At 41.8% G+C, this 57671-nt stretch carries 46 protein-coding genes, 1 tRNA gene and 2 riboswitches (1 of these 49 only partly in view); of the genes, 20 read left to right on the forward strand and 27 right to left on the reverse strand.

Going from position 1 to position 57671, the window contains the following annotated elements:
* Together NVS78_RS03770 and NVS78_RS03775 are read right to left on the reverse strand one after the other, a co-directional pair.
* A protein-coding gene (locus tag NVS78_RS03770) for a YncE family protein (RefSeq protein ID WP_286357990.1) crosses the window boundary here: on the reverse strand, positions 1 to 591 show its 5' portion. It extends 579 nt beyond the left edge of the window; the window shows 591 of its 1170 coding nt (coding positions 1-591); its start codon is at positions 589 to 591; its stop codon lies off the left edge, out of view.
* Positions 592 to 609: 18 nt separating this feature from the next.
* Positions 610 to 2616 (reverse strand): TonB-dependent receptor, encoded by a 2007-nt coding sequence (locus tag NVS78_RS03775; RefSeq protein ID WP_434802118.1) that lies wholly within the window; start codon positions 2614 to 2616, stop codon positions 610 to 612.
* Between the two features lie 135 nt (positions 2617 to 2751).
* A riboswitch (cobalamin riboswitch) is annotated at positions 2752 to 2954 on the reverse strand.
* Positions 2955 to 3175: 221 nt separating this feature from the next.
* Between NVS78_RS03775 and NVS78_RS03780 the strand changes: the two genes are divergently transcribed.
* The gene (locus tag NVS78_RS03780; protein WP_286358458.1) at positions 3176 to 3694 is read left to right on the forward strand and encodes a cob(I)yrinic acid a,c-diamide adenosyltransferase; all 519 of its coding nucleotides are present in this window, start codon (positions 3176 to 3178) and stop codon (positions 3692 to 3694) included.
* A gap of 2 nt (positions 3695 to 3696) precedes the next feature.
* On the opposite strand, the gene NVS78_RS03785 is transcribed toward NVS78_RS03780, so the two are convergent.
* From NVS78_RS03785 to NVS78_RS03815, 7 genes are all read right to left on the reverse strand, one after another.
* A complete protein-coding gene (locus NVS78_RS03785; protein WP_286357991.1) occupies positions 3697 to 4284 on the reverse strand; it encodes a MarC family protein in 588 nt (195 codons plus the stop codon).
* A gap of 110 nt (positions 4285 to 4394) precedes the next feature.
* A complete protein-coding gene (locus NVS78_RS03790; RefSeq protein ID WP_286357992.1) occupies positions 4395 to 5747 on the reverse strand; it encodes an aldehyde dehydrogenase family protein in 1353 nt (450 codons plus the stop codon).
* An 11-nt stretch (positions 5748 to 5758) separates the two neighbouring features.
* Positions 5759 to 6874, reverse strand: a complete 1116-nt coding sequence (locus NVS78_RS03795; protein ID WP_286357993.1) for a 4-hydroxybutyrate dehydrogenase — start codon at positions 6872 to 6874, stop codon at positions 5759 to 5761.
* A 7-nt stretch (positions 6875 to 6881) separates the two neighbouring features.
* On the reverse strand, positions 6882 to 8195 hold the full coding sequence (locus NVS78_RS03800; protein WP_286357994.1) for an acetyl-CoA hydrolase/transferase family protein: 1314 nt from the start codon (positions 8193 to 8195) through the stop codon (positions 6882 to 6884).
* Between the two features lie 2 nt (positions 8196 to 8197).
* Positions 8198 to 8515: a NifU family protein gene (locus NVS78_RS03805; RefSeq protein ID WP_286357995.1), complete on the reverse strand. Its 318-nt coding sequence runs from the start codon at positions 8513 to 8515 to the stop codon at positions 8198 to 8200.
* Positions 8493 to 9956, reverse strand: coding sequence for a 4-hydroxyphenylacetate 3-hydroxylase family protein (locus NVS78_RS03810; protein WP_286357996.1), 1464 nt, complete (start codon positions 9954 to 9956; stop codon positions 8493 to 8495). The genes NVS78_RS03805 and NVS78_RS03810 overlap by 23 nt, the downstream gene beginning before the upstream one ends.
* 356 nt (positions 9957 to 10312) lie before the next feature.
* Positions 10313 to 10515, reverse strand: a riboswitch (cobalamin riboswitch).
* Between the two features lie 155 nt (positions 10516 to 10670).
* Positions 10671 to 11864 carry a phosphoglycerate kinase gene (locus tag NVS78_RS03815; RefSeq protein WP_286357997.1) on the reverse strand — a complete coding sequence of 398 codons (1194 nt, stop codon included), beginning with the start codon at positions 11862 to 11864 and terminating at the stop codon, positions 10671 to 10673.
* A gap of 178 nt (positions 11865 to 12042) precedes the next feature.
* On the opposite strand from NVS78_RS03815, the gene NVS78_RS03820 reads away from it, so the two are divergent.
* From NVS78_RS03820 to rprY, 4 genes are all read left to right on the forward strand, one after another.
* Complete coding sequence (locus NVS78_RS03820) at positions 12043 to 12480, forward strand: nucleoside deaminase (RefSeq protein ID WP_286357998.1); 438 nt, start codon at positions 12043 to 12045, stop codon at positions 12478 to 12480.
* A gap of 114 nt (positions 12481 to 12594) precedes the next feature.
* Positions 12595 to 13617, forward strand: a complete 1023-nt coding sequence (gene ruvB / locus NVS78_RS03825) for a Holliday junction branch migration DNA helicase RuvB (RefSeq protein ID WP_286357999.1) — start codon at positions 12595 to 12597, stop codon at positions 13615 to 13617.
* 80 nt (positions 13618 to 13697) lie between these two features.
* The gene (locus NVS78_RS03830) at positions 13698 to 15236 is read left to right on the forward strand and encodes a sensor histidine kinase (protein ID WP_286358000.1); all 1539 of its coding nucleotides are present in this window, start codon (positions 13698 to 13700) and stop codon (positions 15234 to 15236) included.
* A gap of 61 nt (positions 15237 to 15297) precedes the next feature.
* The gene (gene rprY / locus NVS78_RS03835; protein WP_041503374.1) at positions 15298 to 15987 is read left to right on the forward strand and encodes a response regulator transcription factor RprY; all 690 of its coding nucleotides are present in this window, start codon (positions 15298 to 15300) and stop codon (positions 15985 to 15987) included.
* Positions 15988 to 16041: 54 nt separating this feature from the next.
* On the opposite strand, the gene rpiB is transcribed toward rprY, so the two are convergent.
* Positions 16042 to 16473 (reverse strand): ribose 5-phosphate isomerase B, encoded by a 432-nt coding sequence (gene rpiB / locus NVS78_RS03840; RefSeq protein WP_286358001.1) that lies wholly within the window; start codon positions 16471 to 16473, stop codon positions 16042 to 16044.
* A gap of 147 nt (positions 16474 to 16620) precedes the next feature.
* A complete protein-coding gene (locus NVS78_RS03845; protein WP_286358002.1) occupies positions 16621 to 18903 on the reverse strand; it encodes an NADP-dependent malic enzyme in 2283 nt (760 codons plus the stop codon).
* A gap of 150 nt (positions 18904 to 19053) precedes the next feature.
* Between NVS78_RS03845 and NVS78_RS03850 the strand changes: the two genes are divergently transcribed.
* The gene (locus tag NVS78_RS03850; protein WP_286358003.1) at positions 19054 to 20394 is read left to right on the forward strand and encodes a TlpA family protein disulfide reductase; all 1341 of its coding nucleotides are present in this window, start codon (positions 19054 to 19056) and stop codon (positions 20392 to 20394) included.
* A gap of 92 nt (positions 20395 to 20486) precedes the next feature.
* On the opposite strand, the gene mutL is transcribed toward NVS78_RS03850, so the two are convergent.
* From mutL to NVS78_RS03890, 8 genes are all read right to left on the reverse strand, one after another.
* Positions 20487 to 22358 carry a DNA mismatch repair endonuclease MutL gene (mutL, locus tag NVS78_RS03855; protein WP_286358004.1) on the reverse strand — a complete coding sequence of 624 codons (1872 nt, stop codon included), beginning with the start codon at positions 22356 to 22358 and terminating at the stop codon, positions 20487 to 20489.
* Positions 22359 to 22379: 21 nt separating this feature from the next.
* On the reverse strand, positions 22380 to 22688 hold the full coding sequence (locus tag NVS78_RS03860) for a hypothetical protein (protein WP_059027049.1): 309 nt from the start codon (positions 22686 to 22688) through the stop codon (positions 22380 to 22382).
* Positions 22689 to 22695: 7 nt separating this feature from the next.
* Positions 22696 to 23787 carry a lysylphosphatidylglycerol synthase transmembrane domain-containing protein gene (locus NVS78_RS03865; protein WP_286358005.1) on the reverse strand — a complete coding sequence of 364 codons (1092 nt, stop codon included), beginning with the start codon at positions 23785 to 23787 and terminating at the stop codon, positions 22696 to 22698.
* Between the two features lie 1418 nt (positions 23788 to 25205).
* Complete coding sequence (locus tag NVS78_RS03870; protein ID WP_059027055.1) at positions 25206 to 25757, reverse strand: hypothetical protein; 552 nt, start codon at positions 25755 to 25757, stop codon at positions 25206 to 25208.
* Positions 25758 to 25759: 2 nt separating this feature from the next.
* Complete coding sequence (locus tag NVS78_RS03875; RefSeq protein ID WP_286358006.1) at positions 25760 to 27304, reverse strand: hypothetical protein; 1545 nt, start codon at positions 27302 to 27304, stop codon at positions 25760 to 25762.
* A 397-nt stretch (positions 27305 to 27701) separates the two neighbouring features.
* Positions 27702 to 27775: transfer RNA gene (locus NVS78_RS03880), tRNA-Ala, on the reverse strand.
* A 753-nt stretch (positions 27776 to 28528) separates the two neighbouring features.
* On the reverse strand, positions 28529 to 29038 hold the full coding sequence (locus NVS78_RS03885; RefSeq protein ID WP_286358007.1) for a methylated-DNA--[protein]-cysteine S-methyltransferase: 510 nt from the start codon (positions 29036 to 29038) through the stop codon (positions 28529 to 28531).
* Between the two features lie 225 nt (positions 29039 to 29263).
* Positions 29264 to 29914: a FadR/GntR family transcriptional regulator gene (locus NVS78_RS03890; protein ID WP_286358008.1), complete on the reverse strand. Its 651-nt coding sequence runs from the start codon at positions 29912 to 29914 to the stop codon at positions 29264 to 29266.
* Positions 29915 to 30308: 394 nt separating this feature from the next.
* Between NVS78_RS03890 and NVS78_RS03895 the strand changes: the two genes are divergently transcribed.
* The 11 genes from NVS78_RS03895 (at position 30309) to NVS78_RS03945 (ending at position 45746) form a co-directional block, all read left to right on the forward strand.
* Entirely contained in the window at positions 30309 to 30827 is a 519-nt protein-coding gene (locus tag NVS78_RS03895; protein WP_286358009.1) for a sigma-70 family RNA polymerase sigma factor, read from the forward strand.
* 185 nt (positions 30828 to 31012) lie between these two features.
* Entirely contained in the window at positions 31013 to 32146 is a 1134-nt protein-coding gene (locus NVS78_RS03900; RefSeq protein WP_286358010.1) for a FecR family protein, read from the forward strand.
* Between the two features lie 87 nt (positions 32147 to 32233).
* Positions 32234 to 35803 (forward strand): SusC/RagA family TonB-linked outer membrane protein, encoded by a 3570-nt coding sequence (locus tag NVS78_RS03905; protein WP_286358011.1) that lies wholly within the window; start codon positions 32234 to 32236, stop codon positions 35801 to 35803.
* Positions 35804 to 35814: 11 nt separating this feature from the next.
* Entirely contained in the window at positions 35815 to 37383 is a 1569-nt protein-coding gene (locus NVS78_RS03910) for a RagB/SusD family nutrient uptake outer membrane protein (RefSeq protein WP_286358012.1), read from the forward strand.
* Positions 37368 to 38009: a hypothetical protein gene (locus NVS78_RS03915; RefSeq protein ID WP_286358013.1), complete on the forward strand. Its 642-nt coding sequence runs from the start codon at positions 37368 to 37370 to the stop codon at positions 38007 to 38009. Before NVS78_RS03910 ends, NVS78_RS03915 begins: the two co-directional genes overlap by 16 nt.
* An 11-nt stretch (positions 38010 to 38020) precedes the next feature.
* Entirely contained in the window at positions 38021 to 38791 is a 771-nt protein-coding gene (locus tag NVS78_RS03920; RefSeq protein WP_286358014.1) for a hypothetical protein, read from the forward strand.
* A 560-nt stretch (positions 38792 to 39351) separates the two neighbouring features.
* Complete coding sequence (locus NVS78_RS03925) at positions 39352 to 40626, forward strand: C39 family peptidase (protein ID WP_286358015.1); 1275 nt, start codon at positions 39352 to 39354, stop codon at positions 40624 to 40626.
* Between the two features lie 15 nt (positions 40627 to 40641).
* Complete coding sequence (locus NVS78_RS03930; RefSeq protein ID WP_286358016.1) at positions 40642 to 41106, forward strand: hypothetical protein; 465 nt, start codon at positions 40642 to 40644, stop codon at positions 41104 to 41106.
* Positions 41107 to 41173: 67 nt separating this feature from the next.
* Positions 41174 to 41641, forward strand: coding sequence for a hypothetical protein (locus NVS78_RS03935; RefSeq protein WP_286358017.1), 468 nt, complete (start codon positions 41174 to 41176; stop codon positions 41639 to 41641).
* A 62-nt stretch (positions 41642 to 41703) separates the two neighbouring features.
* Complete coding sequence (locus NVS78_RS03940) at positions 41704 to 42978, forward strand: thioredoxin family protein (protein WP_286358018.1); 1275 nt, start codon at positions 41704 to 41706, stop codon at positions 42976 to 42978.
* Complete coding sequence (locus tag NVS78_RS03945; RefSeq protein WP_286358019.1) at positions 42975 to 45746, forward strand: M16 family metallopeptidase; 2772 nt, start codon at positions 42975 to 42977, stop codon at positions 45744 to 45746. Before NVS78_RS03940 ends, NVS78_RS03945 begins: the two co-directional genes overlap by 4 nt.
* A 167-nt stretch (positions 45747 to 45913) precedes the next feature.
* Here the strand turns inward: NVS78_RS03945 and NVS78_RS03950 are convergent, their stop codons facing one another.
* The 6 genes from NVS78_RS03950 to aspS form a co-directional block, all read right to left on the reverse strand.
* Complete coding sequence (locus NVS78_RS03950) at positions 45914 to 46951, reverse strand: endonuclease/exonuclease/phosphatase family protein (protein WP_286358020.1); 1038 nt, start codon at positions 46949 to 46951, stop codon at positions 45914 to 45916.
* A gap of 19 nt (positions 46952 to 46970) precedes the next feature.
* The gene (locus NVS78_RS03955; RefSeq protein ID WP_286358021.1) at positions 46971 to 47903 is read right to left on the reverse strand and encodes a rhomboid family protein; all 933 of its coding nucleotides are present in this window, start codon (positions 47901 to 47903) and stop codon (positions 46971 to 46973) included.
* Between the two features lie 6 nt (positions 47904 to 47909).
* Complete coding sequence (locus tag NVS78_RS03960) at positions 47910 to 48728, reverse strand: rhomboid family intramembrane serine protease (protein WP_286358022.1); 819 nt, start codon at positions 48726 to 48728, stop codon at positions 47910 to 47912.
* Complete coding sequence (locus NVS78_RS03965; protein WP_286358023.1) at positions 48721 to 49992, reverse strand: PSP1 domain-containing protein; 1272 nt, start codon at positions 49990 to 49992, stop codon at positions 48721 to 48723. Before NVS78_RS03965 ends, NVS78_RS03960 begins: the two co-directional genes overlap by 8 nt.
* Before the next feature lie 102 nt (positions 49993 to 50094).
* Complete coding sequence (locus tag NVS78_RS03970; protein ID WP_286358024.1) at positions 50095 to 51222, reverse strand: DNA polymerase III subunit; 1128 nt, start codon at positions 51220 to 51222, stop codon at positions 50095 to 50097.
* 150 nt (positions 51223 to 51372) lie between these two features.
* Positions 51373 to 53130 (reverse strand): aspartate--tRNA ligase, encoded by a 1758-nt coding sequence (gene aspS / locus NVS78_RS03975; RefSeq protein ID WP_286358025.1) that lies wholly within the window; start codon positions 53128 to 53130, stop codon positions 51373 to 51375.
* Between the two features lie 156 nt (positions 53131 to 53286).
* Here aspS and NVS78_RS03980 point away from each other — a divergent pair, with 156 nt between their 5' ends.
* From NVS78_RS03980 to tyrS, 3 genes are all read left to right on the forward strand, one after another.
* Positions 53287 to 53412, forward strand: a complete 126-nt coding sequence (locus NVS78_RS03980; protein WP_286358026.1) for a hypothetical protein — start codon at positions 53287 to 53289, stop codon at positions 53410 to 53412.
* A gap of 107 nt (positions 53413 to 53519) precedes the next feature.
* Positions 53520 to 53999: a CvpA family protein gene (locus NVS78_RS03985; protein ID WP_286358027.1), complete on the forward strand. Its 480-nt coding sequence runs from the start codon at positions 53520 to 53522 to the stop codon at positions 53997 to 53999.
* 28 nt (positions 54000 to 54027) lie between these two features.
* Positions 54028 to 55320 carry a tyrosine--tRNA ligase gene (gene tyrS, locus NVS78_RS03990; RefSeq protein WP_286358028.1) on the forward strand — a complete coding sequence of 431 codons (1293 nt, stop codon included), beginning with the start codon at positions 54028 to 54030 and terminating at the stop codon, positions 55318 to 55320.
* Positions 55321 to 55521: 201 nt separating this feature from the next.
* Here tyrS and hflX read toward each other — a convergent pair whose 3' ends face one another.
* Entirely contained in the window at positions 55522 to 56757 is a 1236-nt protein-coding gene (gene hflX / locus NVS78_RS03995; protein ID WP_286358029.1) for a GTPase HflX, read from the reverse strand.
* A 63-nt stretch (positions 56758 to 56820) separates the two neighbouring features.
* Entirely contained in the window at positions 56821 to 57513 is a 693-nt protein-coding gene (locus tag NVS78_RS04000) for an energy transducer TonB (RefSeq protein ID WP_286358030.1), read from the reverse strand.
* Positions 57514 to 57671: the final 158 nt, after the last annotated feature.

Consider the following 57671-nt stretch of genomic DNA (forward strand, 5'->3'; position numbering starts at 1 on the left):
GGCCGCGTATAGTTTATTTCCGGCAATGACCATCTCTTCCGGTTGATACCCCACGGTACAGGAGTCGAGTATTTGCAGGGTAGCCGTATCCACTTTGGCTACATACCCTAACCGGGCGTTAGGATCTATTTCTATTTTTCCGGCATAAGAGCTGACATAGGCGTATCCTTTGTCGAATACGATGTATCGGCAATTCGGAATAGAAATTGTTCCGATATGCTTGGCCGTATTGACATCCATAACTTCCACCAGGTTGGAGGCATTGATAACCGCGTATAATTTGTTTCCGTAAATTTGAATGTCGTTTCCGACGTCTCCGAGTTCTTTTACAACCGAAGGATTTCTTTCCGGAAAGATATTTTTATGGTATTTTCCGGTCGTGTAGTCGAAGTAGTCCAAAGTGGCTTTATTGCTGCCCATATTTCCTTCGTTCAACAGAAAGAATCCTTTGATGGGACCGGAGACCGAATCGCTTGGCGCTACTTGGGTGATAACCGAAGAGATGATCTCTTCATCATCGTTCCGGCAGGAAGAGAGTAAAAAGGCTCCTGCCAGAAAGAACATGCACACGTAAAATTTTAGTTTGCTCATACTTAAAAAATTGATTTGTTAGATTTCTATATTTATCGTAAATTTCACATTGGTACCCGGCATGGGATAGCATTGTACCACTTCGTATTGCTGGTTCAATAGGTTATTGACCTCTGCCGTCAGACGGACTTTCGTTTTTTTCCATAAAAATGTTTTGGATGCGGAAAGATCGTTGGTATACCACTCTTTAGCTTCGTTTTCCGGGATATTGGCACTCGCCTCATACCGTTTCCCGGTATAGATGAAGCTGTAGTTTAACTCCCAGCTTTTATAGCTGCCGTTCAGAATGATAGATCCGCTATGCCAGGGAATATAGGGGATTTGGTCTCCGTAATAGGAGCCTCCCGGCTTGGAAAAGTCTTGTGCTTTCTGATACGTATAATTGATTCGGGCGTCCAGTAACCATTGTCGGCTAAAACTCCAATGGGATTGTAAAGCTACGTCCAGTCCCCGTATTTCTACTTTTCCCAGATTGACCATCGTCCAGCGGAATTGGTTGGAGGTCGGCATGGCGATAATCTTATCCGTCACCTCGTTATAGTATCCGTCAACCTGCATTTCGAACCCTTTTAGAGCGGAAAGGGTATAGTTTCGGGCGTAAGTTATTCCGACATTGTATTGGGTGGTGTATTCCGGATTCAGGTCTTTGTTTCCGATAAAGGTATAATACAGGTCGTTTAAGGTCGGCATCCGGAAAATATGTTTGTAAAAGGCTCTGAAATTCAAATCTGTTTCTTTCCACGGTTGCCAGGAGAGAATAACGGTAGGTGTATATTCCTGTTTGCTGCCTGCGGCGGCATTTTTAACTTCGGTTTCGTCGTTGACGAAAGTTCCTAACAAGCTTGCCTGTATGTTTAAACGTTGGAGATGAATGGCGGTAGCAATGGCTATTAATCCGGTATACCGGGTAGGATAGACAAAATCGACGAGGTCTGCATTCAATTTATTCCATTGGAAATCGGCAGATAAATTTAGATTCCATCCGGGAAGAACGTTGAACAGGTTGGCGGAAGAAAGATATACCTCTTGTTGGCGATAGTGGTTGTTTACATACATCGTAGAAACGTCCAAGCGGGGATCGGAAAGATAATGCAGGTAATCGTAAGCGTATTTACCGTTGATAAGCATGCTGTAACGGTTGAAGTACTTTTTAAAAGAGCCTTGTAGAAAAAAATTGGAATCCCATTGTCGATCCTGATTTTTAAATTTCCCGGGCTCTTCACGTACGGAGGCTCCGGGATATCCTCTTTCCGAATGATAGAAATAAGCTTTTGCTTTCCATTCTCCCTCTTTGAGTTTGCCGAAAAGACCGTATTCTGCTCGAATGGCGTATACATCCCCGTTCTTACGTATTTCAGTGGTATCGTAACCGTTTTTCTTCCGGTAACTGAATTTGTATTTTCCGTTGGTATACATGTATTCTGCGCTTAATGAACTGTTGATATTTTTACCGAGTCGGTTTTCCAACAGAAAGGAGGGATTGGCCAACCCGAAGGAACCGGTCTTAAAGGTAAATTTGGCATTGTATTTTTTCCCCGGATTGAATCGGGGGATCCTGGAGACCATATAAATGGATCCGGCTGAACCGAAGTCTTTGGCCGATTGGAAAATGGCGCTTCGTTGCCCGTTGTACAATGAAATGGATTCCATGTTATCCAACGAAAACCGTCCTAAATCGATAATTCCGTTTTGGGCATTTCCCAACTCGATCCCGTCATAAAAAACTCCGACGTGTTGAGTACCCATACTCCGGATATTAACGGTTTTCAACCCTCCGATTCCCCCGTAATCTTTAATTTGTACTCCGGAAAAATAGCGTAAGGCATCCGCTACCGAGTGAACGCTTAATTTTTGTAGGGTCGCCCCGGATAAGATTTGGACGGGAATGATCTCTTTTTGTATCTGCTTAGCGAAAACAACGGCTTCCTTTATGTGATACATTTTAGTCGTGTCCTGCTGTTGGGCATAAATTTCCGATGTCATCAACAACAATAAGCTCAGACCGATAAGATGCGAATAATTCATTTTTAGCTGTCATTAAAGTATAAACAGCCTTCTGGAAAATATCCTGCGGTACAACTGACGAAGTTACTCTTTTGTCGTAAAGAATAAATCGGATGATGTTCACGTTTATATCCAAGCTCTACTCCCAGAAAGCTTAAGATTATAACGATCTTGGCAGGTCTTCTGACTTACTCCGTTTTCAAACGCCCTTCCCATTTCGTGTCGAAACAGTGGATGTGAGTATTGTTCGAAAATTTCGGTGGAGCTTACAGCAGCGGGTCTGTTCAGGATTCTCACCTGATTCCCTTTTCACCACCTTCCGTAAAACGAAAGGTGACACCAAAATCGATAGTCTAATCGGGTGCAAAATTAGATAGTATTTAGTAATAAACAAATAATACTTTGTTTTTAATACGAAATATATAAGATAATACGTTTTTTCCCGAAAATAATTGCCGGAGTAGGACATTGATTTTTAGCTATATGTAATTGGATAAGAATAAAAAAGGGTAAATGAAATAAAATATTTATTTTTGTTCATTGTGATATGGGAAACTCTATTTATAAATATAGTGGAATGATGGAAAAAAGAGGATATATTCAGGTGTATACCGGGAACGGTAAAGGAAAAACGACAGCTGCATTCGGACTTGCCGTGAGGGCCTTATGTGCTGGTAAAAGGGTCTTTATCGGACAGTTTGTCAAAAGTATGAAATACCACGAGACCCAAATAGAATCTTTGTTTGATCGGTTGGAGATCCGTCAGTTCGGACGAGGATGTTTTATTAAACATGATCCGTCAGAAATGGATATGGATATGGCTCGTAAAGGACTTGAGGAGTGTACAAAAAAATTGAGTTCCGGGGAGTATGATGTGGTTATCTTGGACGAGTTGACCATAGCCCTTTATTATCGATTATTAACGGAGGAGGAGGCACTGAAAGCTTTGCGAGAGAAAGCGACCGGTACGGAAGTGGTTATTACGGGCCGCTATGCTTCGGCAACCTTAACGGAGTTTGCGGACTTAGTGACGGAGATGCAGGAGGTAAAGCATTATTATACCCGGGGAGTTTTGTCCAGAGAAGGTATCGATCGTTAGGCTCAGGAAAAAGAGTTAAGCAGACTTGTCAGGTTACTCGTAAATAGTTTTACGGACATGGCAAGCAGAATGATACCGAAAAATTTACGGAGAATGTATACGCCTCCTTTACCGATCAGACGTTCTACCAAGGTTACGTTCTTTAATACGATATAGACTACTGCCATATTTAAAATAACGGCAATAATGATGTTGGCGATATGACATTCTGCTCGGAGAGACAAGGTTGTCGTGAGGGCGCCGGCGCCGGCTACCAAAGGAAAGACCACGGGAACGATGGTGGCAGAGCCGCCGGGTCCGTCGTTACGGAAAACTTCGATACTGAATGTCATTTCAATAGCTAATACGAAAAGTACTAAAGCTCCGGCTATAGCGAAAGAGGAAATATCGATATTGAACAATTTTAGCAATGCGTCCCCGGCAAAAAGGAAGGTGATAAAAATAACCAAGGAAATTCCGGCTGCTTTTTCCGCATTGACCTTGTTCCCGTTGCTATTCAGATTTATAATAATGGGTGTGGAACCCGTGATGTCGATGACGGCAAACAGCACCATAAAGGCCGTAAAAATTTCTTTAAAACTTAATTCCATGTATTAGCTTATTAAAAACTTGCAGGGTACAAGACTGTTTGGATTGATGAAACCAACTCGAACCTTGTAAAACAGTCATTTTGTACCTCTGCAAATTTACAATTATTTTTTTAATTCCATATCTCTTCATCGGAAGGTACATGTATACGCGTGGACAGAGGTGCGATCCGGGTGATATTCAATAAATGTTTATAAGTGAAGTTTTCTGAGATCGAGTTATTTCCCCAACTTCCGCATCCTAACGTATTTGTAACGGGTAGCCCGTTTTGTATGGAGCCTCCGGCCGTCGTGGCACAAGGCGCGTTAACGATAAGTCTGGATACGGAGAGTTCCGTGCCGGCTTTAATGATATTTGCCTGATTCATGGAATGGATTCCTGCCGTGTGTCCGTTTCCTTCCATAAAAAGATTGGTTTTAGCGATTTGGATGGCTTCATCGAAATATTCGTAGGGGAAAGCTGCCATGACCGGACACATTTTCTCTTTACATATGGGATCGTCGTGTCCGATACCGTGAGCTTCTACGACTATGACCCGGGTATTTTCCGGGATTGATATACCTGCCTTTTTGGCAATGGTTTGTGTGGATTGTCCTACGATGTCCCGGGCGATATGATTATCTTCAAAAATGGCATGAATGATTTTATCTCTGTCTTTTTCCGGGACAAGGTAAGCACCATGTTTTTGGAAGGCTTTCATCACCTCCTCTCTCTCCTCTTTGGGATAGATGAAACTTTGTTCTCCCGAGCAGATAATGCCGTTGTCGAAAGACCGTCCTGTGATGATTTTTTCAGCAGTGACATCCCAATCGATATTACGGTCTAAAATAACTTGAACGTTTCCCGCACCTACTCCAAAAGAGGGTTTCCCAGAAGAGTAAGCGGATTTTACCATAGGCATTCCGCCTGTGGCTACGACGACATCACAGGCTTCCATCAACTCGCAGGTCTTTTCGATCGTGGGGTCCTCTATCACCTGAACCAGGTTTTCTGGTACTTCCAAAGGTATGATGGCATCGATGATCAATTTTACAGCAGCCGAAGAACATTGTTTTGCTTTGGGATGAGGGGCAATGATGATGGCGTTTTTAGTTTTTAAGGCAAACATGATTTTTGACATCGGCGTAACTACCGGATTGGTCATGGGGGTTATGCCGGCTACGACTCCTATGGGTTTTGCTATTTCTATCAGATTGGTCTTCTCATCTATACTTAAGATTCCCATGGATTTTTTTCCCCTGAGGTTATACCATACTCCTTTGGCTTTATTTTTATTTTTGGCGACCTTATCGGCGTATACTCCCATTTGGGTTTCGGCTATCGTGAGACGAGCCAGCTCTTCGGCATGATCGAAGATGGTACGTGCCGCTACTTTAATGACCTGATCCACTCCTTCCTGATCAAAGCGATCGGCATAAATGGTTTGCGCCTTACGGGCTTTTTCTATCATTTCTTTGATTTCCATAATATTCGATTTTAATATAATACAGTATATATTTGTTTGATTTCATTCTTGGATAATTCCACGTAATTATTTGCCAAAAGACGTTGTTGCGTATCAAGAACATTATTGGTAAATCTTTCGATTTCATTCTGTTTCATTCCGTATGTGTGGAGCGGATTTTTGGAAAGCAGTTTACCGAGTAAGTAGTCTAATTCTTCGTAAACGTGTTTTTCGTCCGAGTGAAGGATTGTTGCCAGTAATGTATTCACTTCGCGGATGATACCGTCTGGTTTTTTCTCGTTGTAGAGTTTGAAAACTTCTGTAAAAAATTGGTAATTCGCTTCTCCATGAGGGACATGGTAATTTCCGCCTAACGGATATGAAAGAGCATGGACGGCGCCTACTCCGGTGTTCCCAAATGCAATTCCGGCATAGTTGCTGGCCGTTAGCATGTCTGTTAAACGTGTAAAACGATATTCCGGCCCTTGAGCCGTTATGTGAATGAATACATCCATAATGGTCTTAATGGCAGCCCTACAAAAAAGTTGCGTATATGAATTTGTACGAGGAGAAACATAAGATTCAACCGCATGGATAAGAGCGTCGATAGAGCTGTAAATAAAAAAATTATAGGGAAGTCCTTCTAAAAGTTCAGGAATAAGAACGGCATCGTCAGCCAGAATGGCATCATCTGCTAATCCCATTTTCGTGTGTAAGGATTTGATTTCAGCGATGGAAATATTGGTTACCTCGCTGCCTGTACCACAGGTGGTAGGCAAAATAATCAACTGCTTCTCTTTGATAATGGGAATATGGCGTTGAAAAGCATCCGTTGCATTTGTGAAATTTCGGATAACGAAAAGTTTTGAAATGTCAATGACAGTACCTCCTCCGACAGCGATAATTCGGTCATACTCTTTCAGAGAGATCTGTCCGAGTATTTGATTTATCATTTCGTCCGACGGTTCTCCTGAGCCGAAATTTTCCTGCATAATAAAGCGACAGGGTAACTGTAGGTTCTCCATATAAGGGGTATACAGGAAATCATTGGTGATTACAAGATCTTTTTTTGATAGATCGAACTCTTTTGCAAAATCAGAGAAATGATCAAAATGACTTAATCGGGTTTTTAATTTGAATAATTGCATGATATTTTTATATTATAAATTTTTTAATATGCGGGAAACGGCGGAAAAACTCTTCCGTTAAAACTTCCCTGAAATCAGGGTGGGCAATCCGAATCAGGCTTTCGGCTCTTTGCCGGAGAGTTTTGCCTTTTAAGGAGGCGATGCCGTATTCGGTAATTACGTAGTCGACATCGTTGCGGGAAGTAGATACGGCAGCTCCTGGTGCAAGGAAAGGGACAATGCGTGATGCCTTTCCCTTGGCTGCAGTGGAGGGTATGGCCATGATGGAGATCCCCTTTTCCGACATGGCGGCACCTCGTACATAGTCTACTTGTCCTCCCACTCCGCTGAATTGCTTCGATCCGATACACTCGGAACCTACTTGCCCGGAAAGATCGACTTCGATACAGGAATTAATGGATACCAGTTGATTGTTTTGGCAAATAACCCGGGGATTGTTCACATAGTTTACTGGATATAACTCCACATCGGGATTTTTGTCCGCAAAATCATAAAGACGTTTACTTCCCATAAGGAAGGTGGCAACCAGTTTTCCGGGATGTAAGGTTTTTCGTCTTCCGTTGATAATTCCTTGTTCCACCAGATCAACGACTCCGTCCGAGAACATTTCAGTATGGATGCCAAGGTCTTTTTTGTTTTTGAGGCATTGGAGTACGGCATCTGGGATAGCTCCGATGCCCAATTGCAGAGTGGAACCATCTTCGATGAGGGAGGCGCAATGTTGTCCGATCGCTTTTTCGACCTCTCCGATTTTCGGAGCGGGTAATTCGATAAGAGGGAGAGAGGTTTCCACGATATAATCCAGTTCGGATACGTGGATGAAATTGTTACCACCAACGCGTGGCATTTGTTCGTTTATTTCGGCGATAACGATGCGTGCAGCTTCTGCAGCCGGTTTCGTGTAGTCGGAAGAAACCCCGAAACTACAATAGCCGTCTTTGTCCGGAAGACTAAGATGAACAACCGCTACGTCGACCGGTAAAGTCCCGTTTCGGAAAAAGGTCGGTAATTCATGGAAAAAACAGGGAATGAAATCGGCCCGGTCTTCCTCCACTGCCTGCCGGGAATTGGCTCCGACAAAGTTTGTGTTGTGACGAAAGTGACCTTCCATTTCCTTTTGCATATACATGCCGTCACCAAGACATAGCATATGGTAGATCTCCACGTCGTGGTAATCTTGGGCGTGTTCGACCAATGCCCGGGTAATTTCCCTGGGAACTCCGGCGGCATGCGCGAAGACCACCCGGTCTTTGTCATGAATGGCCTTAATCGCTTCTTCGGCCGTTGTCCGTTTCTCTTTATATAACTCTTTCCAATTCATGATTATTTTATTTTTAATAATTGCTTGGCAAAATCCAGTAGTTCCGGGTCCATTTCGTTTACTAACAGAATTTTTCCAACATCTTCACCCAACCGCTTCGATAGTATTACTTGAACTGTTTCTTCAATGGTAATTTGAGCCGCTGGGCAACGGTGACAGGCCCCGAGAAGAGATACGCGAATATCTCTTCCCCGGATTTCCCGAATGATAATGTCCCCGCCATGCTTCCGGAGCAAGGGACGAATCTCTCGGTCTATAACCTGTTCTACTCTAGAAAAAAGGATATTTTGAGAATCTTTATTTTCGATTTCTGTTTTCATCGATTTTCGCAATTACTTTTGCCAACTCTTTCTTACCCTCGATATTTCCTTGTCTGGAAATCATGATACGTTGGGCCTGAGGAGATCCTGCTCCGTGCATGGATTCCGTACGGTAACCGACAGCGGCTGTTCCGAGAGTGATATTTTCAATCAATCGGAGTATGCGCATACGATTTTCCGTGTCTTTTCCGCGAGCCCCTTGTAAATATTTTGCAACATAACTTCCAATCTCCGGATGGCGCAAATCCTGTTCGGAAGGCATGGTAACCATTATACCTCCGGCAATGTCCTCTGCTAATCGGGCAATCTCGTAAGGCATACGGGTAACATTTTGTTTACATACATTGGCCAATAAAAGATCGATCTGGTAGTTTCCGGCTAAAGTCTTTTCTCCTTCTGATGAACAGGCGATACCGCAAGCATAGAGGGTTTCGTTGAGATGAACCATTTCGATCAATTTGTCTTTGATGTGATTTGCCTTGGTTGTTCCGTTGTATTCTGCGGCAAGGGCGGAAGCCCCGATCAATACATCTCCTACACCCACTTTACATCCGCCGTAAGATTGTCTGTGATATCCGGCAAAACGTTCAACCATCATGCCGGCGAAATCGTACTCTTTACACATAAAGACACGTTCGTTGGGAACGAAAACGTCTTCGAATATAACCAAAGCTTCGTGTCCTCCGAATTGTGAATTTCCCAAATCCATATCGGCATTTTTTTCCATTTTACGCGTGTCGCAGGATTGACGGCCGTAGATCATGAAAACACCTTCAGCATCCGAAGGAACCGCAAAAGAAACGGCATAATCTTTATCATCTTCCTTCATGGCAACCGTGGGCATAATCAGATGCTCGTGTGAATTTACAGCGCCGGTTTGGTGAGCTTTGGCTCCCCGTACGATAATACCGTCCGGTCGTACTTCCGTAATGTGTAAATATAAATCGGGATCTTCCTGTTGAGAAGGAGAGAGGCTACGGTCACCTTTGGGGTCGGTCATCGCTCCGTCTACTGTCAAATCGTTATCTTGAACATATTTCATGTATTCGATAAACCGTTGATGGTAATCTGTTCCGTAGGCTTTATCCATTTCAAAAGTAGTTGAGAAAATAGCGTTAAAGGCATCCATACCGACGCAGCGTTGGAAACAGGCGGCTGTTTTTTGCCCTACCAGACGTTGCATTTTTACCTTGTTTTTCAAATCTTCCGTACTTTGATGAAGATGGCAGAAACGATTTATGGTCTTACCTGTCAAATTGGATTTGGCTGTCATTAAAGCTTTATACTCCTCTTTTTCGGCCAGTTCGTAAGTCATCGCAACAGAATTCATGGAGGGACGAATCATCGGATGATCGACCGGATTTTTAATCAATTCTCCCATAAAATAGACCTTAAGGTTTAATTTCCGGAGACTTTCAACATACTGCTCTTTTGTCATCATGGTTTCTTGGATTTTAATTTATAATATAGGTGATTACTGAAAAAAGTACGTAATAAGATAATGAATCCGGCCTGTTGTGGAGAAAATAGGGAAAGAGTGGAAGAAGGTGCGAAGGTGTAGATGGAATGTGTGTATTTCTTGTCTTCTCGACAGAGCAATACACGCGATCTCTCCGGATAATAAAGAAGAGATCCTCTTTTTCGATACATGAAAAAGAGATACTTGCATCTCTTTTGGTAAAGAGATACCTGGATGTTTTAGCAATCATAATTTACTTGTCACGCGGACATTAAACATCATTTAAATTACAATGAAAAAATTCGCACATTCCCTATGCTCTAATTCCCCAAAGCAACGGGACTGATTTTGCTTGGCAGGTCTTCTGACTTGTTCCAGAAATTGCGGCCTTCCCTTTCCTTGTTGAAAAAGTGACCATTAGATTGCAATTTCCCTTTTGGCGGAACTTACAGCTGAGGGTTCAGTTCCGGATTCTCACCGGATTCCCTATTCAATTTATTCCCCCGTGGGAGGATAAATCACCTAAGCGATACAAAGGTATGTAAATAAAATTGTATTCCTACTTTTTTTCAGTAATTTTTATTGAAAGGTCCTTTTGCGAAAAATAAAGAGAGGAGAAAAAACGAATAAAAAACGTTACCTGTAAAACAGGTAACGTTTTTTATTGACTTTTCGGAAAGAGTTCCGTTATTTCGATTATTCTTCCCGGATAGCCGTGATTCCGGGGAGCTTTTTGCCCTCGATGTATTCGAGCAATGCACCACCTCCGGTAGAGACGTAGCTGACTTGGTCGGCTAAACCGAATTGGTTGATGGCTGCGACCGAGTCTCCTCCGCCGATAAGCGAGAAGGCCCCTTTTTCGGTTGCTTTCACGATGGCTTCGGCGATGGCTTTTGTTCCTTCGGCAAATTTGGGAATCTCAAACACGCCCACGGGACCGTTCCAAAGAATGGTTTTTGAATTTTCAATGATTTTTGCAAATTCCTTTCGGGTTTCCGGGCCGATGTCCAAACCTTCCCAGCCGTCCGGGATATTCATGGGATCTACAATTTGAGTGTGAGCGTCCTGACTGAAAGCGTCGGCGGCTAAAGTTTGGTTGGAAAGCACTAAATTGACCCCCTTTTCTTTGGCGATTTTTAGGATGTCGAGGGCTAAATCCAGTTTATCTTCTTCGCAAATCGAATTTCCGATATGACCTCCCAATGCTTTTTTAAAGGTATAAGTCATGCCCCCGCCCAAAATCAAGTTATCTACCTTGTCCATCAGATTCATGATGATATCGATTTTAGAGGATACTTTCGAACCTCCCATGATGGCTGTAAAAGGACGGGTCGGGTTGTGCATTACTTTATCCACGCTTTCTAATTCTCCTTTCATGACGTATCCGAAAAGTTTGTCGTCCGGGAAAAATTCGGCGATCACGGCAGTAGAGGCATGGGCCCGGTGGGCGGTTCCGAAGGCGTCGTTGATCCATACGTCTCCTAAAGAGGCCAGTTCTTTGGCAAATTGTTTGTCCCCTTTTTCTTCCTCTTTGTGGAAACGAAGGTTTTCCAATAGGAGTACTTCTCCCGGTTTTAAATCGGCTGCCATCTTTTGGGCTTGTTCTCCGACACAATCTTCCGCGAATTTAACGGGGGCATGCAATAACTCCTCTAAGTGCTTTTGAATGTGTTTCAAAGAAAACTTATCCTCCGGTCCGTTTTTCGGACGTCCCAAATGAGACATGAGAATAACGGAACCTCCTTTTTCCAATACTTTTTTTATCGTTGGAATGGCAGCCCGCATGCGGGTATCATCTGTAATTTCGAATTTGTCATTCATAGGTACGTTAAAGTCGACTCGAATTAACGCCCTTCTGTTTTTAAAATTGTAATTGTCAATCGTCTGCATATTATTTATGTTTAGATATATTCTTACGTAATTGTCATGATAAAGGTATGTATAAAATGAATTTAAACAAAGAAAAAAAATGAAAAGGCTATCGGGAGTCGGTTTGTCCGTAAATGAGAGAGAAAATTTGTAGGTCTCGAAAAAAATGCAGACTTTAGCTATTTATACGATACATCAGATGGATAAACATGAATTTTTTATGAAAAAGGCTTTGGAAGAAGCCTATATTGCTCAGTCGGAAGGGGAGATCCCCGTAGGAGCGATTATTGTTTGCAAGGATAAAATCATTGCCAGAGCCCATAATCAAACCGAGAGATTGAATGATGTGACGGCTCACGCGGAAATGTTGGCGATTACATCGGCAACCGCTTCGTTGGGAGGGAAATATTTGAATGACTGTACGCTTTACGTGACGATGGAACCTTGTACTATGTGCGGGGGGGCTTTAGCGTGGGCTCAGCTGGGAGAGTTAGTGTATGGAGCATCGGACCCGCACCGGGGGTACGCGAGGCTGACTCCCCCTATACTTCACCCGAAGACCAAGGTGGTTGCCGGAGTGTTGGGCGAAACATGCGCCGGTTTAGTGAAGACATTTTTTGTTCGTAAACGTGATTAATTCTTTCCTGCATTGTATATGCAATGGAGTTTTTATACATTTGAGACTCGAAAAAGAAAACGAAGAATCCTTTTAGACAGGGATTCGGGTTTTGAAACAGGTAAAAAAAAATAGATGGCTGGATTTGATATAAGAAGCGGGAATGTTCCTGAAAGTGAGAAAGAGTTGGAGAAAGCTTTACGCCCCTTGACCTTTCGTGATTTCCAGGGACAAAAAAAGATTGTGGATAATTTAGAGATTTTTGTACAGGCGGCCAAAATGAGGGACGAGTCGTTGGATCATGTCTTATTACATGGGCCTCCCGGGTTGGGAAAGACAACTTTATCTGCTATTATTGCCAATGAGTTGGGAGTAGGAATAAAGATTACCTCCGGACCGGTGCTGGATAAGCCGGGCGATTTAGCCGGCTTACTGACTAATTTGGAAACGAACGATGTCCTTTTTATTGACGAGATTCATCGGTTGAGTCCTATCGTGGAGGAGTATCTCTATTCGGCTATGGAGGATTTTAAAATCGATATTATGATCGATAAAGGACCGGCTGCCCGTTCCGTGCAAATACAGTTGAATCCTTTTACCTTGATAGGAGCCACTACCCGTAGCGGTTTGCTGACGGCTCCTTTGCGTGCTCGCTTCGGTATCAACAGCCATTTGGAATATTACGACCTGGATATTTTAACGGGGATTATCGAACGTTCCGCTTCTATCCTGAACGTGAAGATAACAAGTCAAGCTTCGAAAGAGATTGCTTCGAGAAGCCGGGGAACACCCCGTATCGCGAATGCCCTGTTGAGGAGGGTACGCGATTTTGCGATGGTAAAAGGAAATGGTGCTATCGATCATGAGATCACTCAATATGCTCTTGAAGCTTTGAATATCGATAAATTCGGTTTGGATGAGATGGATAATAAAATTCTGCTGACCATTATCGATAAGTTTAAGGGAGGTCCTGTCGGATTGACAACCATAGCTACTGCAGTAAGTGAAGACCCCGGCACGTTGGAAGAGGTTTATGAACCTTTTCTGATTAAAGAGGGGTTTCTGAAAAGAACTCCCCGGGGACGCGAAGTAACGGAGCTGGCCTATAAACATCTAAAAAAGGACCAGGTAAAGAATGACCAACCCACGCTTTTTTAAATAATTAGCTATGCAAGTGTCGTATAGTTAAATTGTGTTAATAGTAGGAAATGTTAAAATTGAATTGTTAAATTTGTGGTATGAGAAAACAACAGATTATCATATTGGGTGTTGTGTTTGGTCTCTCGTTATTTGGATTAATTCTGCTTCAGACAAGCTATTTTCAAACCGCCTTTGAAGTAAAAAAAGAGCAGTTTGATTATACCGTCAATAAAGTGATGGATGAGGTCGTTGATTATATCCGGGGAAAAGTGAAGATGAATCGCATTGCAGAGGGGAACAATCTGTTGAAAAGTTCAGAGGATGGTGTAGAAGATACTCGAATGTACGTGGATCCGAAGCGGAAAATCGCTTCTAAAAATGATCCTAATTTGATGTTTAGTTCTGTACTGAGTTTGATTGACGATGACTCGGATGTACAGGATGTCAGTGATTTTGTAGGTCGTAAAGTAACCAAAGATAATTTATCGACCTCTCTTGCAAAATTGCAACAACAGATTAAGGAACGTTTGGGAAAAGATTACGTGCTGGTCGTAGAGGAGGGGAATAAACCGGAACGAATGATAGAGGGCAGGATGGATGTAAATGATTTGTACGGTTTTATCGGAAATGCTCTGATCGATAACGGTATTCGTAACTCGTTTGAGTTCGGGATAAAAGAGAATGGAAAGTTCGTGTTGGCCTCTAAAAACTTTTTAAGTCAACAGGATCGATATTGGGATAAGAGAATTTTCCCGGGTGAAAAAGGAGGAACGGTACTGTATTTGAGGTTTCCTGATTTGGCAGGAGATGCGGCGAGTTCTTTGTGGATGTTATTACCCAGTATATTGATCACATTCGCTTTGTTGTTTTGTTCTGTATTCTGTTTAGTGGTTATTATTCGTCAGAAAAAACTATCGGTAATAAAGAATGACTTTATTAACAATATGACTCATGAATTTAAAACCCCGATAGCGACAATCTCTTTGGCTTCACAGATGTTGAAGGACGGGGCTGTAACGAATACGCCGGAAACCATTGATCGGGTCGCTACCATTATTCGGGACGAGAGTAAACGTTTGACTTATCAGGTGGAACGGGTGTTACAAACCGCTCTTTTTACAGAAACGAGGATGAAGTTAAAATTGAAAAAGATCAATATAAATGACATTATAGAAGATTTGTTACCTAAATTTACCTTACGGGTGGAGGATAAAGGGGGTAAAATGTTCGGTCACCTGGAGGCTGAAAATGACGAAGTATTGGCCGATGAGGTTCATATAACGAACGTCATTTCGAATTTGGTTGACAATGCTATTAAGTATTGTATCCGGGCTCCGGAGATCTCAATCTATACGCGAAATAGGAATCATGAGATTGTTATTAGTGTGATTGATAATGGCATAGGAATTGCTAAGAAAGATCAAAAATTGATCTTTGAACGTTTTTATCGCGTGTCGACAGGAAATTTGCATGACGTGAAAGGTTTTGGGCTGGGCCTTTCGTACGTGAAAAAGATCGTGGAAGCACACGGAGGAAACATTGACGTGGAAAGTTCCCCGGATAAAGGGAGCTGTTTTGACATTATTTTACCATTAACATCAAAAAAACAAAAGGTAAAGAGAACCTTATTTTTCTAATTTCGTATATTTTTTCAGAGAATTTAAAACGATATAGAGAATTATTTAAAACAACATAGCTATGGATGAGAAAATTAAAATTTTATTAGCAGAGGATGACACAAACCTCGGCATGCTGCTTAAAGAGTATTTAAGAGCTAAAGGTTTTGACACCGTTTTATGTGAGGATGGAGAAGTCGCTTACGAGACTTTTTTAAATCAACCTTTCGATATTTGTATCTTTGACGTGATGATGCCGAAGAAAGACGGTTTTACTTTGGCAAAAGACGTACGACAAATTAATAGCGAGATTCCAATCATTTTCTTGACGGCAAAAACGATGAAAGAAGATGTGTTGGAAGGATTCAAATTAGGAGCTGACGATTACATGAGTAAACCTTTCAGCATGGAAGAGTTGCTTTTGAGAATTGAGGCCGTATTGAGAAGATCAACCGGACTGAAACCGGAAGATGAGCAAGAGATCTTTAAGATCGGTAAGTTGACGTTCAACTCTAAAAAGCAAACTTTGTTTGATGGAGAAGAGGAGCAGAAACTGACCACGAAAGAATCGGAATTACTTCGTTTGTTATGCTTGAATGTAAATAAAGTATTGGAGAGAAACTTTGCTTTGAAGAACATTTGGGCGGATGACAACTATTTCAATGCAAGAAGTATGGATGTTTATATCACCAAATTACGTAAACATTTGAAGAAAGATCCTTCCGTGGAAATTATCAATGTTCACGGAAAAGGATATAAATTAATCCTTTGATGTCTGATAAATGAATAAACGGGTCTCTTTTTCGGGACCCGTTTTTTATGGTGTTTATTTTACCGGAATCTTGTCTATTCTCCGTTGATGTCTTCCGCCTTCGAAGGCTGTCGATAAGAAGGTGTCGATCACGTTTTGAGCCTCTTCGTAGGCAATGAAACGAGCCGGAATACTGCATACATTGGCATTGTTGTGTTGACGCGCCAAAGCTGCTAATTCCATATTCCAGCATAGGGCGCAACGGATTCCCTGGTGCTTGTTTACTGTCATGGAGATACCGTTTCCGCTTCCGCACAGGACAATTCCTTTTTCGTACTCTCCGGATTCCACGTTGACGGCCAACGGGTGTGCCGTGTCCGGATAATCCATGCTTTCGGAAGAGTGAGTCCCGAAATCTTTCACTTCATGTCCCTTTTCCCGAAGGTATTTAACTAATCTCTCCTTGTACTCGTAACCCGCATGGTCACATGCTATTGCTATTTTCATAAGATAAATTAAAATTTCCGTTTAACGGATGATTATACGTTATATTTTTTGCAAAGGTAAGAAACATTTATGATTCTGTGATTTAGTGATTGGAGATTCTGTGATTAATTTGATTTCCTCATCATTAATCTTTTTAATCGTCAATTATCAGAGTCTGCACATATCCACCGGTTTTTCTTTTTGAGCGTCCGTTACGGCAAGGGTGGTCATGTATACGATATCCCGTACGCTGCACCCCATTTGCAGAATATGTACCGGCTTTTTCAATCCTAAAAGTACCGGGCCGATGATTTCATTGCTTCCTAATTCCTGTAATATGCCCAAAGCGATACTTCCGGAACTCAGGTTGGGGAAAATGATCGTGTTTACGTCTTTATCCGCTAATGGGGAAAACGGATATTGTTTTTTTCTTAACTCTTTATTAAAAGCAACGGAAGCTGACATTTCCCCGTCCACGATGATTTCCGGGTATTTTCGATGTAAAACTTCGATGGCTTCTTGTATCTGTGCCGGACTTCCCAAGTGGTATTCCCCGAAATTGGAGTAAGAAGCTACGGCAATAATAGGCTCTACATTAAATTGTTTCACGGCCTCATAGGTGAGGACGGTGACGGATTCTAACGTATCGGCAGAAGGATGGCTGTTAACGGTGGTATCCGCCAAAAAATAAGTTCCTTTTTTATGGGTAACGATATGCATCCCCACGGCGTATTTGCAACATTCCCGTAGACCGATGATGTCTTTAGCCGCCCGTAGTACATGGCGATAATCGGAATGAATGCCGGATATCAGTCCGTCCCCGTCCCCGGATTCGACCATCATCAATCCGATAAAATTCGAATTACGCATTAATTCTTCGGCCTGTTCGGCGGTGATCCCTTTTCTTTGCCTCAGCTTATAATAAGCTTGCGTGTATTCTCTTATCTTCTCTTTTTCCACGGCCGGATCGAAAATCGTTAATTCGTCGATCTTCAAATGAAGCTGTTTTTTTAAATTTTCAATTTCGGTTGTATTTCCAATGAGAATAGGATGCGCTATTTTCTCCGTAACGATTTCCTGTACGGCCGATAGTACTTTTATATCAGCTCCTTCTGCAAAGACAATACGTTTGGGATCTGTTTTTGCTTTTCCCGTCATACGTCGCATAAGGCGGTCATCCTCTCCGGTTCTTTTCTCGAGTTGTTCCTGATAAGCTTCCCAATCGGTAATTGTCTTGCGGGCGATTCCGGATGTTATGGCAGCCCGGGCCACGGCCGGGGCAATACGACTGATCAAACGGCCGTCTAAGGCTTTTGGAATAATGTAATTCCGGCCGAATGCAATGGAAGGATCGTTATAAGCCATCTTAACCTTTTCCGGAACGGGTTCTTTGGTTAATCGGGCTAAAGCATAAACGGCTGCTAATTTCATCTCCTCGTTTATTCCTTTGGCTTGAACGTCTAATGCCCCTCGGAAAATGTAAGGGAAACCCAATACGTTATTAATTTGATTGGGATAATCCGAACGACCTGTCGCAAAAATAATGTCCGGGCGACTATGGATGGCTTTCTCGTAGGAGATTTCAGGATTGGGGTTGGCCAAAGCAAAAACGATGGGGTTATTGCCCATGCTTTGAATCATTTCTTCTGTCAGAATGTCAGCCACGGATAAACCTAAAAATAAATCCGCTCCGACTAAGGCTTCCTGTAAAGTTTGTAGAGGTGTGTCTGCAGCGAACTCTTGTTTTTCACTGTTTAAATCTTTTCGATCGTTCCGGATAACGCCTTTACTGTCACACATGATCAAATGCTCTTTCTTCACTCCCAATGTCAAATAAAGACGGGCACAAGAGATAGCAGCCGCTCCGGCACCGTTAACAACGACTTTTATCTCCTCGATCTTTTTGCCGTTAAGTTCCAAGGCGTTTAATAGTCCGGCTGCCGATATGATAGCGGTTCCATGCTGATCGTCATGCATAACGGGAATGTCTAATTCTGCCTTTAAACGTCGCTCTATTTCAAAGCATTCGGGAGCCTTGATGTCTTCTAAATTTATTCCGCCGAAAGTCGGAGCTATTGTTTTAACCGTTTCGATGAACTTGTCCACTTCTTTCGTGTCGACCTCGATATCGAAAACATCTATGTCTGCAAAAATTTTGAATAAAAGTCCTTTTCCTTCCATTACGGGTTTGCCGGATAGAGCTCCGATGTCTCCCAAGCCTAAAACGGCTGTTCCGTTGGAGATAACGGCGACTAAATTGCTTTTAGCCGTGTACTTGTACGCTTCCGTCTGATTTTTCTGAATTTCGAGGCAAGGCTCTGCTACCCCCGGGGAGTAAGCCAATGATAAATCGTGTTGAGTACTATGTGGTTTTGTCGGGATGACCTCGATCTTTCCGGGACGTCCCGTCGCATGATATTGTAAAGCTTGTGTTTTTTCAATAAAATTCATAATCTAACTTATTTGTATTAGTGTAAAATTATCCGGATTTGTTTCAAACGACAAATATAATATGTTAATGAAAAGTTAAAGTCAAAATATTAACGCAGGTTAAAAGAGGTTATTATTAATTTAGCCGAACTAAAATAGGTAGAATAGATAATGATGAAATTTGGGTTAATAGTTGTATTGTTGGTGTCATTCATATCTTGTACCAGAAATCAAAGGGTTGTTGTTGATTTTAATCTTGTTGGAACTAACGAACATCAATTCGTATTATCCGTCGATACTACTGAATACAGGGTTGACGTGGATGATAGAGGACACGGTCGTATCGTGTTAAACGAGTTGGGGTATGGTGTGTTGAAGTACGGGAAAGATCGGATTCCTTTATTTTTCGAAAGTGGAAAATCGTTGTCGATTTTTATTTACGGGAATAAAGTTCGTCAAAACGTTCGTTTTGAGGGGGATGGGGCTGCCAAGAATATTTATCTGAATGGCAGAAGATTTCAGGAAGGATCTCTTGACTATGCTTTGGGAGAGAGTGATTTTTTAAATCAATTGAAAGATCATATCACCAGCCAATGTGAACATTTGGATTCCATGTCTTTTGATCCGGAATTTACGAAAATGGAGCGAGAGAGAATAAAATTCACGATCTATACCGTTTTGGAGAATTATCCTTTATACCATGCCTGGAGTACCGGAAACAAGGATTACCTGCCCGATACGGCTTATATGGATTGTATTAGGGCTTTGATTCGGGAAGATGAAAAATTAATGTCATTGAAAGAGTATAAAGAGGGGATGGCTTCTTTGGTCTCTTTAATCAGTACCTATCGTATTCAGGAGTTTGATGCTTATAAACGGGTTATGGCTCAATTTGATTACGTGAAAAAAAATTTGAAGAATAAGGTATTGATAGAGTATTTAATTGATCGTTTTGCTTACAATTATTTAGTCGGTTCCGGTATTGACGAACATACGGAAGAGATCGTCACTGTTTATGATTATTATGTTAAAGATTCTGCTCTCCGGAAACATTTTTATGATTTTTATAACCGATGCGCCCGGATTGTGAAAGGGTGTCCCGCTTTGGATTTTGCTTATACGGATCAAAATGGGAATGTCGTTCGTTCCCTGGATTTTAGAGGGAAATACCTTTTGTTGAATGTATGGGCGACCTGGGGAGCGCCTTGTCGGATTGAAAGTGTGGTATGGGATAAGTTGGTAGAAAAATTCAAAGGTAAAAAAATAGCTTTTGTTTCTATATCCTGTGATAAAGATAGAGGAACTTGGGAACGCTTTTTAAAGGAGAAACACACGTGTGATATTGAGCTCCATATGGGAGAAAATCGGGAATTAATGGATTTTTATTTGATTCGCGGAATCCCTCGTTTTATTTTAATCGATCCGGAAGGAAATATCGTGGATTCTGATTTTTTGCGTCCGACCAATCCCGAAACGGAAAAAATACTAACTCAACTACTAATGGGTCAATAAAGTCTTTAAAGTCATATAGTCCATAAGGTCTGTAAACTCAAAGAAATAATCACAGAATCCTTTAATCTCTCGATCATCATATCTCTCAATCGTCATGATTTACCGAACCAAGGTATGACCTCTTCATTTTTTAAAATGTGAATGATGGTTTTCCCGTCAGCCGTATAGTTCGGATGAGTACAGGCAAAAAGGCTATCGAAAAGGTCGTTCATCTCTTGTTTGCTCAATACGGTATCGTAACTTAAGGCTGCGGCTTTTGCCAATGAAAGTGCAATCCGGTCCTGCATTTTTTCGCGTATGGAACCTTCCGTGCTTTTGTAGTGTTCGATTAAATTAATCAGGACCTCTTTGCCCCGTGCATGTGAGAGATCGGGTGGTGTCGTGTAAACGGCATAACAATTTTTACCGAATTCGCCTAATTCGAATCCTAATACGTTCAAGTCGTTGAGAATCTCTTTTACCAGCAAGAAGTCATCTGCTGATAGTTCCAATGTTTCCGGGAAGAGACTCTTCTGGCCGCATACTTTCTGTTGCATCAATGATTCGCGATAACGTTCGAAGAGTACCCGCTCATGGGCTCTTTTCTGATCTATAAACATCAATCCCGAATGAACCGGGGTAACGATATAACGGCCTTTCATTTGGATAAAAGAGATCACTCCCTCGTGGTCTTCTTGTTTGACGGCCATTTCCGGAATTTCTGTTTGTATGACCTCTTCTTTTTCTTCTAATCCTTGAAAAAGGGCATCCCAATTAGCCGGTACCCGTTCTTTTTTTACTTGCTCACGCGTGTATTCTTTGGGAGAAGAAGCGGGACGCTCGAAATCGGAATCTTCTTTTGAAATGGAGGTCGCGTAATTGAACGGGTTGTAACGTGGGTTGTAACTTACTTTCGGTATTTTGGGGATGACAGGTGTCGTTTCCGGTGAAAAATCGACTTTCCCCTCCGTGTCGAAATCGATTGTAGGGGTAATGTTGAATTTTCCCAAAGCCTCTTTTACACAAGCTAAAATGATTTGAAAAATAGCGTTTTCATCCTGAAATTTTATTTCTGTTTTTGTTGGGTGGATGTTAACATCGATCATGGAGGGATCTATCGTGAAATAGAGAAAATAGGAGGGAATCGTATCCGGGCTGATTAAACCGGAGTAAGCTTCTAACACTGCTTTGTGGAAATAGTTGTGTTTCATGAAGCGATTGTTTACGAAAAAATACTGTTCCCCGTAGCTCTTTCTGGAGTGTTGTGGAGCACACACGAAACCGTTAATCGCGATAAAGCCGGTTTCGCACCCCACCGTGATTAACTTGGGATTTATGGTTTTACCGAATGCGTTGACCAAGCGTTGCCGTAACCCGGAGATAGGAAAATTGTAAATCTCATTTCCGTTATTGACTAAAGAGAATGCGATATGCGGAGCGGTAAGGGCTACCCGTAAAAATTCGATTGTAATGTTTCGTAGCTCCGTGGTGTCCGATTTTAAAAATTTGCGGCGGGCGGGAATGTTGTAAAATAAATTTTTCACGGAAAGATTGGTTCCCCTGTTGCAATTGATGCTTTCCTGGTTCTTTAATTCGGAATCGGCAATAAAAAGATAAGTACCCAATTCCTCCTCTTCTTTTTTCGTCTTTAGTTCCACTTCGGCTACGGAGGCAATGGAAGCCAAGGCTTCTCCCCGGAACCCCATGGTCCGGATATTGAACAGATCCGTCGCAGTTTTGATTTTAGACGTAGCGTGACGTTCGAATGCCATGCGGGCATCTCTTGGTGACATTCCGCTACCGTTGTCAATGACTTGAATAAGCGCTTTTCCTACATTTTTCAAAATAACCTGAATTTGTGTAGCTCCGGCATCGATGGCGTTTTCCATTAGTTCTTTAACCACGGAAGCCGGACGTTGTACAACCTCTCCGGCAGCAATTTGATTGGCCACGGAATCAGGTAAGAGTTGAATAATATCGGACATAAATTTCGTTTGTTTTTAGTACTAAAATAGTTTGAGAATCAAGTCGAGTTTGTATGTGGCCAGATAAAATATGACCAGTAGAATAACGATGAGGATCAAAAACAGCCGTAAAGAATAGCTCATTGACTTGGCAGGCCTGTTGGCTTTCCTGCGCGCGTATTCCCGTTGAAAACCGGACCTTACGTCAGGGATGTACTCTTCACCGTCTTCTTTTAGGCCGAGTTCGGCCCTCATCCTTTTCTCTCGCTCTTTTCTTGCTTCTGCTTCCGGATCCCAATAGCGGGGTTTTAGCTCGAAGCGTTTAGGTTTCGGTTGATTAAAAAATCCCATAATCCATTTAATTTACGGTTTCTTTTTTCGATGATTTACCAAAATTTTTTGCTATCCAACGGGGAACGATAAAAACGCCTACGAACAGATAAGGATAATAGCTAATCAGACGCCATAAGATCGCCATCGCGATAGCGACTCCTGCGTTCGGAAGGAATTCTCCGAGGTACTTTGAAAAGACAAATTCCGCAAAACCGCTTCCTCCGGGAGTGGGACTCACCAACATCATGATCCACATCACGAGTTGTCTTGCGAAGATAAGAAAATGTTGGGTCCAGTCATAACGCCCGAACCAAAAAGCTACTAAAATGGCATTTACTACCCAATACCGAGCCGTCCATGAACAAAAGGTAGCCCCGAAAGTCTTTAACCAGAAGCCGAAAGGCATTCTTCGTAATTCAATGGAGTTGCGGATGATATCGCTTCCGGCTTCGTTGGCATCGTGTCTCCATTTTCGTAATATTCTCCATTTGAAAAGCTTCATGATCAGAAATTTCAGACCTCTTGGGTTTTTAAATAGCCCGTAGCTCAAAATGATCAAATAGGCTAATTTGATACCATAACCGATAACGGCAAAGAGAATCAAACTGTCTGCAACGGCTTTGGTTGTATCCGGCATGTACCATAGAGCCTGATGGTTGACGAATAGCAGAATCAACGGAAACATGATGATAAAGTAGAGCTCGTCTAAAAAAGAGGTGGCCATGACCATGGCCGAACTTTTCCCTACGCCAATACCCTCTTTATGCACGAATAAAATGGCCAAACTTGTTCCTCCGATAGCTGAAGGGGTAACAGCCGAGGTAAACTCCCATAAGAAAATAATCCGTATGGCTTGAATCCATTTCAATCGGCCACCCGAGAGTACGCGAATTCGGATTACGTAACCCAAATCCCGAATGATCATGCATAAAAAAGCCACGAAAAGCCAGAAAATCGTACTCCAGGTGAAAGTGATCACGTCGAAAGCTTTCGGGTCAAATTCCTTGTATAACATATAAGAGACAACAGCTAACCCGATAATGATAGGGTATATGATTTTATACGGGCTTATTTTTTTAGTTAACTGTTTATTCCCTTCCGGATTCTCTTGTGCCATAATCAACATTTTGTCGATGCTAAATTACTAAAAAAAGTTCAATGGCGTATTATATATTTTTGCATTTACCCGAAAGTTTTTGTGTATTATACTGCCCCATTTTTCATTTTCAGTTGTTATATAGTAAAACCAAGGGGCAAAATGATAAGTTGTATTATTCATTTAACTGGACTATGGGAAAATGGATTTGGTTTTTAATGGTGTTCACCTTAAATAGTTGTTAGTTTGACCGAACAATAGAAATTCGGTTGAGTGGGAGTCAAATAATATGTCTGGCTTCATTATTTTTTCTATTTTTTACGTTTATCTGGTGGATATGGAAGAAACAGAAACCTGAGATAGATAAGCATATCAATTTTATTAATATATTAAAAAAAGAAAATTGGTTTATACTGGAACAAAACCATAAGTTAAGTCAACATTCTTCTTGTCAAGCCGATCGGATAAGACAATTGCATGTAGTTTTAGAAAATCGTCTGGGGAGTTTGCGGCATTTGTTGAAGTTGGGTTCTATTTATGAAAACAAATCAGAGATTTTTTATAAAAAATTTCGAGAGCATGTATGCTTGGAAGCGAAAACTAAGACTGCTTTTACTGATTTATACGAATTGACAAATTTGTATTGTAATGGAGTCATAGAATATCTCAAAAAGAATTATCCGCTATTGAACGATGAAGATCTTCGTTTGTGTTGTATGATTGCTTTAGGATTTTCTTCGCAAGAAATTCGATTGATTTTTAGCCATACTAATAGACAGTATCTATACGAAACGTTCAAAACTTCGAGCAAAATTAGGATTATCTCCGGAAATAAATATGGAAACTTTTATACACAATATGATTATAAAATTAAGTTTAAATATATCATAAGTGTTATATTGTCAGGGTGTTGTGCGTGTTATTTTTAGTATGTTTTTGGTTTCTATATGCTTGTGTTGGTTGATTGTGGGGTATTAGAAATTTATTTTTAATAACAATTGATTATTAATCGGTTATGCTTAGGACTATAAGGCTATAAAATATGTAATATTATTGGAATTATTTTTGAATTAAAATAATTTTATAATGGATATGTGGTTCTGTAAAAATCATGAAAGAGTATTTTGGGATTCGCCTTCCAAATAAAATGCTCACCCAAATATAGAAAATAGAGTTTGTGTAGACTCTATCTGTTTTATTAATTTGAAAGAAGGCATAAAAAGATAATGAAAAGCACGATAATTTCAAAGTCTCATAAAATGGGGTGATAGATTTTATTGAAAGTCGCTTTAGGTGAAGTAGCGATAAGCAGTGCAGCAATACCAATAACGATAGATTTATCGAAAAAACTGTATGAAATAATTGGTGCGGATATCGAAAAGCAATACGAGTAGATTTTTTTAATACATAAAACGATGGCTATATGATAAATGGAAGACTTACCAAAAAACTTCATACATGAGAAACTTCTCATTTTCTAAAGGAATGATCATATATATTCGTTTGAAATAAACCCGTAAATCCCAGGAATCGGGAGCAATAAGATCTATACTGTCATTTGTTTCCCGGAATCTGGCGAGCCGGCGTGGAAATTCCCGTTCGTAAAAGTCCATCAACTCTTTACGGGTAGTGAGTATTTTTCCTTCTAAATCTTGCGAAGACAAAGTTAATCTTTTTTTATTTTTTGGTGCAAATCGTTTTCTGACTGCTAAAAGGACAGAATTATCTCCATTCTTTAAAACTTTTTTTTCTTCTTCCGTAAATGGACGTAGCAGCCATTGTATGTCTGTGTCGTATCGAAATTGTAAGGTGTCGGTGCGATCGAATAGCAGATATAGCGTATCTCCTCGTTGATAAAAAGGGTCTCCCGATTCCCGAACTTCTTTACTTAATCTGACTTTCCAGTCTTGTTTGTTTTCTTTTTTTACCGTCTGGGCATTTATTTCTGGGTAAATAAAAAGAATTATAAAAATGACTAAGTATTTTTTCATAATTAATGTTCTTGTGTACATATTCTTTTGGCATTTTCCAAATAATTCAAATATAGCTCATTTAGAGTCTCTCTCTTTTCTTTTGAGATTTTTTTCCATCCTTCTGATTCTACTAAGACTAATTTATTGTCTTTTAAATCTTGGAAATGTGTTAATCCTTGCCAAGCAATGGATCTACAAGTAGATATATTTGTGTTAGGATCTATTTCATGTAAAGCTTTTGCAATAATATCAACGAAGTATTCTGACATATATTGATGATGAGCTGTAGCGTTATAATAATATTTTTTGTAAAAATAACATAAAGTTGGGAAACTTTGATTATCCAATGCTTTCCCTAACTCTATAAAGTCTTTGTCTGATATAGATCCTGGATTGTGTGATTTTAGGGATAGTAATTGAGCATATATTTTAGCATGAATAGCCTCATGAATAATTGTTTTTGCGACCATTAAAGGTGGACTGTTCATTAAATTGATTTCATTGAGTATTATAGTAAACCAGTAATGATTCATTTCTGATATTAATTCTCCATTAATATTTTGGGGCATTCCTTCTAATTTCCATCTTAAATGAGCGATGGAATTTTCTTCAATAAAATGTTCAATCAATTTTTTGAAAGTTTCACTTTTACTATTGACTTTAGTGTAAATGCAATCAATATAATCGTTTTCTTTTAAATTATCGATATCTATTATAGGTGTATTAGTTGTGCCTCCATCAATTTCTGCATTTTGTGTAGGAGGTAAAAGAATATTTGTTGTACATCTTGTCCATCCTCGAGAGCTATAAAAGTCAATGAATGATTCTTTTAATTCACCTATATATTGACAAATGCTACTTCCATTGTATCCGAATGTATTTATTTCGTGTGTGACAAATTCTAAATTTGCATTTATTGCGTAGAAATAATCTCCTGCTACGCGAGATACGGGCTCAAAAATTTCATAAATACGAGCATAATTAAATAGAGGATTGCTATGTTGTAAATAAAACTTTATCATTTGCCGATATTTATCCAAATCTAATCTAAATTCTAAATACTGATTAGCAGAACATTCGTTCTCTGTGCAAATACTCCAAGCATTTCTCCACATTTGACGTGTATCGCAAACCCATGATCCAGAGGCATCTGGATTATAATAACATGTCCCCCACGAATGGATTGTCCTTGACCGTGAAGTATTGTTTATATGGAATAACATATAGCTGAAAAGGTTGTAACATTCATATCTATTGATTAATGAATCGATATCGGGAAAGAGGCCATTCAGTTGTGGTATTTTTTGATTAATATTGGTAGTATCTCGTGAGATTCTATCTCTCGTTTGCTCGTATTTTTGACAGATGTCTTTGAAAAACGGATCTTGAACCAATACTTTGTAAGTATCTTGATCTATTGTGAAGAAATCTTTCAAATATTGGGTGGTACTATCCTGTTTGTCTTGGATGTTGTTGACTTCTGAAAAATCTTCTGTTTGATAACAGGAGTGTATTAATAGGAGTAATACAAGTAGAATGGACAAGATTAAGTATGTTTTTTTCATGACAACGGATTATTATACGACGCATGTAAATATAACAACATTAATGTAGATTGCAATATAACGTGTATGATGCTTCACAAAAAAATATTTATTTTAATAATTTAAAAAGTGACAAAAATTAATATTGTTGATTGTATCGCTCGTGTTGCACATGAATTTTTAGCGGCAAGCTTTTAAAGAACATTTTACCGGAAGTTAAATTTGATTAATAATCGGTAGGTTGTCTATAAGAATTTGGAAAATCTCTAATTCTGTTTTTACAATCAAGGTTTCACTAAACTTGCGATCGAGTGGTGTTGTCGCAGATGTCTGTTTCATAGATATTTAGTGACAGAATATGCTCCGTGATTTATAAATAAAAACAACCTCTTGCTAATCAGGAGGTTGCTTGTGCCTGTGGAGAATAACGGAATCGAACCGTCGACCTTTTGACTGCCAGTCAAACGCTCTAGCCAACTGAGCTAATTCCCCGTTTGCGCTGCAAATATAGATAAAAATCCGGAAATATGAAATTCAGGAGAGAAGAATTTCTTATTTTAAATGCGTAGCTCCCGTTTTGATCTACAACGAACAATAATTAATACAAATTTGCCAGGTATTGACAAGCGGTTTTCATTCTATATAAAAGAGAAGCAAATTAAACTAAACCTTTTTCAAGCAAACAACTGGAAGGAAAATCGGGTGCGGCTCAATAGCCAAAACTACGTCCCGAGATTGACTTTTTTCATTGGGATATATAGGGGGCTACGGAGAAAAATTCCGATTTAGTCCAATGAAAGACAATCTTAATATGGCCGGCTGAACAGCTTCATTCTTTCCTGACGTAACAATGTTATAAGAGGTAAAATCTTCCTTTTCCCCTATTGTCGGCTACCAGTTTTCGCACTGTGTAGGCGTAAGCTAAATTTCGGATAAGTAAAAAGCATTCTGTCTATCCGTTTGCCATTCCATAATCGACTCTACATCGGACAATCTTACCGCCTCTTCTTACGGATTGTATGATAACTTTTCCGACGGCGAATGTCAGTCTGGGTGTTAGGCTCCCCCGAAAGAGTTTTCGTGTATATCGGGAAAGCCCGAGCAAAAATAGCTTTGGCAAACGCCTAATACAAGGAGCTGTACCAACCGCCGAAGGCTATCCGATAAAAATGTCACTATAAGAGTCGTATGGTCCTATTCGCCTATAAGAATCGGCAATGTTTTCTGTCATAAATATTTGTATTATTATCGAAATGAACGTTCCATCTCCAGCAAGCCTTGTTTGGCATCAAGGCCTCCGCCGTAGCCGGTCAGCTTGTGGTTGCTGCCGATGACCCGGTGGCAAGGCACGAATATGGAGATGGGGTTGGTGGCATTGGCTGAGGCGACGGCACGCACGGCTTTCGGATTGTGGATGCGGCGGGCAAGTTCGCCGTAGGAGATGGTCGTGCCGTAAGGGATTTTCATCAGTTCCTCCCATACGGTGCATTGGAACTCCGAGCCGGTAAAAACAATGGGAATGTCGAATGTCTTGCGATGTCCGGCGAAATACTCGTCGAGTTCTTCGATTGTCCGTTGGATAACCTCAGACGTTCCCTCTTCATACTTCGCGTTCAGGTGCCGCTGTATGCGGCGGTCGATTGTCAAGCGGCGTTTCTCCACGACCCAGTCGCAGATGCACAGCTTGTCGCCGTAAGAGCCGACCATCATCTCGCCCACGGGCGATTGATAGCGTGTAATTTTTATGGTTCCCATATCGTTCCTTTTATTGTCATAATATTCTTTCATGCATATTTTGCAGGGTCTGAATCCGGCACGCGGGGCCTCTTCGCTCTCCCGTACGTTCATCGAAGCAGTTTGCCCTCTTCATTCCGTCGGGCCGAACGGTTCGAGGTAACGTTTTTTACCTGCTGCGGTGGGCGCCACTTCGAAGAGTACGACCACTTTGTTCTTACTCGCTTTCATGATTTTTGCTATTTTTTATGGTTCCTCCACGATTTTTATGGCTGTTCGCCGGGCGCTTTTCAGGTCGCCGGCAGCGATATGTTTCAGCAGCTTTTCGTGGGAGGCTTGCGAATCGGCGAAACACGCCGTGCTTTCATAAATGCGGTTGAATTCGAACAGCAGATGTCTGGATGCGGAGCGATAGATGTCGGCCAATATCCGGTTGTGGGTGGCATCGGCAATGGCGATATGGAAATTCAGGTCGGCTTCGATGCACGCCTCCAGCGCCCCCTTTTCCGCGTGCGCTTTTCTTGTTTCGAGCGCAAGCCGCATACGCTGTATATCCCTTTCGGTTCGCCGTGCCACGGCTTTCTCCACGATGGCGATATCCAGAATTTTTCTCACTTCGTCGAGCTCCGTGCGGTCGGCCGCGTTTATTCTCATGCCGATGCGGTCGTCGTCCGACGGTTCGGCGACGAAAGTTCCCGCACCCTGCCGCACGCGAATAATTCCCGTGTTTACCAGCAATTTCACCGCTTCCCGCACACTCGACCGCCCCACGCCGAACGCTTTCATCAGTTCCGGTTCGGTCGGAAGCTTGTCGCCCGGTCCATAAGTGCCCTCCGTGATTTTTTGTTTTATTTCTTCGGCAACCCTGTCGGCCAATGACTTTTTATCTATCATCATATGCATCTTAAATTAATCATATCATCAGATGATTTGCAAAGGTACGTCTTTTTACGGAAAAACCAAATCGGATGAATCTGTTTTTTCAGTCGGCTTTGGAAATTCGGTCGGATATGTTGTTTCCCGGCGCCCGTACCAAGAATCACATGTTGGGAATCCGGTTGTCGGAGAAATAACGATTATTTCGTTCGAGGCGGGACGAGTCCTTATTGTATTGCTTCTGGGTGAATGCCGAAAGCGAGGTGCGGATTATATTTTTGTAGACTGATTTATAGGTGTAATAGTGGAGGAATTGAAATGTAAAATTGTCATATATTTTATTTTTGTAAATGTAAGTTGTATATTTGCTCCAAAGAGTTTAATGATGGTGTGTATCAAGGGCAAAAATGGAACAATGGATTACGTGTGGATTTTTGAGCAATATTACCGGGGATTGGCTTATTTTGCCTACCGGTTGTTGAAGGATAGAGAGGCGGGAGAGGATGTGGTTCAGGATGTTTTCGTAATGTTGTTCGAGAAAGGAGTTCCTTTTGAAAAATCCAGTGTGTTAAAATCTTTCCTTTATATTACCGTTCGAAATCGTTGTTTAGATTATCTGAAACATCAAAAAGTGGTAGAGAAACACCGGGCCGAATCGCTTTTAGCCGGCGGAGAGCCTTCTCGCGATTCGATATGGGCTGCTCTTGTCGAGTCCGAAACTTTATCTATCATAAAAAAGGCTATTGATCAATTACCCTGTGAATGTGCAAAAGTTATGCGTTTGTCTCTTTCGGGATATAATAGTACCGAGATAGCTGAAAAATTGGATGTAGAACCCAGTACCGTCCGGGCTCAAAAGCAACGGGGGCTTTTATTACTGAAAAAATATATTCCGCAACATCTTTTTGTTTTCGTGTTCGGAGGTTTGATGTGAAAATAGCTATCGGAGATTCGATGACGGAGTCTCTCGATTGTAAAATTTCTTTCATGTCGTCCATTTTTGACGGATAGCACTTTAACCCCATCCCCGGGTGCTGTCGTTCAATGTTGAATGTTAAAATTGAATTTTTTTTAGTCACTTATCGGGATATAATCGTTTTGTATATAAAATGGCAAAATATGCAAAACTTGAAAAAATATTACAGTTGGGCACAGAAAATCGCTCACGGTCTGTTGAACGGAGGGAGTAAGTGGAGGGAGGAGCTGAAAGAGGAGACCGGATTGCGGGAAGAGTTGGAATGGCGTTTTTCTCCGGATGAGTTACGGAAGGGATTGGAAATTTTCCGGGAGATCGATGGGGAGGAGGCAATCGTACGGATAAAGAATCGACTGAAAAGGAATCGTTTACGAAGATGGAGTATGGTCGGGGTGAACGTGGCTGCTGTGCTTGCTTGTGGATTTTTTGTTGTTTTGTGGATGAATGAGAAGCGGGAGCAGAGAGAGCTATGGACAGCCGAGAAATGGAAGACCCCTTATTTGCTTGTCGGGGAGAGCAAGAAAATAGATTTGTTCGATTCCTTGACCATCGTGCAACGAGGAGTTGTGGTTGAAAATAGGGCCGGGGGAAAATTGAGTTATCGAAGCGCATCGGTACGAGACACGGAAGAACCGGTTATAAATAAGTTGGTCGTACCGAAAGGATGCGAGTATTACGTGGAACTGGCCGACGGAACGAAGGTGTGGTTAAATGCCGAGAGTGAGTTGTCCTATCCGGTTTCTTTCAATGCGGTCGAACGGGATGTCGAATTGAGGGGGGAGGCTTACTTTGAAGTAACGAAATCCGAGGTTCCCTTTGTCGTGAAAACCGGAAATATGGATGTCCGGGTTTTGGGAACGGCTTTTAATGTTATGGCCTATGCGGACGAGTCGAATGTGGAAGTGACGTTGGAAGAAGGAAGTGTACGAATCCATGCCGATGATAAAGAAACTTTGTTGTCTCCCGGTCAGCAGGCCGTGTTTGAGAAAACGGATTCCATTTTACGAATAAAGGAGGTAAATACGAAAATTTATACCGGTTGGCGTTCGGGAGAATTCCTGTTCGAGGGAGAGTCTCTGGAAAGGGTAGGGCGTAAACTTGCCCGGTGGTATGACATGGAGATCGTCGTGGATAGCGTGTTGTGTCATAGATCGTTGAACGGTTCGTTAAAACGTTACGAATCGATCCGGGAATTTCTCGATGTATTGGAGTTGACCAATGAGGTGAAGGTAAATTATCGGGAAGATCGAGTGGAAATTTTATCCAAGAAAGAGTGAGGTAATCGAAAAAATCGGGAGATCTGACCATCCCCCGATTTTTATAGGTTACACCTATATATGTTGTTTAACCCAATTCACAAATTTATGAAAAAAAATCGACTTTCTCCGTTCTGGAGAAGAATTAAGGGATTTTTATCATCTAAACAGGTGATGATTATGCTCTTCGGTATGGTGATTTCGTTGCATTCGGGTATGGTTTCGGCACAGAAAGTGACGATCGACGTGAAAAAGGCCTCTTTGGTTTCCGTTTTGGAGGAGATCAAACGCCAGACGGGCTATCGTTATCTTTTCGTGGGGGATCAGGTTCGGGAGGTAACCGATATCACGCTTTCCATGAAAGATCAACCGGTGGAAACCGTTTTGGACTCTTGTCTACGGAATACGATCTGGACCTATGCCATTTCCGATAAGACAATCGTCCTTTCTTTGAGGGCGGGTACCGCATTAAGTAAATCCAAGCAACCCGTTAAAAATGAGGTGGTGGGAATCGTGAAGGATAAAAAGGGGGTTCCCATGATCGGGGTAACGGTAAAGCTTGTAAATACGGCGCTGGGGATCTCGACGAATAGTAAAGGTTTTTTTAAGTTGCTTTTGCCAGTAAAGAGCGGAGCGTTAGAGTGTTCGTTTATCGGCTATAAGACGCAGAAAGTAGAGTTTACCGAGAAGTCGGATACGCTTCGAATTGTCATGAAGGAGGATGTTACCGGATTGAACGAGGTACAGGTGATTGCTTACGGTCAGCAGAAAAAGCGAACGATGGTCAGTGCCGTTTCTTCCGTGAGAGCTGATGATATTAAGGAGCTTCCCACCCATAGTTTGGAGAATCTGTTACAAGGACATATGGCCGGAGTGGAGGTCAATAATCTTTCGGGTGCTCCCGGAGGAGGAGGTTCTATTGTTGCTATCCGGGGATATAACTCTTTCTTTACGGAAGAAGAGGGAGGGGACCGGGGGTATGGAACACCCCTTTACGTGGTGGATGGAGTCCCGATGCAGGCATTTACCTCTCCGATCACGGGAACCAATACCCTTTCGAATTTAGATCCTTCTATGATCGAATCGGTGGAGGTATTGAAAGATGCTGCTTCAGCGGCAATATACGGATCTCGGGCTGGCAACGGGGTCATCTTGATTACCACGAAAAAAGGACGGGCCGGTAAAGCAAAGTTCACGGCCAATATGTCTTATTCGGCCTCTTGGCTTCCCGAGACTCCCGTGCAAAGTGGAGGGCAATTGGAACGTTACTATAATATCCGGGGACTTCGGAACACGGTAATTCCTTATCAAGATCAGGACGGACATTGGAAAATACCGACTTCTTACGAAGAAGTATGGAATTTCCGGGGGAGTTCCACGCAACCGGTATTCGATTGGTTTTGGGGGTCTGCTGCTGCCGCCAATGGCAGTAGTCGTTTACAGGATTCTTTAAATGCCTTTTACAATAATTCTACCGATTGGTGGAGGTATGCCTATCGTACCGCCAAGGTGTATAATGCCAATATACAGGCCAGCGGAGGGACGGAGGCAATCCGTTATATGATCGGCGCCGGGTATTATAAAGAGGAGGGAATTATGTACGATAGCGATTTCCAACGAATCAATGTAATGACGAATGTTTCGGCCCATCCTGCGAAGCGGTTGCGGTTAGATAATCAACTTTCGCTCACCTATAGCGACCGGAGCCGGGGAGGAAGTAAAACGACAGCGAAGATAGAAGGGGTGACGGTGAATCCGATGTATATATCCTCTTTATACCCAGGGGCTTCTTATATAAAAAAGGAGTTGTTGGATAGATTGAATAGTGTCGAGCAGAAAAACCATAGTTATGCGGCACGTTATAATTTGGTATTGGATTACGAGATTATTCGGAATCTACATTTGCGTGTATCGGGAGGAGTCGATTATAGTCAGGAAAATATGAACCATTTCGAGCCGAGTACATACGAAGGAGGGGATTACGCGTATTACCATTGGTCGAGATCTAAAGGAAATATAGGACGAAGTATATCCCTATTGAACGAAAACCTGTTGAACTACTCTTTTTCATTCAAAGAGACACATAATTTCGAAATTTTGTTGGGGTTGTCTTATCAAAAGGATCAGGGATTTTCCAACGGAGGAAGTGCTATAAAAGGACCGAATGATTATGTACATTACGTGCAGGGACAATGGGGAAACCAGGAAGGTCTGGTGAATAAGGCTGATCCCAAAGATCCTACTCTTGCTCCTATATATGAATCGGCTTTTCGATACAGCTCTGATTTTGAGGAGGAAAGAATGAATAGTTATTTCGGTCGTTTAACCTATAATTTTAAGGAAAAGTACATGTTTGAAACGACTATTCGCCGGGACGGATCATCGGTTTTTGGTGAAAAGGTGCGTTGGGCGACATTCCCTTCCGTGGCAGTGGGGTGGGCTTTTTCCGAGGAATCTTGGATGAAAGGTTTATATTGGTTGAGTTTCGGTAAAATCCGGGCCAGTTGGGGAACATCGGGGCAAAAATTTCGGCAACGTTATTTGGCCCACGGCTTGATGACCTCGAACGATAATATGTTTCAGGGGACCGGAGGAATTGTACCGGACAGGCAGGGAGGAGTCATCAATCGAAAGTTAACATGGGAAGAGACCAATCAATACGATTTGGGATTGGATATCAGTTTTTGGGATTACCGTATTCGTTTGACCTGTGATTACTATTACCGTTACACGAAAGGACAGCTGAATAAGACACCGCTTCCCGGAGATGTTTATTTTCATAGTTTTCAATGGCAAAATGCTTTAGGCGTATCCAATCAGGGACTGGAGTTGGAATTAGTGGCAGACTTTTTCAGGGAGAGTGCCGTAAAGTGGCGGATGAAATTTAATGCATCCCGGAACTGGAACCGTTTTGAAAAGAGTTATGACGGGTGGGATTTCGAGGGAAATGTGTTGGGAAAACCTTTATACCGGATGCGGGTATATAAAACCGACGGATTTTTTAATTCCATGAAGGAGATTCCTTACTCGTACACGGAAGCGGACGGCATGCCTAAACCGTTGCATTCCGGAATGAATAATATCTTTTTCCCGGGAACGCGCCGGATTATCGATTTAAATGGAGACGGAAAAATCAATAATAAAGACAAATATTACGCGGCCAGTCCTCTTCCTTTGGCCTATGGCGGTTTTATCAACGAAATCACGTGGAGGCAGTTTGATTTGAATATATTCTTTAATTACTCTTTAGGACGTCATATCATTAATGCTTATCGCCAAACCTATGCTCAACCCAGTTCCGGAGAAGGCCCTGTTATGGGAGATGTTCGGAAATTCAATGCCTGGACACATCCGGACGGTAAACCGCATGATTTTCCTCGGTTGCAAATATATAATGGATTAGAAGGACAATTCTCCGGAACAAATGATTGCGATATCGAGAAAGTACATATGATTCGTTTAAAGCAACTCACGTTAGGGTATAACTTGCACGAGAAGTTGGCTAAAAAAGCAGGTTTGTCCGGAGTTCGCGTGTTTCTGACCATGGAAAATCTGTTTTTATTGACTAATTATTCCGGTTTGGATCCGGAGATTGTGAACATTACGAGTGGTTTGGATAATTTGGCTTCTTACCCGCTACCCCGGAAATTTACGGTCGGTTTGACTATTAACTTTTAAAACGGAAGGTTATGAAAAAGATATTTGTTTTATTGCTTTTTTTCCCACTTTTTTCCTGTAACGATTGGTTGACGGTCGAATCTGAGAAATCAGTAACCTATATCAATTACTTTAAAAGTGAGCAGGATTTGGAAAAGGTGCTGATCTCCATATTCGGTTGTGAAAAGGGAATATTCGCAGGAATAAATCATTTGAATATTGTGGGATTATCGTGTGATTGGGGAGGGGATTATGAAGGCCTTCGGAATCTGGATCCGAAAGAATTCTTTAGTGGAATGGATAGCTGGGTTCTTCATTATAATGTGTTTTATTTAGCCAATATGCTGGAGGAGAATCGTTACCGATTCGAGAATGTCTCAAAAGAACGGGCCGATTATTGGATAGCCCAAGCTAATTTTGCAAAAGCCTTGTCTTATTTTGATTTGATACGACGGTGGGGAGAAGCTCCTTTGGCCCCAGGTACGGAATCTACCGAACCGGTGGGTAAAAGTTCGACCATGACTCTTTGCGAGGAGGCTATCCGTTGTGCCAATATAGCCTTAACATTACCGCCGTACGAGCAGTTGACGGATGCCAATGGTAAAACAGTGACGTCTAAACAATTTGCGAGTCTGGGAACGGTTCATACTCTTTTGGCTAATATCTATGCTTGGATGGGAGGATTGTACGGGGATAGGAAGTATTGGGAGGAAGCCGAAAAACATGCCTCTTTAGTGATCGATGGAAAAGCCGGATTCTATGATTTGGAAAAGGATATTCTTTCTATGAAAAATAACACGTTAGGACCGGTTAGGAGAAGTGTCGAAACCATCTTTAGCATCGAGATTAACGAGCAAGATGAGAATCGGTTTTGGAGTGGTGTGTTCGAGTACCGTTATCCCGGTTTGTTGTTACTCGATTATCCTTATGTGGCTTCTACTCCCGAAAGTATAGAGAGTAGTAGCCGGATGCCGACGATTCGTGTTGAAAGTGTAAAGGCTTTGTATCATGAAAGAGATGATCAGCGAATAAAAGAGTATTGGTACAATTTGGGCGAGGTCGGTTATTGGGAAAAGTATATGGATGACGAAGGGGTCGTGACTGATTCGACCTGGATCCTCTCCGAGTATGCATTTATAGATAAATGGAACGAAGAGATACGTTCCGTTAATCCGCAATTTATAGAAGAGGAGGGAGCACGCTTGTTGGCGATGGATGGGAATCGGGTTGTTTGGAGATTGGCAGATTTGATATTGCTCCGGGCAGAGTGCCGGGTTCGCCTGGGGTTAGAAACGGCGGTGAATGATTTAAATCGTATTCGTAATCGGTCCGGCTTAACCGATTACGACGGTCCGACCGATCCGGAGCTGCTCCGAAGAGAGATTTTCCATGAACGGGAAAGGGAGTTATTCGGTGAAGGACAACGCTATTTCGATGTAGTGAGGAATGGTTATTTCCGGGAAGAATTCTCTTGGGCTTATGCCGGATTATCAGATCAAGATGTGAAAAATGGAGCCTTATATCTTCCCGTGTCGAAAAATTCGTTTGAGAAAAATACATTAATGAAACAAAATATCTATTGGTTATGGCGTCAACAATAAAAAATATAGGTAAAAGCATTGTAATCGTGACGGTGGTGATTTTTGCCTCTTGTACGAAGTACGGTTACATTGACGGAGGTATTGCCAACGGGGTTCACGATTGCACGATGTGGGAATATTTCCATACGGACAGCTACAACTGGGACTCGACCATTATTCTGATCGAGCATGCCGGATTGAAGTCTCTTTTCGATGGTACGGGCGAGTATAAACAGATTACTTTTTTCGGATTAACCGGCCCGAGTATCCGGCGTTATCTGTTAGAAAACAATTACGAACGGGTGACCGATATTCCAAAAGGAAAATGCGTGGACATCCTACAAAAATTGGTGGTCCCGCAACGTTTGATGTTGAAGGATATTCCTCGTGGCAATCGAGTAAACCGGGGAGGAAACGAGTTTGTGGAATATGACGGGATGGTCGCACCGGCTATTCGCGGAGAGTTGTTCTTATGGACTTACAGGGGAATGTATAACAAAGTGAAAGATGCGGGAGCCGTAATAATAAACCTGGCAAGTCGGAATGAAAAGGGTACGAGGGCGGAACCTATAGCATCCTCTGATATTCAAACGACCACGGGGATCGTTCATTCGCTTAATTACGATTTTAAGTTTAGAAATTTTTAAAGTTAGGTAAGATGAAAAAAATAGTATATCTATTGGTTTGGGCCGGTATCATCGGAGCCACGGCCTGTAGCGATGTGAACGTGGGGTATTTGGCTGTGGAAAAAGCAGCTTATGCACAGGATACCTTGTCTCTGTATAATATGCAAGAGAGGTTGGAGGAGCTGACGAAACTTTATGATCGCTTTGAGGCCCAAGCAGGACCTTTGATACAAGAACGTGCTGAATGGGATGTCAAACGACAGGAGAAACAGTATGAATTATGGGATTTTGATGATTATGAAATTACTCCGTTGGAAGAATTAATAGATGCTACGACGGATCCGGTTCAACTCGAGGCTCTTAAAAAACAATTAGAGGAGTTGTATGTGCAAAGGGCACGAATAAAAAAAGAGTTGGATGATATAAACGATAAAAGATGGACTCTTCGAAAACAGATAGAACAAATTTCTATCGATTTAGGAATCGGTTCGGAAAGGGAGTTGAGTAACAAAATATCGAAATTGAAAAACACGATGGAATACGGGATTCCTTGGGTGACTTCGCCGATAGAAAGTGTTTTCGGCACGGAACCTTTAATCTATTCCATAGCCGAGGTGAAAAACGAAAATCCGGTTAACGCGGAACTTTTCCGGAAAAGCTTGACGATCATCGGTGGTGGTCGAATGTACGTGGAGCAAAACGTGGAAGCTCCCCCGGGACGTTATATTATCTCTGTCCGAATAGAGAACGAGGGACAATCGACCGTGTTGAGAAATGCCTTTACTTTTATTATTGAAAAATGATCGAATGATAATTGTAGATTAAATGATTCCGTGATTAAGAGATTTCGTGATTCGAAGATTGAGATTTCGACTTTATGGACCATTTTAATTGTAAATTAGAAAAATTATAGGATTTAGAGATGTAATATTAAGTGATTAAAAAATGACTTTTAGGACCTTATGGACCCATTCGATCCTGTGATTGCTTTACGGTTTGGTGAGCGAGATTAATTTCTAATTTGCAAATAAATATCGAAGGTAATTGGGCCCGGATTGGGGGTAAAATAAAGATTCAATTACAATATTCGTAGATGCTTGTTTGCGGGGATTTATGGTTTGCGATGGAAGAGATTCTATCGTGAATCATAAAACCGTAAAATGATTAAATGATTCTGTAATTAAAGTGATTCAATGATTAGAAAGATTGACGATTGTAAATTAAAAAATCCAGACTCCAATCTACAATTTGCAATGGGGATAAAGGATTAGGTGATTTAGCGATTGGAAGTTTTGAATTTGCCTTAATACCTCGAAAAATATCGTTTTATTCTTGTTCATCAGGTATTTAATTGTATGGTAAAATGATGAATGTAAAATATATCGTTGCATGTTGTTTTATTATTCTGGTTTGTTTATCCTGTCAGAAGTCAGACACGGAGATGATACAAACAGACGCAGAGTCGACTTGGGATAATAGATTATGGGAAGCTTTGCAGAGGGATTCTGTATTTATGGAAATGGAAAAATTAATGAATAACAAAACATATTATGATCAAGTTTATATCGTTATGAAATCTACTCCGTCGGAACAACAGGAAAGTTGTATCCGGGAAATGAGTGATAAGCGCTATACCGAGTTGGATGAATTGGTTATGCAGATTAAAGAAAAATACGATGCTTATTCTTTTATCTATTTTCAAAAACTGTATGATATCGTGAATAAAAATCAGGCTAAAGCATCAGGCAAAGTAGATTATGAGTCGGAGGAGATTCAGGTGTATGGAGATTGTACTTATGCGATCATGACGGCAAGAGATATCATGAATAGTATATATGATTTGTATAGTAAGTTTGCCGCTTGTTATCCTCAATATGCTTCTACGTTTAAGCAAAGATTAATCAATGGTACGTTGTTTAGAAATTCATGGCCTTATGCCGAAAAAAGAGGATTGCAGGTTATTCTATCTAATGAGGTACTTATAAAGACCTATAAATGTGAGCATATCATTGAGATAGCAAAACAATTGAAAAGTGTCGGTACTTATATGACGGAAATACGGGATCTTTTACAAGAGGCTATAATTTATGTTCGTCAAAATCCCGATCGACCGTTTCCTCCTCAAAGAAATATCGGACTGCCATCTGCTCCTCGAGAACCGGGACCTCGAACTTATATTGTGGACTCGAAAGATAAACTGGCTAAAAAAAATATTAAACGAACCATGTCCAAACAGCTTAAAAATACTTGTGTTACTTCTATCATGGAATACATTAGCGATGCATATTGTGGGGAAGGAAGAAATGAAGGAGATTTTTGGCTGGGATATAAAAAATTGACGGGGGAATGGATTTCTGATAATGGGGTTGATTCTAGATATATACGAGAATTGGTATTGCTTTTTTTTAATACTGAATCATTTTATGATGTTAAAGATGCCATTGATAAAAAACGAGTTGTGATGACAACTATAACTTCTAAAATAAAAGACTCTTTACATAATGTTCTTATCGTGGGTTACACGAGTGATGGTAAAAGATATATATATATGGATCCGGAAGTGGGATATCTTCAAGATGCGCCCGTAATTATGTTTTCCGGCAGTAGATATAATATAAGTATTTCCGGTTGTAAATAATATAAACAAAAGATTATGAAAACAGCAATAAAAACTATAGGCATATTATTAATGATCTGTGCTTTGTTGGTAATATTAAGTGCAGGGAGTAAACAGCAATACAAAGTTTCCCAGTTAAGAGGGAAATGGCAGATGGAGACCGAATCTCCCAGACCGGATCAAATTATACGTGAATTTTTTGGTGGTTTCTATACGAATACTCGTTTGGTAAATAACGATACGATCTTACAGGCAAAATATTGGTTTTACTTGTCAGATAGTATTGTAACCACTTTTGATGAGCGTAAATTATATGACCGAACAAGTGGAGAATATATCATATCTCAATATGGCGAAAATTCTTATCCTCCTTATGAATTCCCGTGTAGTGTTTTTAAAATTATCTCTTTGAATAAAGATTCTTTGGTTATAAAATATGTTCCTAAAAAAGGGCAGGTTATGATAGGTTCAGAAGCGGTTACTTATAAACGAATTAAATAGACCAATGTAAATTGGCGATTAAGAGATTGAATGATTCGATGATTAAGTGATTATGAAAAATGATAGTATGCGTAGTAAACTGATGATTTGTTTTTTCCTTTTTATTGTCTTTGCACTGCTTGTCGGCTTAAAGGCGACAGACGAAAAGCAATACAAAGTTTCCCAGTTAAGAGGGAAATGGAGGATGGATACTCGATCTCCCAGGCCAGATCAAATTATAGATGAATATATTCATGGGACTTATACGGTAACTCGTTTGCTGAATGGTGATACCGTAGGACAATTAAAACATTGGTTTTATTTGTCGGATAGTATCGTGACTGCATTTGATTGGAAACAGGTTAATGCCCGGACAAGCGGGAAGTATATCGTGGCACAATACGGTGAAGATTATTTACCTCCTTACGAGTACCCTTGTAAAGTATATAAAATTCTTTTTTTAAGTCAGGATTCTTTAGCGATGATATACGTTCCGAGAAAAGGGGAGGTCGTGATCGGATTAGGACCTGTTATGTTTAATCGAATAAGCAATTGACGATTAAATGATTGGTAATTACAAAAATCGATATTTAATTTACAATTATAAAATTTATTGTTATGAAAAAAATGATGTTGATCAGCGTGTTCCTATTGGGAATGCTGGGAAGTTTGTCTGCTCAAATGGTGATTTTCGAGGGGACGTTGAATGAGGCAATGCTAAAGGCTAAGGCCGAGAAAAAAGATGTATTCGTGGACTTTTATGCCGACTGGTGCGGGCCTTGTAAGATGATGGCGACGGAGGTCTTCACCCGGCCGGAGGTAGGCGAGTATTTCAATGCCCGTTTTATCTGCGTGAAGGTAAACGTGGATGCCAAGGAGAATAAAGAGATCGCTAAAAAATACGGTGTGACGGCGTTGCCGACCATGGTCTTTATTACCCCGGAAGGGAAAGAGCTTCGAAGAATAACGGGAACGAAAGATCCGGTTTCGTTTGTCAAAGAGGCCCAGATTGCCAAGGGTGAAGCTTTGAGTTTCGAACAGGTATACGAGCAATACAAAAAGAAAAAAAAGGATATGAATCTTTTGCAGCAGTTGTTGCTGGAGGCCCCCGCTTATATTCCGAGGTTACAGGGGTACGAGCGGCAAAAATGGGGAGCCCGTATCGAAAACCTTTACGCGGAGTATGTGAAAAATAAGAAATTGGATTATATGATTTCCGAACCGGATTTTGCCATCTTAACTCTCTATCATCCGCAAACCGATAAAAATGATCCGATCTTTGATTTTGTAGTTTCCCATTTCGATCAATATGCGGAGATCGTGGGAAAAGAGGCCGTGGCCAATTACCTGATCGGGATGAATAATAGTTATATTATTCAATTGTGTAAAAAAGGAGATGTCGCCTATAAGGAGCGTTTGAAACGAGTGGACGGCGATTTGAAACGAGTATATGCCGGAATCTCTTTCGGTAAGCTTTCCGTTTTAGATGCCATCACTTTATTGGCTGACGCAACCTACAGTTTATACCGACGGAATGAGGCTGACTTCTTTAAATATATGGATAACTATTTTGCCGGGAAAGGAGATCAGGCCGATCTGAACGATTATACTCAGCCCTTGGAAGATCTGTTTATGGCCTATGAAGGTAAATTATCGGAAAATGCTTACTCGAAGTCTATCCCTTGGATTGCCAAAGCGCTGGAAAAGGAGATGGCTCCAGATTTACGTACTCGTTTGTTGATTATGATGGGACAATGCTTCCAATATACCGGACAGAGTGATAAGGCCAAACAATCTTTCAACCAGGCTTTCCTGACCAGTGCTCAGATCGAGAACAAGATGATGATGGCTCAGCTTCAAAAAATGATACAACAAAGTTTAGATAACCTATGAGAAAGTTATTGTTATGGACAGTGTTATTCCTGACAGGGAATTGCGCTTTTGCCCAAAAAGGGGCCGAAGTTTTTCGCCACGGGAAGTTGAATAACGGGTTGACCTATTACATTCGGCAGACGAAATCTCCGGTCGGTCGAGCCGATTTATACTTGGTACAGAACGTCGGGGCCTTGCTGGAGGAAGATAATCAGAACGGGTTGGCCCATTTTCTGGAACATATGGCTTTTAACGGGAGCCGGAGTTTTAAAGAGGGCATTCCCCGGTTTTTGGAAAGAAGAGGAATAAGACAGTTTAATGCTCAAACCGGGCAGGATGAAACGGTATATTATATCAATAGGGTTCCCACGAAAGATAAATGCTTAATGGACTCTTGTCTGTTGGTTTTAAAAGACTGGTCCGGTTTTCTTTTACTCGATCCGAAGGAGATCGACAAGGAGCGGGGAGTGATTTTCGAGGAACGGCGTTCCCGGCGGGATATGAACGTCCGGCTAAAGGAACAGACGGATCCTTATACGTATAACGGTAGTCGCTATGCCACCCGGGATGTCATCGGAACGGTAGAGGTGCTGGAAAATTTTACCCCGGCGGAATTGAAAGCTTATTACCATGATTTTTATCGGCCGGACTTACAGGCCGTGATCGTTATCGGAGACGTGGAGCCAGCCCGGATAGAGCGAGAAATACACCGTCTTTTCGATCCCATCCCGAAGCGGGTCGATCCGAAGCCGAGGCCGGTTTTTGAAATTTCGGATAACCCGGAACCTTTGTACACGAAAGCTTTCGATAAAGAGTTGGCCTCTCCCGATATGGTATTGAGTCGAAGGATGAGAAGGGTTCTCCCGGCCTCGTTAAAAGAGATGATGAAAAATAATTTGATCGAAAAGTTTTACAACAATATCGTGATGGGACAATTGGACGCCTATATCAATACGCAAAATCCGTTGTTTCTGATGACGGCCGTCGATTACGGTCGGTTGGTCCGGAATTACAACAGGTGGAGAATTTACGTCCAGGCTTACCCGCACAAGGAACGGGAGGCGTTGACGCAATTGATGGAGGAGATCGAGCGGATCCATCGTTTTTCTTTGACCGACAAAGAGTTGAAGAGACAGATAGACGCCTATCTTCCGGGATTGGAGGAGACGGAGAAAAACAAGGACAAGTTGCCTAACGCGGCTTATGTGACTATTTACCAGAATAATTTTCTGGAAGGGAATCCTATCTCGAGCGTGGAGGAAGATATCTCTCTTTCCCGGGAGATTTTGTCGGAATTGACGGCAAAGGATTTGCAGGATTGGGTAGCATCCTGGTATACGGACGATCGGAATTGGGTGTTCGTGATGCGGGGTAACGATCCGGCTTATGATTTTCCGTGTAAGGACGAGGTTAAACAAATCATGGAAAATGCCCGAAAAGCGGATGTCAAACCGTTGGACTTCGAGGTGACGGCGGTGCCGTTGATGGATTTCGAGGTAAAAGGCGGAGAGATCGTGAAAGAGAAAAGGATCAAAAAGTTGGATGCCGAGGAGTGGACGCTTTCCAACGGGTGTAAAGTGTATTATAAATTTTCGGATACCGACGGGCCGAAGGTGAGTCTTATGGGAGAAAGTCCCGGGGGAAAATCGCTGCTTCCGGCCGAAGATTTGCCTTCCGCATCGGCTCTCTCTTCCTTGATGATGCGTTCCGGTCTGTATAAACACGATGTCCGGATGATGCAGGCCATATTGAAGGGACACCGGATTTATCCCGATATTCGTTTGGGAGAGGCCTCGGAAGGGGTGAGCGGCTATTGTGACAACAACGAGACCGAGATGCTGTTCCAAATTATCTACCTCTTGTTCGAAGAACCTCGTTTTGATCGAAATGATTTCGACAAGTTCGTTTACCTGAACAAAATGGATTACGAGAATACCTCCCGTACAGCGGAAGACACGATTTCCGAGGCGATGACGAAGCTTCGGTTAAAGGACTCGCCCCGGTTATGGAAAAGGAACGATCAGTATTACGATGCTATGGATTTCGATAGGATGGTGGCCATTTATCGCGATCGTTTCCGGGATGCTTCCGATTTCCGTTTTTACCTGACCGGAAATATCGAGCGAGAAGAGGCACAAAAATTAGTAAAACAATACTTGGGAGCCATCCCTTCCATTTATCGCAAGGAGCAGCCGGTAGATTATGATTTGCGTAAAAGCGGTTCGATGACGGAGATGATCGAGGCGAATATTCCGGATCATAAATATATCGTGAATATCGCGTATACCAATAAGTTGAAATTAAAACCGGAAGAGGAGCTTTGTATAGATATTATCCGTGAAATCCTTTCCAATCGTTACCGGGATATTATCCGGGAAGACGAGGGAGGAGCTTATGGAGTGGAGGTGAGTGCATCTTATCTTTCCTATCCCAAGCCTTATCAGTTTATGGGTATTGATTTTCAAACCAGCACGGAAAAAGGCGATCGGATGCGGGCTATCGTCCATGAACAAATTCAACGGTTGAGACATGAGGGGGTGAGTGAGGAAGAGGTGGAGGATATCGTGATGATGATGAAAAAAGGTCGTGCCCGGATGCTGAAAAACAGAGGGAATGCTCATTGGATGGAAACCTTGCGTTACTACGTGAAAACGGGTAAAGATATCGATTCGCCGGCTTATTTCGAGAAGCCGATTGAAAAGATCAACGCTAAGGAGGTACAGGTTGTGGCCGAAAAGTTTTTCGATACCGCCGAATGTGCGGATATCGTGGTTAAATCTGGCCATTGACGATTTTAAATTGTAGATTGACAATTAAATAACACATTGCACCCGCCCCGTGGGTTATTGATTAAATGAAAGACGAATAGATTTGAGAATTAATTTATGATTAAAACTCTGATCTTACAATCTTTAAAATCATATTTTTTTAATTTACAATCGTCAATCTACAATTGTCAATTCTTTTTGAGTTTGCTCTGGATCGGATAGTGGTCTGAGAATTTGACGGTATCTCGGAGGTAAGAGACGGTTTCGAACGAGGAGGAGTGAAGGATATGGTCGATACGGAAGGAGGGAAATTCTCCGATATACGTGTTGCCTAATCCTCGTCCTTTTTCGACGAAACTGTCTTGCATGTCGTCGTCTAAAGTGCTGTAAGTATAGGAGAGAGGAGTATCGTTGAAATCTCCGCACAGGATGACGGGATAGGGGGATCGGTTCATGTGTTTCTTGATGATCTCGGCTTGCCGGGCTCTGTTTTTGTTGGCGGAAATCAACAGGGAAACGATAGAGTGGACCTCTTCGGACAGGGCTTGTCCTTTTCCTTCCGATAGCTTTTGCAGGAGTTTGCGGTCTTTGTCTCCTAACCGGTAGGACTCCAAATGGACGCAATATACTCGTACGGTATCGTTCGAAACGGCAATGTCCGCGTAAATGCAGGCGGCCGTATATTTTTTATCGAAATCGATAAAACCCGTGTTTAATAAAGGGGTACGGGATAAGATGGCGATATCTTTTTGATTGTAATAGTAGGGATAGGTAGAGAATCTTGCAAAAATTCCTTTTTGTTGGGGCACCTCCTGAAGGCAGACGAGGTCCCCCGGGAACCGATTGATGTACTCTTCCAGTTGTTGGGGTGTCTCTTTTTGTTTGGACCAGCCGTATATATCCATTTGCCGGACATTATAAGAGAGGATCGAGATATCGTATGGTGCATTTCCGGATATCGGACCGTTCATCCCGTAATAGGTTCTCATGAAAGGATACCCTGCGGCTAAAACGAGCAGGATAAGCCATGCCGTTTTTTTCCAGCGCGCGATCCAATACAGGAGTAGAATCAAATTGACGATCAGGAGGTAGTGATAGGCTAACCCTATGAGAGAGGAGAGGTAACAGGTGTTCGGGTTTACGTAGGGAGAAGTATAACTCCCCAATAGGCCTAAAATAGCGGTCCACGTGATGATTCTGATAAAAGTATCGATGATTCGTTTCAACCTGATTTGTTTTATGGGTTTAATTTCTTCCCGATTTGAACAAAATCTCTTTCTCCTCTTTTGTCAAGCTTTCATATCCCGATTGGGAGATCTTGTCTAAAATATCGTTGATCCGGTCGTCTTTTTGTTTTTTGTATTCGTTGTACTCCCTGTCGTTCATATCCGATGCCTTCTTTTTATACTTTACCCGCATCTTTTTACGGGAGATAAATAGTTTTCCGATTTTTTCAAAGAAGTTGACGATACCGCTTGCAATATCCCGGTTTTTTCGAATGCCTAACGTGAAGAGATAACCGAAAAGAGCTCCGCCCAAGTGGGCGATATGTCCACCCGCGTTTCCCGAAGGTATGCTGATGATATCGATTGCTGCCGTGAAAAGGGCCAAATGGATTAATTTTACCGGGCCGACCAGGAATATATAGATCCGGTGGTTCGGCAGGTAGGTACAAACGGCAAAGACGATGGCCATGATAGAAGCCGAGGCCCCTATGGCCCATGAAAAATAGCGTTCCGTGGCAAAAGCCGGGAAGATGGCATAGGCAGCCATATAGATGATAGCTCCCGATATTCCGCCGAGAATATATACTCCTGTCAGTTTTCGTTCCGAAAAATAGTTCAAAAAAATCCCTCCGAACCAATAGAGCCATAGCATGTTGAACAGCAGATGAAAAAATCCGAACTGTGTAAACATATAGGTAATGATGGTCCAGGGAGTGTACAGAAGATTGTAAGGATAAGCGGGAACTCCCACGTAGGGTAATAAAAATTCGTCTATCCCCCGGTATCCGGCCAATATAAAGAATACGGCTGCTAACTTGATGACAATGAAAACCGCGATATTAATGTATATCAGTCGGCTAAGGGTCGATCCTTGTCTGAAAGAGCGTTTTATTCCGCTCCATATTCCTTCGGAGAAAGGGGTATTACCATATGGGTTATAATACGCGGCCATAATCGATCAATAAAAACGTTTACTGTGTTTGCGCCAATAACGGATCATGAAGAAACCGAACAGCATGCCTCCCAGGTGGGCGAAATGGGCCACGTTGTCTCCCACTTGATTTTGAATGCCTAAATACAACTCGGCGGCTCCATAAAAGAGAACGAAATATTTAGCCTTGATCGGTATCGGAATGAACATAATGAACAATTCCGTGTTGGGAAACAGCATGCCGAAAGCTAACAAGATTCCGAAAACGGCGCCTGAAGCTCCGATCATCGGAATATTGACGTATCCCTGTATGACGTTTTGATAGATGGCTTCCGCCGTTTTAATATATTCCTGAGAATTCGGATGGTTGGTCCAACCGTCGATAAAGGCGACTAAGTCGTTCGGAATGCCTCCCAGATGAGTTCGTAGAAATTCTGCTAATAGGCCGGGGTCCGGTGTATTTTGAAAAGCATAGAACTCCTCCTGCATGTTGTGATAGCCGTACCAGCTAACCAATGAATAGAGTAATGCCGCTCCGATTCCGGTGACCATGTAGTATATGATAAAACGTTTGCTTCCCCACACCGATTCAAGAATGCGGCCGAACATGAATACGGCGAACATGTTGAAGAATATATGTGTTAGCCCTTCTTGGGTAAACATGTGGGTAATATATTGATAGAAAGCGAAGTGCTTGGATTCCGGAAGGTGTAATCCTAAAATATTGACCCAATCGATACCGGATCGTTTTCCCATGAGGTTGATCAGTAAAAAAATGATCACGTTGATGATGATGATCGCTTTTACCGCCGGGGTAATATTGGAAAGTGGACGATAATTACTCATTTTTGTTCGGTTTTGTATTTTGTTTGTTTACCGGTTTATGCTGTCTGTTTTCCACTTTGTTTACCGGTTTGTTTCCGTTAGAACGGTTTGTTTCCGTCCGGTTGTTGTTTTTTTGTACGTTTTTCCGGTTATTTCTGTTTTTGGAATAGTTCTTTTTAGGTTGTTTCTTTTCGTCAAAGCGGTTTAAACTCTCTTCTCCTACTCCATCCGTGTATTTGATATCTTCCGGCCTCTTGTCATTTGTATCTAAAGCTTTAGGTGGAATATATCCTCTTTTGTTCATGGCGATAATCTCTTTCACCCGCTCCACGGGAAGTTTGATTAAAGCTCCTTTTCCCTCTTTGTCATAGGTATAAGACATGGAACGTCCGAAGATATCGGTTTTTTGATGATAAAGCATGCCTTCGCCGGTATTCAGCCAAACATTGGAGGAAGGAAAATCTTTTTGCTCGTCGATGTAGGCATCCACTTCGTAGTTAAGGCAGCATTTTAACTTGCCGCATTGGCCCGCCAATTTTTGCGGGTTCAGGGAGATATCCTGATAACGCGCCGCGGAAGTAGATACCGATATGAAGTTGGTGATGAAGGTCGAGCAACATAGTTTTCGTCCGCACGAACCGATGCCGCCAATGCGCCCTGCTTCTTGCCGTGCTCCGATTTGTTTCATTTCGATACGGATATGAAAAGTTTCGGCCAGTACTTTAATCAATTTCCGGAAATCCACCCGGTCTCCGGCAATGTAATAGAAGATAGCCTTTGTTTTATCTCCCTGGTATTCGACATCTCCGATTTTCATATCCAAATTCAGGTCTGCGGCAATCTTGCGGGATTTAATCATGGTATCGTACTCGAGGGCGATGGCCTGCTGCCATTTTTCGATATCGTGCGGTTTGGCTTTCCGATACACTTTTTTCAGCGGATTTCGTTCCAGATCTACCCGTTTCAATCGCATCTGTTCCCGGACCAGTTCTCCTGTCAGGGAGACGATACCGATGTCGTGCCCTAATGCAGCTTCTACGGCAACAATATCTCCGATAGTGAGATTCAGGTTGCTGTTGTTCAGGTAAAAACCTTTTCTTGTGTTTTTAAAGCGAACTTCGACGATATCGGAAGTACTACAACCCTCCGGGATATCTTGCATCCAGTTGTATTCCGTCAATTTACCGGCAAGCAGACGATGGTCTATTACCGGAACGATAGGATAGGGTTGTTTATTTTGGTTTTCGGGATTTTCCCGGATCTCTTCATTTATTTCTTCACTCATACGTTAAAACTAAAAGTTAAAAATTAAAAGCTAAAAGTTACGACTGAAAATCAGGCTGTTTTCCGTTTTCACTTTTCTGATCAACCTATACGTGCGGTTGACCTATGGACGGATATTTTGCATTACCTTAATGCAAAGATCCGTGAATATGATTTTTCCGTTTCCGTTGCGGATGATGTCGCTGTAAGCTCTTTCAAACTCTTCGTAAAGCGGGATGACGTTGCCTTCATGTACATAAGGAGAAAATTTTACGGAAAAATCTTTCTCCCGTTTGGTCATGTATACTATATTTTCGAGCTCAAAGTTTCTGACAAAGTTTTCACGTATCATACGGATGCAATGAGTTAGAAAACTTTTTTGCCGCTCTCTTCCCAGGGCAGCCAATTCGTTGACGAATTCGTTAACCGTTAGCATCTTCCTCTCCCAGCACAAGCGCATCATTTGAATGAATTTTTCCTGGTTATAAACGGACTCTTCCGTCTCTTCAAGGATTTTAAGGGCCTTTAGCCAGCTTCCGGAGGCCACGTGGGCGACTTCGTTTGCGGAATCGGGAGACAGTCTTTGCCGGCGGATCAGCTGTTCTGCAATCTCTTCTTGTCCGAGAGGAGGAATATGAACACGTTGTGTCCTGGATAAAATGGTATTGATAATCTCTTCCGGATGTTCCGAGACTAACAGGAAAAGAGTTCTCGGGTAAGGCTCTTCTAAAATTTTGAGTAATTTATTGGAGCATTCCGGTTTCATTTTTTCCGGCAGCCATATGATCATTACCTTGTAATCCGATTCGAAGGGTTTTAGTGCCAGTTTCCTCAGGATATTCCCACTCTCTTCCGTGTAGATCATGGCTTGTGCATTCTCGTCGGCTCCCATGGCCGATAGCCAGTTCTCCAAATCTATGTAAGAATTGTTCAGTAGTACATTTCGCCATTCGTTGAGATATTCATCGCTAACGGGAAGTTTGATTTTTGTGGATTTTACCACGGGGAAAACGAAATGCAGATCCGGATGAATTAATTTTTGCATCTTTTTGCAAGCCGGGCAGATCCCACAAGCTTCCTCGTGCTTATCGCCCGTGCAAAAAAGATATTGAGTAAAAGCCAGGGCCAGAGCCAGACTACCGGAACCTGTTTCTCCGGTAAATAGCTGGGCGTGACTCACTCTTCCCGATTGCAGGGTGGCGAGCAGTCGCTGCTTTATCTCTTTATGGCCGATGACTTCTTTAAAAAACACGTTTTAATTTTTAAATTTAATGATTTTAGATTTTATATTCCAGCCGCACAAGGGCTTCCTCTTTTTTGATTAGGTGATTTCGGATTCGAAAATTCCTTTTGTTTGAAATGAATATTCCTCGATCAAGTAATCAGTAATCACTAAATGTTATTATTTTTCATTTTCTATCTTCAGTCTGATATTCAGCTCTTTCAGCTGTTCTTCCGAAATTTCGGAAGGAGAGTCTATCATAACGTCTCTTCCTGAATTGTTTTTCGGGAAAGCGATCACGTCCCGAATCGAATCCAAACCGGCAAACATGGAAACCAGGCGATCGAATCCGAAAGCAATTCCGCCGTGAGGAGGGGCTCCGTATTTGAAGGCACCTATTAGGAATCCGAATTGAGCTTGTGCGGCTTCGTGCGTGAATCCGAGGCAATCGAACATTTTGGACTGGAGATTGGAATCATGGATACGGATAGAACCTCCTCCTACTTCCACCCCGTTAATGACCATATCGTAAGCATTGGCCCGGACCTTTCCCGGATCGGAATCCATTAAAGGAATATCTTCCGGTTTGGGAGAGGTGAAGGGATGGTGCATGGCATAGAAACGTTGTGTTTCTTCGTCCCATTCCAATAAGGGAAAATCCACTACCCATAAAGGTTTGAATACGTTTTTATCCCGTAATCCCAGACGGTTTCCCATCTCTAAACGTAATTCGCTTAATTGGGGTAAGGTCTTCTTCTTGGGACCTACCAGGATAAGAAGTAGATCGCCCGGTTGAGCTTTACAAGCTTCTGCCCATCGTTTTAAATCGGTCTCGTCGTAGAATTTATCCACGGAAGATTTCAGGGTTCCGTCCTCGTTATATTTCACGTAAACCAAACCTTTGGCCCCGATTTGAGAGCGTTTCACGAAATCCGTCAACTCGTCGATCTGCTTACGCGTATAATGGGCACATTGAGGGGCGCAAATGGCTCCTATGTATTCGGCATCGTCAAATACGGCAAAGTTTTTTCCTTTGGCGATAGCCGTCAAGTCGACAAACTTCATGTCGAAACGGATATCGGGTTTGTCACATCCGTAATATTCCATGGCGTCCGCCCAAGTCATTCGGGGGATTGCCGGGATATCGACGTTTCGAATTTCTTTGAACAGATGGCGGACCAGCCCTTCAAATAGCTCTAATACGTCTTCCTGTTCGACAAAAGACATTTCGCAGTCGATCTGGGTAAATTCCGGCTGGCGGTCCGCCCGTAAATCTTCGTCCCGAAAACATTTTACGATCTGGAAATAACGATCGAATCCGGAAACCATCAGTAATTGCTTGAAAGTCTGTGGACTTTGCGGTAGAGCGTAGAATTGTCCCGGGTTCATCCGTGAAGGGACGACAAAGTCGCGGGCTCCTTCCGGAGTACTCTTGATCAGAACGGGAGTTTCTACTTCTATAAAATCGATGTTACTCAGGTAATTACGTACGATCTGTGCCATCCGATGCCTCAATTCCAGGTTTTTCCGAACGATAGGCCGGCGTAAATCCATATAACGGTATTTCATCCGTATGTCGTCTCCTCCGTCGGTTTGGTCTTCGATGGTGAAAGGAGGGATTTCAGAAGTACTCAATATATGGAGTTCTTTAATCAGGATCTCGATTTCTCCGGTAGGAATCTTGGTGTTTTTACTGGCTCTTTCGACCACGGTTCCTTTTACTTGGATCACGTATTCCCTTCCTAATTTTTCCGTTATTTTTTTGATCTCGTCAGGAGCAGATTCTTCCACGACTAACTGGGTAATACCGTAACGGTCTCTCAAGTCCACGAATGACATGGCGCCCAACCGTCTTACCTTTTGAACCCAACCACTGAGGCAAACGCTTTCATTCACGTTTTCTATTCGTAGTTGTCCACAAGTATGTGTTCTGTACATAGTTTTACTATTAAATATTCGGATTCGGAGCTACTCCTAAGTCCTCTTTTGTTTTTATATGACTTTGTTTATAGGATATAATTCGCCTATTTAACAATTTGCGAAAATAATAAGAATTTATCAGTTTCCGGTGTTAATCCCACAAAAAATCAGCATATGTCGTCAACGGATTTGAAATCGACGTTCGGGGTTTTCCGACGGATCGGATTCGGGTATCCTCTTTCGGATGAATTTTCCATAAAACGACTCCTTCATTTCCTGTATTTGGATTTTATGTTTTGAATCTTTTGTTAAAATGCCAAATACTCCATTTATGTATGTTATTTTTTCGGATATGAATAAACAAATTTTTATCTTTGAAGCCTTATTATATGGATTGAAAGGCAGAGATGAATTATGTTGATGTGATTATTTTGCTTCCTTTGGTATATGGAGCATATAAAGGTTTTGCTTCCGGATTGATCGTGGAGATGTCGACGTTGTTCGCGTTGATTTTAGGCGTGTTCATATCTTTAAAGTACGGAAGCGTAACGGAAGCGTTTTTGAAAGATTTTATCGATATTCCTGTTTCTTACTCTTATTACGTCGCTTTTGCGGTAACTTTTCTATTGGTTGTTATCGTTATTCATTTGTTGGGAAAGTTATTGACTAAATTAGTCGATATGGTCTCTTTGGGGCTTTTCAACAAATTGTTCGGAATACTGTTAGGGATGGTGAAAGCTGCTATTGTAGTATGTGTCATTTTGTTTATTGTCAACGCATTAGACTCTAAATATGATTTTATTCCTGCAAAAACGAAGAATCAGAGCCTGTTGTATTATCCTTTTGTTAATTTTGCAAATGGGGTCTATCAGAGTGCTGTAAATTAATTGTCAAAATCCTATAAATTGAGAAGCGATGAATTTTGTTGAAGAATTAAAATGGCGGGGTATGATTCATAATATCATGCCGGGAACAGAGGAGCAAATGGCGAAAGAGCAGACGACGGCTTACGTGGGTATCGATCCCACGGCAGATTCGTTGCACGTGGGGCACTTGGTGTCGGTTATGATGATGAAACACCTTCAAATGGCAGGCCATAAACCTATTTTCCTGATAGGAGGGGCTACCGGAATGATAGGGGATCCGAGCGGTAAGTCTTTGGAAAGAAATTTATTGGACGAGGCAACCGTGCAGAAAAATATGGATGGGATCAGGGCGCAGTTGTCGAAGTTCATCGATTTTAATTCCGATGCACCGAATGCCGCGATCATGGTGAATAATTATGATTGGATGAAAAATTTCACCTTTCTTGATTTTATCCGGGAGGTTGGAAAACATATTACGGTGAATTATATGATGGCTAAAGATTCGGTAAAGAAGCGATTGAGTGCCGATTCGACACAGGGCTTGTCTTTTACCGAGTTTACGTATCAGTTGGTACAAGGGTATGATTTTCTGCATCTGCGTCGTCATTATAATTGTCTTCTGCAAATGGGGGGATCGGATCAATGGGGGAATATTACGACAGGAGGGGAATTGATACGTCGGAAAGACGGTGCGGAGGCTTATGGTTTGACCTGGCCTTTGATGACAAAAAGTGATGGTAAAAAATTCGGAAAAACGGAATCCGGTAATATCTGGCTGGATCCTAAACGAACCTCTCCTTATAAATTTTACCAGTTTTGGTTGAATGCCACGGATGAGGACGCCGAGAAATACATTAAGATTTTTACGATCCTTCCTCCGGCCGAGATAGATGCTTTGATTATCGAACACCATGATGCCCCGCATCTGAGAAAACTGCAGAAGGTTCTGGCAAAGGAGATAACCTGTCTGATTCATAGTCCGGAAGCTTACGAGGCTGCCGTGGAAGCCTCCCAGATTTTGTTCGGAAACGCGACTTCGGATGCGTTGAAACGTTTGGATGAAGATACTTTGTTGGCAGTTTTCGAAGGTGTGCCTCAGTATGATATTTTGCGTTCCGATTTGGAAGCAGGGATCTCTATCGTGGATTTGTTGGCCGATAAAACGTCGATTATGTCTTCCAAAGGAGAAGCTCGCCGTGCATTGAAATCAAATGCGATCAGTTTGAATAAGGAGAAGGTAACGGATCAGGAATTGATCGTGAATGCGGAATATCTCATCGATGATAAATTTATTTTATTGCAGAGCGGTAAAAAGAATTATTTCCTGCTGAACATTAAGTAATTGTAAACTGTAAATTGTAGATTGTAAGTTAATAAATTCATAATCTACAATTTACAATTATAATAGGTCCGTAAGGTCCTTAAAGTCAGAACTTAATTTATGATTCAAATACTGATTTTGCTATCTTTAAATCATAAATCTAAAATCCGAAATCGCAAATCTTTTAATCACCCAATCACTGAATCTCCTAATCTCCAATCGTCAATCTGCAATTGTATTGTCCGTCGTTTCGTCTTGATACAGAAAGTCGTTGAACGGGAAACGGGCCGAATGAATCTCTTTTGCGATGTTGTACAATTTTTCTTTTAACTCCTCGATGTTTTCCTTGTTTTTGGCCGATATGTATACGGTTTCTCCCCCTTGTTTGGCCATCCACATTTGTTTGAGATCATCAAGGCTGTAATTTTCCCGTTCGATAGGGGTCAGGTCGTCTTCCTCTTTAGGGACAAACGTGAAGGCATCTATCTTATTGAAAATCGTAATAGTCGGTTTCGGATTCTCGATCAGTTCGGCCAACGTTTCGTTAACAACCCGAATTTGATCTTCGAATTGCGGATGGGAGATATCTACAACGTGCAGGATCACATCGGCTTCCCGTACCTCGTCTAAAGTCGATTTGAAGGACTCCACCAGATGATGAGGCAGTTTGCGGATAAAACCGACGGTGTCGGCTAATAGAAGCGGTACGTTTTTGATGGCGATTTTTCGTACGGTCGTATCCAATGTCGCGAATAGTTTGTTTTCCGCGAACACTTCCGACTTGCTTAATAAGTTCATCAGAGTAGATTTGCCCACGTTGGTGTACCCGACAAGAGCTACCCGCACTAATTTCCCCCTGTTTTTACGTTGGGTAATCATCTGTTTGTCTATTTTGTCGAGTTGCTCTTTCAGGCGAGAGATCTTATCCCGAATGATCCTTCGGTCCGTTTCGATTTCCGTTTCTCCGGGACCTCGTAAACCGATACCTCCCTTTTGCCGTTCCAGGTGGGTCCACATTCCCGTTAAACGAGGCAGGAGGTATTGGTATTGTGCGAGTTCGACCTGGGCTTTTGCCTCTGCGGTCCGGGCTCTTTTGGCGAATATGTCTAAAATCAGATTGGTCCGGTCGAGCACCTTTCTTCCTTTCAGTTCCCGTTCTATATTGCGAAGTTGGGTAGGAGTCAATTCGTCATCGAAGATAATCAAATCGATGTCGTTTTCTTCTACATAATTTTTGATCTCTTCCAATTTCCCTTTACCGATAAAGGTTGCCGTTACCGGTTTGTCCAAATTTTGTGTGAAAACTTTCACGGTTTCGGCTCCGGCCGTTTCGGCCAGGAAGGCTAATTCGTTTAAATACTCACACATGGTGTCGTAGCTGATATTTTCTGATTGTAGGGCTACACCCACAAGAATTGCTTTTTCTGCTTTTTTTTCCGTATAAAAATAATTCCCCATAATAGCGATAAATAAGGGGCTGACGATCACGACAGCCCCTTGTTATAATTCAAAAATCTTTTATCATTGATTCTTCAATTGGAAATTAATGGGTACGGTAAAGGAAACTTTTACTGGTACTCCTCTCTGCTTCCCTGCTTTCCACTTGGGCATAGATTTGATGACACGAACGGCTTCCTGGTCAAGAGACGAGTCTACTCCGCGAACCACTTTTATGTCACCAACAGTTCCGTCTTTTCCAACTACGAATTGAACGATTACTTTACCTTGTACTCCGTTCTCCTGGGCAATCATCGGATACTTCACATGCTTGTTAATCCATTTTGTGATATCTCCTCCCGGAAAAACCGGCATGTCTTCCACGGTTACAAAGACATCGTCTTCTCCCGTTGCATCGGGATCGTACTCCCCGTCATAATCGTAATCTTGAACCTCTCTGTTCTCTACGTCAGCTTCAACGTCTTCGATTTCCAGTTGCTCCTCAATGTCCGTATCATCTTCAACAATATCGATCAAGTCCGTTAATTTCGGGGCTGGAGGAGGTGGAGGAGGCGGTTTCAACATTTGTTGCGTAACTGGAATGACCTCTTCTTCCATTGTCGGCTCTGCCACGGTCATGAATTCTTCTTCAACGTTAGTGCTTACTTTCCATTCGAAAGCTAAGAATAAGATGGCCAAGGCAGCAACCAAACCGATCTCGAAGAAAATACCTTTTCTTCTTTCAAGGTCTGCTTTCGGTGATTTCTTTACTTCCATTTTATTAGTTTAAATATGTGCTTACTATTATTCCACTTTTCGTTCGTAAAGATAAGCAATATGGAGAGAAATAACAACTTTTTTTCGAATAAAATGTTAAACAGAAAACGAATCTCTTTTAAAATCGTGTTAATGTGCAAGTAGAAGGCTGAAAATAA

Source organism: Gabonibacter chumensis (assembly GCF_024741215.1).
Lineage (GTDB): Bacteria > Bacteroidota > Bacteroidia > Bacteroidales > Marinifilaceae > Gabonibacter > Gabonibacter massiliensis.

Coding starts and splice junctions, on each gene's coding strand:
- NVS78_RS03775 (WP_434802118.1), bottom strand. CDS start 2,616: ATGAATTATTCGCATCTTATCGGTCTGAGCTTATTGTTGTTGATGACA.
- NVS78_RS03935 (WP_286358017.1), top strand. CDS start 41,174: ATGCGTAGTAAACTGATGATTTGTTTTTTCCTTTTTATTGTCTTTGCA.
- aspS (WP_286358025.1), bottom strand. CDS start 53,130: ATGTACAGAACACATACTTGTGGACAACTACGAATAGAAAACGTGAAT.
- NVS78_RS03815 (WP_286357997.1), bottom strand. CDS start 11,864: ATGCAGACGATTGACAATTACAATTTTAAAAACAGAAGGGCGTTAATT.
- hflX (WP_286358029.1), bottom strand. CDS start 56,757: ATGGGGAATTATTTTTATACGGAAAAAAAAGCAGAAAAAGCAATTCTT.
- mutL (WP_286358004.1), bottom strand. CDS start 22,358: ATGTCCGATATTATTCAACTCTTACCTGATTCCGTGGCCAATCAAATT.
- NVS78_RS03910 (WP_286358012.1), top strand. CDS start 35,815: ATGAAAAAGATATTTGTTTTATTGCTTTTTTTCCCACTTTTTTCCTGT.
- NVS78_RS03845 (WP_286358002.1), bottom strand. CDS start 18,903: ATGAATTTTATTGAAAAAACACAAGCTTTACAATATCATGCGACGGGA.
- NVS78_RS03925 (WP_286358015.1), top strand. CDS start 39,352: ATGATGAATGTAAAATATATCGTTGCATGTTGTTTTATTATTCTGGTT.
- rpiB (WP_286358001.1), bottom strand. CDS start 16,473: ATGAAAATAGCAATAGCATGTGACCATGCGGGTTACGAGTACAAGGAG.
- NVS78_RS03875 (WP_286358006.1), bottom strand. CDS start 27,304: ATGAAAAAAACATACTTAATCTTGTCCATTCTACTTGTATTACTCCTA.
- NVS78_RS03980 (WP_286358026.1), top strand. CDS start 53,287: ATGTCGTCAACGGATTTGAAATCGACGTTCGGGGTTTTCCGACGGATC.
- NVS78_RS03895 (WP_286358009.1), top strand. CDS start 30,309: ATGGATTACGTGTGGATTTTTGAGCAATATTACCGGGGATTGGCTTAT.
- NVS78_RS03810 (WP_286357996.1), bottom strand. CDS start 9,956: ATGATGACAAAAGAGCAGTATGTTGAAAGTCTCCGGAAATTAAACCTT.
- NVS78_RS03940 (WP_286358018.1), top strand. CDS start 41,704: ATGAAAAAAATGATGTTGATCAGCGTGTTCCTATTGGGAATGCTGGGA.
- NVS78_RS03945 (WP_286358019.1), top strand. CDS start 42,975: ATGAGAAAGTTATTGTTATGGACAGTGTTATTCCTGACAGGGAATTGC.
- NVS78_RS03890 (WP_286358008.1), bottom strand. CDS start 29,914: ATGATGATAGATAAAAAGTCATTGGCCGACAGGGTTGCCGAAGAAATA.
- NVS78_RS03900 (WP_286358010.1), top strand. CDS start 31,013: ATGCAAAACTTGAAAAAATATTACAGTTGGGCACAGAAAATCGCTCAC.
- NVS78_RS03860 (WP_059027049.1), bottom strand. CDS start 22,688: ATGGGATTTTTTAATCAACCGAAACCTAAACGCTTCGAGCTAAAACCC.
- NVS78_RS03795 (WP_286357993.1), bottom strand. CDS start 6,874: ATGCAATTATTCAAATTAAAAACCCGATTAAGTCATTTTGATCATTTC.
- NVS78_RS03920 (WP_286358014.1), top strand. CDS start 38,021: ATGAAAAAAATAGTATATCTATTGGTTTGGGCCGGTATCATCGGAGCC.
- NVS78_RS03960 (WP_286358022.1), bottom strand. CDS start 48,728: ATGAGTAATTATCGTCCACTTTCCAATATTACCCCGGCGGTAAAAGCG.
- NVS78_RS03865 (WP_286358005.1), bottom strand. CDS start 23,787: ATGGCACAAGAGAATCCGGAAGGGAATAAACAGTTAACTAAAAAAATA.
- NVS78_RS03955 (WP_286358021.1), bottom strand. CDS start 47,903: ATGGCCGCGTATTATAACCCATATGGTAATACCCCTTTCTCCGAAGGA.
- NVS78_RS04000 (WP_286358030.1), bottom strand. CDS start 57,513: ATGGAAGTAAAGAAATCACCGAAAGCAGACCTTGAAAGAAGAAAAGGT.
- NVS78_RS03780 (WP_286358458.1), top strand. CDS start 3,176: ATGGAAAAAAGAGGATATATTCAGGTGTATACCGGGAACGGTAAAGGA.
- NVS78_RS03785 (WP_286357991.1), bottom strand. CDS start 4,284: ATGGAATTAAGTTTTAAAGAAATTTTTACGGCCTTTATGGTGCTGTTT.
- NVS78_RS03800 (WP_286357994.1), bottom strand. CDS start 8,195: ATGAATTGGAAAGAGTTATATAAAGAGAAACGGACAACGGCCGAAGAA.
- rprY (WP_041503374.1), top strand. CDS start 15,298: ATGGATGAGAAAATTAAAATTTTATTAGCAGAGGATGACACAAACCTC.
- NVS78_RS03965 (WP_286358023.1), bottom strand. CDS start 49,992: ATGAGTGAAGAAATAAATGAAGAGATCCGGGAAAATCCCGAAAACCAA.
- NVS78_RS03850 (WP_286358003.1), top strand. CDS start 19,054: ATGATGAAATTTGGGTTAATAGTTGTATTGTTGGTGTCATTCATATCT.
- NVS78_RS03930 (WP_286358016.1), top strand. CDS start 40,642: ATGAAAACAGCAATAAAAACTATAGGCATATTATTAATGATCTGTGCT.
- NVS78_RS03985 (WP_286358027.1), top strand. CDS start 53,520: ATGAATTATGTTGATGTGATTATTTTGCTTCCTTTGGTATATGGAGCA.
- NVS78_RS03905 (WP_286358011.1), top strand. CDS start 32,234: ATGAAAAAAAATCGACTTTCTCCGTTCTGGAGAAGAATTAAGGGATTT.
- tyrS (WP_286358028.1), top strand. CDS start 54,028: ATGAATTTTGTTGAAGAATTAAAATGGCGGGGTATGATTCATAATATC.
- NVS78_RS03915 (WP_286358013.1), top strand. CDS start 37,368: ATGGCGTCAACAATAAAAAATATAGGTAAAAGCATTGTAATCGTGACG.
- ruvB (WP_286357999.1), top strand. CDS start 12,595: ATGGCTGGATTTGATATAAGAAGCGGGAATGTTCCTGAAAGTGAGAAA.
- NVS78_RS03870 (WP_059027055.1), bottom strand. CDS start 25,757: ATGAAAAAATACTTAGTCATTTTTATAATTCTTTTTATTTACCCAGAA.
- NVS78_RS03820 (WP_286357998.1), top strand. CDS start 12,043: ATGGATAAACATGAATTTTTTATGAAAAAGGCTTTGGAAGAAGCCTAT.
- NVS78_RS03790 (WP_286357992.1), bottom strand. CDS start 5,747: ATGGAAATCAAAGAAATGATAGAAAAAGCCCGTAAGGCGCAAACCATT.
- NVS78_RS03805 (WP_286357995.1), bottom strand. CDS start 8,515: ATGAAAACAGAAATCGAAAATAAAGATTCTCAAAATATCCTTTTTTCT.
- NVS78_RS03885 (WP_286358007.1), bottom strand. CDS start 29,038: ATGGGAACCATAAAAATTACACGCTATCAATCGCCCGTGGGCGAGATG.
- NVS78_RS03830 (WP_286358000.1), top strand. CDS start 13,698: ATGAGAAAACAACAGATTATCATATTGGGTGTTGTGTTTGGTCTCTCG.